The 55277-nt window shown below is 62.9% G+C and carries 56 protein-coding genes, 4 tRNA genes and 2 pseudogenes (1 of these 62 running past the window's edge); 21 read left to right on the top strand and 41 right to left on the bottom strand.

The genetic code is table 11. The annotated features are described in order from the left end of the window. Positions 1–168 precede the first annotated feature (168 nt). The 18 genes and pseudogenes from F3J45_RS23930 to F3J45_RS24015 form a co-directional block, all read right to left on the bottom strand. Positions 169–244: transfer RNA gene (locus F3J45_RS23930), tRNA-Lys, on the bottom strand. A 61-nt stretch (positions 245–305) separates the two neighbouring features. Continuing rightward, positions 306–980 carry a 7-cyano-7-deazaguanine synthase QueC gene (gene queC, locus F3J45_RS23935; protein ID WP_167068934.1) on the bottom strand — a complete coding sequence of 225 codons (675 nt, stop codon included), beginning with the start codon at positions 978–980 and terminating at the stop codon, positions 306–308. Between the two features lie 17 nt (positions 981–997). After that, complete coding sequence (gene queE, locus F3J45_RS23940) at positions 998–1645, bottom strand: 7-carboxy-7-deazaguanine synthase QueE (protein ID WP_167068938.1); 648 nt, start codon at positions 1643–1645, stop codon at positions 998–1000. 172 nt (positions 1646–1817) lie between these two features. Continuing rightward, positions 1818–2633, bottom strand: coding sequence for a tol-pal system protein YbgF (ybgF, locus tag F3J45_RS23945; protein ID WP_167068941.1), 816 nt, complete (start codon positions 2631–2633; stop codon positions 1818–1820). Positions 2634–2639: 6 nt separating this feature from the next. Next, positions 2640–3137, bottom strand: a complete 498-nt coding sequence (pal, locus tag F3J45_RS23950; protein WP_023381906.1) for a peptidoglycan-associated lipoprotein Pal — start codon at positions 3135–3137, stop codon at positions 2640–2642. 54 nt (positions 3138–3191) lie between these two features. Continuing rightward, a complete protein-coding gene (gene tolB, locus F3J45_RS23955; RefSeq protein WP_167068944.1) occupies positions 3192–4493 on the bottom strand; it encodes a Tol-Pal system beta propeller repeat protein TolB in 1302 nt (433 codons plus the stop codon). Further along, the gene (gene tolA, locus F3J45_RS23960; protein ID WP_167068947.1) at positions 4490–5566 is read right to left on the bottom strand and encodes a cell envelope integrity protein TolA; all 1077 of its coding nucleotides are present in this window, start codon (positions 5564–5566) and stop codon (positions 4490–4492) included. Before tolA ends, tolB begins: the two co-directional genes overlap by 4 nt. Next, positions 5566–6018, bottom strand: coding sequence for a protein TolR (gene tolR / locus F3J45_RS23965; protein WP_008090221.1), 453 nt, complete (start codon positions 6016–6018; stop codon positions 5566–5568). Before tolR ends, tolA begins: the two co-directional genes overlap by 1 nt. A 14-nt stretch (positions 6019–6032) precedes the next feature. Beyond that, on the bottom strand, positions 6033–6698 hold the full coding sequence (gene tolQ / locus F3J45_RS23970) for a protein TolQ (protein WP_205300076.1): 666 nt from the start codon (positions 6696–6698) through the stop codon (positions 6033–6035). Between the two features lie 19 nt (positions 6699–6717). Then, positions 6718–7183 (bottom strand): annotated as a pseudogene (ybgC, locus tag F3J45_RS23975) (tol-pal system-associated acyl-CoA thioesterase). Between the two features lie 125 nt (positions 7184–7308). Beyond that, positions 7309–8355, bottom strand: a complete 1047-nt coding sequence (gene ruvB / locus F3J45_RS23980; RefSeq protein WP_167068954.1) for a Holliday junction branch migration DNA helicase RuvB — start codon at positions 8353–8355, stop codon at positions 7309–7311. Further along, a complete protein-coding gene (gene ruvA, locus F3J45_RS23985) occupies positions 8352–8969 on the bottom strand; it encodes a Holliday junction branch migration protein RuvA (protein ID WP_167068957.1) in 618 nt (205 codons plus the stop codon). The genes ruvB and ruvA overlap by 4 nt, the downstream gene beginning before the upstream one ends. A gap of 109 nt (positions 8970–9078) precedes the next feature. Continuing rightward, complete coding sequence (gene ruvC, locus F3J45_RS23990) at positions 9079–9603, bottom strand: crossover junction endodeoxyribonuclease RuvC (protein ID WP_167068960.1); 525 nt, start codon at positions 9601–9603, stop codon at positions 9079–9081. A gap of 138 nt (positions 9604–9741) precedes the next feature. After that, complete coding sequence (locus F3J45_RS23995) at positions 9742–10488, bottom strand: YebC/PmpR family DNA-binding transcriptional regulator (RefSeq protein ID WP_167068963.1); 747 nt, start codon at positions 10486–10488, stop codon at positions 9742–9744. 109 nt (positions 10489–10597) lie between these two features. Next, positions 10598–12370 carry an aspartate--tRNA ligase gene (gene aspS / locus F3J45_RS24000; RefSeq protein ID WP_205300073.1) on the bottom strand — a complete coding sequence of 591 codons (1773 nt, stop codon included), beginning with the start codon at positions 12368–12370 and terminating at the stop codon, positions 10598–10600. Between the two features lie 97 nt (positions 12371–12467). Further along, positions 12468–12689 (bottom strand): FmdB family zinc ribbon protein, encoded by a 222-nt coding sequence (locus tag F3J45_RS24005; protein ID WP_027919960.1) that lies wholly within the window; start codon positions 12687–12689, stop codon positions 12468–12470. Positions 12690–12789: 100 nt separating this feature from the next. Further along, positions 12790–13107, bottom strand: coding sequence for a ribbon-helix-helix domain-containing protein (locus F3J45_RS24010; protein WP_167068969.1), 318 nt, complete (start codon positions 13105–13107; stop codon positions 12790–12792). Positions 13108–13255: 148 nt separating this feature from the next. After that, the gene (locus F3J45_RS24015) at positions 13256–13729 is read right to left on the bottom strand and encodes a Dps family protein (protein WP_167068972.1); all 474 of its coding nucleotides are present in this window, start codon (positions 13727–13729) and stop codon (positions 13256–13258) included. A gap of 276 nt (positions 13730–14005) precedes the next feature. On the opposite strand from F3J45_RS24015, the pseudogene F3J45_RS30405 reads away from it, so the two are divergent. Together F3J45_RS30405 and F3J45_RS30165 are read left to right on the top strand one after the other, a co-directional pair. Then, positions 14006–14311, top strand: a pseudogene (locus F3J45_RS30405) (cold shock domain-containing protein membrane protein); the annotation flags it as partial. Between the two features lie 93 nt (positions 14312–14404). Continuing rightward, the gene (locus F3J45_RS30165; RefSeq protein WP_061304901.1) at positions 14405–14599 is read left to right on the top strand and encodes a cold shock domain-containing protein; all 195 of its coding nucleotides are present in this window, start codon (positions 14405–14407) and stop codon (positions 14597–14599) included. Between the two features lie 49 nt (positions 14600–14648). Here the strand turns inward: F3J45_RS30165 and F3J45_RS24025 are convergent, their stop codons facing one another. Next, positions 14649–14855 (bottom strand): SlyX family protein, encoded by a 207-nt coding sequence (locus F3J45_RS24025; protein ID WP_167068977.1) that lies wholly within the window; start codon positions 14853–14855, stop codon positions 14649–14651. 1 nt (position 14856) lies between these two features. Beyond that, entirely contained in the window at positions 14857–15276 is a 420-nt protein-coding gene (locus F3J45_RS24030; RefSeq protein WP_167068980.1) for an HIT domain-containing protein, read from the bottom strand. 745 nt (positions 15277–16021) lie between these two features. On the opposite strand from F3J45_RS24030, the gene F3J45_RS24035 reads away from it, so the two are divergent. The 3 genes from F3J45_RS24035 (at position 16022) to F3J45_RS24045 (ending at position 20146) form a co-directional block, all read left to right on the top strand. Beyond that, positions 16022–17296, top strand: a complete 1275-nt coding sequence (locus F3J45_RS24035; protein WP_167068983.1) for an OprD family porin — start codon at positions 16022–16024, stop codon at positions 17294–17296. A 160-nt stretch (positions 17297–17456) separates the two neighbouring features. Further along, on the top strand, positions 17457–19172 hold the full coding sequence (locus tag F3J45_RS24040) for a proline--tRNA ligase (RefSeq protein WP_167068986.1): 1716 nt from the start codon (positions 17457–17459) through the stop codon (positions 19170–19172). A 20-nt stretch (positions 19173–19192) separates the two neighbouring features. Continuing rightward, on the top strand, positions 19193–20146 hold the full coding sequence (locus F3J45_RS24045; RefSeq protein WP_167068989.1) for a hypothetical protein: 954 nt from the start codon (positions 19193–19195) through the stop codon (positions 20144–20146). A gap of 110 nt (positions 20147–20256) precedes the next feature. Here F3J45_RS24045 and dinB read toward each other — a convergent pair whose 3' ends face one another. Further along, the gene (gene dinB / locus F3J45_RS24050; protein ID WP_370526465.1) at positions 20257–21315 is read right to left on the bottom strand and encodes a DNA polymerase IV; all 1059 of its coding nucleotides are present in this window, start codon (positions 21313–21315) and stop codon (positions 20257–20259) included. Positions 21316–21525: 210 nt separating this feature from the next. Here dinB and F3J45_RS24055 point away from each other — a divergent pair. From F3J45_RS24055 to F3J45_RS24075, 5 genes are all read left to right on the top strand, one after another. Next, positions 21526–21602: transfer RNA gene (locus F3J45_RS24055), tRNA-Met, on the top strand. A gap of 138 nt (positions 21603–21740) precedes the next feature. Continuing rightward, positions 21741–21817: transfer RNA gene (locus F3J45_RS24060), tRNA-Met, on the top strand. Positions 21818–22108: 291 nt separating this feature from the next. Then, a tRNA-Met gene (locus F3J45_RS24065) sits at positions 22109–22185 on the top strand. A gap of 248 nt (positions 22186–22433) precedes the next feature. Then, on the top strand, positions 22434–25076 hold the full coding sequence (mprF, locus tag F3J45_RS24070) for a bifunctional lysylphosphatidylglycerol flippase/synthetase MprF (protein WP_167068995.1): 2643 nt from the start codon (positions 22434–22436) through the stop codon (positions 25074–25076). Next, on the top strand, positions 25076–26368 hold the full coding sequence (locus tag F3J45_RS24075) for a virulence factor family protein (protein ID WP_167068998.1): 1293 nt from the start codon (positions 25076–25078) through the stop codon (positions 26366–26368). The genes mprF and F3J45_RS24075 overlap by 1 nt, the downstream gene beginning before the upstream one ends. Before the next feature lie 115 nt (positions 26369–26483). Here F3J45_RS24075 and F3J45_RS24080 read toward each other — a convergent pair whose 3' ends face one another. Further along, the gene (locus tag F3J45_RS24080; RefSeq protein ID WP_167069001.1) at positions 26484–28394 is read right to left on the bottom strand and encodes a potassium transporter Kup; all 1911 of its coding nucleotides are present in this window, start codon (positions 28392–28394) and stop codon (positions 26484–26486) included. A gap of 235 nt (positions 28395–28629) precedes the next feature. On the opposite strand from F3J45_RS24080, the gene rimO reads away from it, so the two are divergent. From rimO to tsaA, 5 genes are all read left to right on the top strand, one after another. Then, positions 28630–29961 (top strand): 30S ribosomal protein S12 methylthiotransferase RimO, encoded by a 1332-nt coding sequence (rimO, locus tag F3J45_RS24085; protein WP_167069004.1) that lies wholly within the window; start codon positions 28630–28632, stop codon positions 29959–29961. A 142-nt stretch (positions 29962–30103) separates the two neighbouring features. Continuing rightward, positions 30104–30559 (top strand): GNAT family N-acetyltransferase, encoded by a 456-nt coding sequence (locus F3J45_RS24090; RefSeq protein ID WP_167069007.1) that lies wholly within the window; start codon positions 30104–30106, stop codon positions 30557–30559. 97 nt (positions 30560–30656) lie between these two features. After that, entirely contained in the window at positions 30657–31367 is a 711-nt protein-coding gene (locus F3J45_RS24095; protein ID WP_167069010.1) for an rRNA pseudouridine synthase, read from the top strand. A gap of 48 nt (positions 31368–31415) precedes the next feature. Then, a complete protein-coding gene (locus tag F3J45_RS24100) occupies positions 31416–31877 on the top strand; it encodes a DUF1456 family protein (RefSeq protein ID WP_167069013.1) in 462 nt (153 codons plus the stop codon). Positions 31878–31883: 6 nt separating this feature from the next. Next, positions 31884–32579, top strand: a complete 696-nt coding sequence (tsaA, locus tag F3J45_RS24105; protein ID WP_167069017.1) for a tRNA (N6-threonylcarbamoyladenosine(37)-N6)-methyltransferase TrmO — start codon at positions 31884–31886, stop codon at positions 32577–32579. A gap of 126 nt (positions 32580–32705) precedes the next feature. Here the strand turns inward: tsaA and fpr are convergent, their stop codons facing one another. Then, the gene (fpr, locus tag F3J45_RS24110) at positions 32706–33485 is read right to left on the bottom strand and encodes a ferredoxin-NADP reductase (RefSeq protein ID WP_167069020.1); all 780 of its coding nucleotides are present in this window, start codon (positions 33483–33485) and stop codon (positions 32706–32708) included. 118 nt (positions 33486–33603) lie between these two features. Here fpr and finR point away from each other — a divergent pair, with 118 nt between their 5' ends. Next, entirely contained in the window at positions 33604–34530 is a 927-nt protein-coding gene (finR, locus tag F3J45_RS24115; RefSeq protein WP_167069023.1) for a LysR family transcriptional regulator FinR, read from the top strand. Here finR and F3J45_RS24120 read toward each other — a convergent pair. The 3 genes from F3J45_RS24120 to F3J45_RS24130 all read right to left on the bottom strand — a co-directional run bounded on the left by F3J45_RS24120 (position 34527) and on the right by F3J45_RS24130 (position 36509). Further along, positions 34527–34895 (bottom strand): diacylglycerol kinase, encoded by a 369-nt coding sequence (locus tag F3J45_RS24120; protein WP_167069026.1) that lies wholly within the window; start codon positions 34893–34895, stop codon positions 34527–34529. The genes finR and F3J45_RS24120 overlap by 4 nt on opposite strands. A 73-nt stretch (positions 34896–34968) precedes the next feature. After that, the gene (erdR, locus tag F3J45_RS24125) at positions 34969–35619 is read right to left on the bottom strand and encodes a response regulator transcription factor ErdR (protein ID WP_152956425.1); all 651 of its coding nucleotides are present in this window, start codon (positions 35617–35619) and stop codon (positions 34969–34971) included. A 179-nt stretch (positions 35620–35798) separates the two neighbouring features. Continuing rightward, entirely contained in the window at positions 35799–36509 is a 711-nt protein-coding gene (locus F3J45_RS24130; protein ID WP_167069029.1) for a tRNA-uridine aminocarboxypropyltransferase, read from the bottom strand. Positions 36510–36723: 214 nt separating this feature from the next. On the opposite strand from F3J45_RS24130, the gene F3J45_RS24135 reads away from it, so the two are divergent. Beyond that, positions 36724–37146, top strand: a complete 423-nt coding sequence (locus tag F3J45_RS24135; protein ID WP_167069032.1) for a quorum-sensing-regulated virulence factor family protein — start codon at positions 36724–36726, stop codon at positions 37144–37146. On the opposite strand, the gene F3J45_RS24140 is transcribed toward F3J45_RS24135, so the two are convergent. Then, positions 37147–37350 carry a hypothetical protein gene (locus F3J45_RS24140; RefSeq protein ID WP_167069036.1) on the bottom strand — a complete coding sequence of 68 codons (204 nt, stop codon included), beginning with the start codon at positions 37348–37350 and terminating at the stop codon, positions 37147–37149. It lies immediately after the preceding gene. A gap of 302 nt (positions 37351–37652) precedes the next feature. Here F3J45_RS24140 and F3J45_RS24145 point away from each other — a divergent pair, with 302 nt between their 5' ends. Then, positions 37653–38771 carry an LOG family protein gene (locus F3J45_RS24145; RefSeq protein ID WP_167069039.1) on the top strand — a complete coding sequence of 373 codons (1119 nt, stop codon included), beginning with the start codon at positions 37653–37655 and terminating at the stop codon, positions 38769–38771. A 144-nt stretch (positions 38772–38915) separates the two neighbouring features. Here the strand turns inward: F3J45_RS24145 and recX are convergent, their stop codons facing one another. From recX to F3J45_RS24175, 6 genes are all read right to left on the bottom strand, one after another. Next, positions 38916–39386, bottom strand: a complete 471-nt coding sequence (gene recX / locus F3J45_RS24150; protein ID WP_167069042.1) for a recombination regulator RecX — start codon at positions 39384–39386, stop codon at positions 38916–38918. A gap of 11 nt (positions 39387–39397) precedes the next feature. Further along, positions 39398–40465 carry a recombinase RecA gene (gene recA / locus F3J45_RS24155; RefSeq protein WP_167069045.1) on the bottom strand — a complete coding sequence of 356 codons (1068 nt, stop codon included), beginning with the start codon at positions 40463–40465 and terminating at the stop codon, positions 39398–39400. A gap of 105 nt (positions 40466–40570) precedes the next feature. Then, positions 40571–41053, bottom strand: a complete 483-nt coding sequence (locus tag F3J45_RS24160; RefSeq protein WP_167069048.1) for a CinA family protein — start codon at positions 41051–41053, stop codon at positions 40571–40573. A gap of 462 nt (positions 41054–41515) precedes the next feature. Further along, positions 41516–41854 carry a phage holin family protein gene (locus F3J45_RS24165; protein ID WP_167069052.1) on the bottom strand — a complete coding sequence of 113 codons (339 nt, stop codon included), beginning with the start codon at positions 41852–41854 and terminating at the stop codon, positions 41516–41518. Between the two features lie 236 nt (positions 41855–42090). After that, complete coding sequence (locus F3J45_RS24170) at positions 42091–42828, bottom strand: S24 family peptidase (protein WP_167069055.1); 738 nt, start codon at positions 42826–42828, stop codon at positions 42091–42093. Between the two features lie 45 nt (positions 42829–42873). After that, positions 42874–43941 (bottom strand): hypothetical protein, encoded by a 1068-nt coding sequence (locus tag F3J45_RS24175; protein WP_167069058.1) that lies wholly within the window; start codon positions 43939–43941, stop codon positions 42874–42876. Between the two features lie 161 nt (positions 43942–44102). Here F3J45_RS24175 and mutS point away from each other — a divergent pair, with 161 nt between their 5' ends. Beyond that, positions 44103–46676, top strand: a complete 2574-nt coding sequence (gene mutS, locus F3J45_RS24180; protein WP_167069061.1) for a DNA mismatch repair protein MutS — start codon at positions 44103–44105, stop codon at positions 46674–46676. Between the two features lie 140 nt (positions 46677–46816). Further along, entirely contained in the window at positions 46817–47140 is a 324-nt protein-coding gene (gene fdxA, locus F3J45_RS24185; RefSeq protein ID WP_012270863.1) for a ferredoxin FdxA, read from the top strand. A 613-nt stretch (positions 47141–47753) separates the two neighbouring features. Here fdxA and rpoS read toward each other — a convergent pair. From rpoS to F3J45_RS24225, 8 genes are all read right to left on the bottom strand, one after another. Further along, positions 47754–48761 carry an RNA polymerase sigma factor RpoS gene (gene rpoS / locus F3J45_RS24190; RefSeq protein WP_167069065.1) on the bottom strand — a complete coding sequence of 336 codons (1008 nt, stop codon included), beginning with the start codon at positions 48759–48761 and terminating at the stop codon, positions 47754–47756. A 108-nt stretch (positions 48762–48869) separates the two neighbouring features. Then, complete coding sequence (locus tag F3J45_RS24195) at positions 48870–49727, bottom strand: peptidoglycan DD-metalloendopeptidase family protein (RefSeq protein ID WP_167069068.1); 858 nt, start codon at positions 49725–49727, stop codon at positions 48870–48872. A gap of 154 nt (positions 49728–49881) precedes the next feature. Next, entirely contained in the window at positions 49882–50562 is a 681-nt protein-coding gene (locus F3J45_RS24200; RefSeq protein ID WP_167069071.1) for a protein-L-isoaspartate(D-aspartate) O-methyltransferase, read from the bottom strand. Then, on the bottom strand, positions 50562–51311 hold the full coding sequence (gene surE, locus F3J45_RS24205; RefSeq protein WP_167069074.1) for a 5'/3'-nucleotidase SurE: 750 nt from the start codon (positions 51309–51311) through the stop codon (positions 50562–50564). The genes F3J45_RS24200 and surE overlap by 1 nt, the downstream gene beginning before the upstream one ends. After that, positions 51299–52357, bottom strand: coding sequence for a tRNA pseudouridine(13) synthase TruD (gene truD, locus F3J45_RS24210; protein ID WP_167069077.1), 1059 nt, complete (start codon positions 52355–52357; stop codon positions 51299–51301). The genes surE and truD overlap by 13 nt, the downstream gene beginning before the upstream one ends. Further along, positions 52354–52827, bottom strand: a complete 474-nt coding sequence (ispF, locus tag F3J45_RS24215) for a 2-C-methyl-D-erythritol 2,4-cyclodiphosphate synthase (protein ID WP_167069080.1) — start codon at positions 52825–52827, stop codon at positions 52354–52356. Before ispF ends, truD begins: the two co-directional genes overlap by 4 nt. A gap of 160 nt (positions 52828–52987) precedes the next feature. Further along, the gene (gene fghA, locus F3J45_RS24220; RefSeq protein WP_370526466.1) at positions 52988–53836 is read right to left on the bottom strand and encodes an S-formylglutathione hydrolase; all 849 of its coding nucleotides are present in this window, start codon (positions 53834–53836) and stop codon (positions 52988–52990) included. Positions 53837–53850: 14 nt separating this feature from the next. After that, entirely contained in the window at positions 53851–54963 is a 1113-nt protein-coding gene (locus F3J45_RS24225; protein ID WP_013971270.1) for an S-(hydroxymethyl)glutathione dehydrogenase/class III alcohol dehydrogenase, read from the bottom strand. A gap of 107 nt (positions 54964–55070) precedes the next feature. On the opposite strand from F3J45_RS24225, the gene F3J45_RS24230 reads away from it, so the two are divergent. Continuing rightward, positions 55071–55277, top strand: the 5' portion of a protein-coding gene (locus F3J45_RS24230; RefSeq protein WP_167069087.1) for a LysR substrate-binding domain-containing protein. Its footprint extends 690 nt past the window's final position; only the first 207 of its 897 coding nucleotides appear in the window; it begins with the start codon at positions 55071–55073; its stop codon lies beyond the right edge, outside the window.

A 55277-nucleotide genomic window follows, 5' to 3' on the forward strand; every position in this document is an offset into this window, starting at 1 on the left:
TCTGGCTAACACTTCCCCTTGCCGGGTGTGTAGAGGACTTGCACCTCCAAGTCTCCTGCTTTGGCCACCACAGCCAAGCAGGTTGCGCTAACGCGCAACGCGCCATGCCTGGCGCACAACGACAAAGCCCGCGACCATTTCTGATCGCGGGCTCTGGCTTACGGCATATGGTGGGTCGTGTAGGATTCGAACCTACGACCAATTGGTTAAAAGCCAACTGCTCTACCAACTGAGCTAACGACCCGTTGGATGGCGCGTATAATACTGATTTCTAACGAGAAATCAACACCCCATCAATAATTTCTTCAGATATAGCGCGTCGGGTCGTCTACACCGGCGGCCTTGAAGCCTTCGGCACGCAGGCGGCAGCTGTCGCATTTGCCGCAGGCCCGGCCATCGTTGTCTGCCTGGTAGCACGACACGGTCAGGCTGTAGTCCACGCCACGGGCCATGCCGGCCTGCACGATCTGCGCCTTGCTCAGGTTCTGCAGCGGCGCCTGGATGCGGAAGCCTTGCCCTTCGACACCGGCCTTGGTGGCCAGGTTGGCCATGCGCTCGAAGGCCTCGACGAACTCGGGGCGGCAGTCCGGGTAACCGGAGTAGTCCACGGCATTCACGCCGATGAAGATGTCACGCGCCTCCAGCACCTCGGCCCAGCCCAGGGCCAGGGACAGAAACACGGTGTTGCGGGCGGGCACGTAGGTGACCGGGATGCCTTCGCTAGGGCTTTCCGGCACATCGATGCTGCTGTCGGTCAGGGCCGATCCGCCAATGCCGTCGAGGTTAAGGCCGATTACCTTGTGCTCTACCACGCCCAAGTCGCGGGCGACGCGGGCGGCGGCGTTGAGCTCGGCGCGGTGGCGCTGGCCGTAGTCAAAGCTCATGGTGTAGCAGCTGTAGCCTTCGGCCTTGGCCATGGCGACCACCGTGGCCGAATCGAGGCCGCCGGACAGCAGGATTACCGCGCGTTTCTCAGTCATGTCGTTCACTCTTTCAATCAACGTCCGGGTTCGTCGTTCCACAACAGCTTGTGCAGCTGCAACTGGAAACGCACGGGCAGGTTGTCGGCAACGATCCAGTCGGCCAGGTCGCTGGCGCTTACCTGGTGATGGCTGGGCGAAAACAGCACCTCACCCGCGCGCTCGGCGAGGTTGTACTGGATCAGCTTGGACACCGCCCAGTCGTAGTCCTCACGGGAACAGATGACGAACTTGACCTGATCGTTACGGGTCAGTTGCTCGATGTTCTCGTAGCGGTTGCGGTGCGACTCTTCGGAACCTGGGGTCTTGAGGTCGACCACGCGGCTGACCCGCACATCGGTGCCGGAAATGTCCAGGGCGCCGCTGGTTTCCAGCGACACTTCGTAGCCGGCATCGCACAGGCGCCGCAGCAACGGCAAGGCATTGGGCTGGGCCAATGGCTCACCACCGGTGACGCAGACATAACGCGGCTTGAAGCCTGCGACCTGCTCAAGGATCGAATCGAGGGTGCGAATGGTGCCGCCGGTGAAGGCATAGGCACTGTCGCAGTACTGGCAGCGCAGGGGGCAACCGGTCAGGCGCACGAATACCGTGGGCAGCCCAGCCGTTCGCGTTTCACCCTGCAAAGAGTAAAAGACTTCGGTGATGCGTAATGTGTCTTGCATGCTCGCCACGGGCGTGACAGCTAAACAGGCTGTCCGCCTCCGTCAGGCACTGCAGCGGACTCGACATGGCGTTATCCGCAGCAGCGTGTTTATAAAAGGGCAGTGATTCTAACGAAAAAACCCGCGGCAAGCGCGGGTTTCTTTCGAACGGTGCAGATAAGTCCTACAGGCTTTACAGCTTTTGCAAGTCACGCTGCGCCAATTGCGCGGCAGAAGTACCTGGGTACTGGGTAATGACCTGCTGCAGGATACCCTTGACCTTGTCGGTGTGGCCCATGCGGCGCTCGACGTCAGCCAGTTTGTACAACGAGTCTGGCACCTTGCTGTGCTTGGGGTACTTCTGGCTGACTTGGGCAAATGCCTGGCTGGCGCCTTGCAGGTCGCCCTTGGCCAGGTTCACCTCGCCCAGCCAGTACTGGGCGTTGCCGGCGTACTGGCTGTTCGGGTACTTGCGCAGGAAGGCGTTGAACGCCTGGCTGGCCTTGTCGAAGTCCTTCTGCTTGATCTGGTCGAAAGCAGCATCGTAGTAGAGCTTTTCTTTCGCTGGATCACCCGGCTCACTGCTGGCGGCCGGTTGTTGTGCAGCGGCGCCAGCGGCACCTGCTGCTGCACCGGCGGGGGCAACAGGTGCGCCACCGGTGGAGGAATTGTCGGGAGTCGCGGCAGGCGCGGCACCACTGTTGATGCGACGGTCCAGGTCCTGGTATCGCTCCAGGTTTTCCTGCTTCATGCGCGACACATCGTTTTGCAACTCTTCGATGATGCCTTGCTGGCGGGAAAGCTGATCCTGCATCTGTTGCAGCTGCATGAACAGCTGGCCCTGTGCCGAGGCAGGGGTCGAAGCCCCTGCGCCGGCATAGGCGCCGCTCGTGCCATAACCGGAAGGTGGGTAAGCACCCCCGTTGTCATCAACTACAGGAACCGCAGCCCACGCCGAAAGCGGTAGGCTGAGTGCGAGGACGGTTACAGCACGACGGCACATACGCATAAGAACTTACTTACGCAGTTCTACGCGACGGTTCTGAGCCCAGGACTGCTCGTCGTTGCCGGTGGCAACTGGACGCTCTTCGCCGTAGGAAACCAGTTCCAGCTGAGCAGGGGAAACGCCCTGCAGAACCAGGTAGCGCTGAACGGCTTTCGCACGACGCTCACCCAGAGCCATGTTGTACTCGCGGGTGCCGCGCTCGTCGGTGTTGCCTTCCAGAACAACGCGGTTGCCGTTGGCTTTCAGGTCCTTGGCGTGAACGTCCAGAGCGCGCATGGCTTCTGGCTTCAGGTCCGAGCTGTCGTATTCGAAGTAGAAGGTGGTGATTGCGCGCAGGGCGGCTTCTTCGCTCAGGGAACCGTCGACAGCGCCAGTGTTGGCACCGTAGCCAGCGTTCGGATCAACAGCGCCTTCACCAGCGTTGTCACCGCCTTTCGAGGAGCAACCTACAGCTACGGCCATGGCCAGAGCCAGCGCAGCAAATTTACCAAACTTCAGCATTTCCATCGTGAAACTCCTAATGAAACCCCAGTGTGTTAAGCAAAACGTATTACGCCGCAATCAGTTCAGGTAAGGGGACCAGGACGGTTCTCTGACTTCGCCTTGAGCGGTAGGAAGTGGGAGCCTCACACGGCCGTTAAGCGACACGAGCATCAAGACTCCCCGGCCCTGCTGGCGGGTGGCGTAGATTAGCATGGTGCCGTTTGGCGCAACAGTGGGCGACTCATCAAGACTTGTTTCCGTGAGAATCTTTACACTTCCACGTTGCAGGTCCTGGGCAGCCACTTTGAAGTTGGTGAAGCCCTGCTGGCGATGGATCATGACCAGGGTCTTTTCATCCGCCGACAGTTTCGGGTTGGCGTTGTAGTTGCCCACGAACGTCACACGCTCTGCACCACCACCGCTGACCGACTGTTTGTAGATCTGCGGCTTGCCGCCACGGTCGGAGGTGAAGTACAGGGTGTTGCCATCTTTACCCCAGAACGGCTCGGTGTTGATACCGGGGCCGGCGGTAACGCGGCTGATCTGGCGCGATGCCACGTTCATCACGTAGATGTCCGGGTTGCCGTCCTTGGACAGCACGAACGCCAGGCGCGAACCATCAGGCGACCAGGCAGGTGCACCGTTCAGGCCTTCGAAATTGGTCACCTGCTCGCGGCGGCCGGTATCGATGTGCTGGATGAAGATGCGTGGGCGCTTCTGCTCGAACGAAACGTAGGCGATGCGCTTGCCATCCGGCGCGAAGCGCGGCGACAGGATCGGCTCGCGCGACTGCAGCAGGGTCACTGCGCGGGCACCGTCGTAGTCCGAACGCTGCAGGGTGTAGCGGGTGTTGTTGGTCGAGAAGCGCTCGGCGGTCACGTACAGCATGCGGGTAGAGAACGCACCCTTGATGCCGGTGAGCTTTTCGAACGACTGGTCGGCGATGTAGTGCGACATGTCGCGAAGCTGGTCGACGCTGCCGGCAACGCTACCGGTCAACACCTGCTGCTCGGTGGCAACGTTGAACAGCGCGTATTGCACCTGCAGGCGACCGCCCGACGGCACGATGCTGCCAACCATCACGTACTGGGCGCCCAGGGCTTTCCAGTCGCGGAAGATGACTTCGCTGGCCTGGGTCGGCTGGCTGATCATGTTCTGCCGCGGGATCGGCGAGTAATAGCCGGAGTTGCGCAGGTCGTTGCCAATGATGTCGGCCATGTCTTCCGGCAGCACGCTGCCACCCTGCAGACCGAACGGCACTACCGCGATGGGCGTGGCCCGGTCGCTGCCGCTGGTGACCAGGATGTTCTTTTCCTCTGCCATGGCCATGCCAGCCACGCAGCAGAGCATGACCAGCATTCCTCGAAGGAGTTTAATCACAACGCTAGATCCTCAGGTGTAAATGTCATCTTGAACGAACGATAACGGTTGAAATCGCTCGGCTTCATACCCTGCATCTCGGTCAAACGACCGATGTTCTTCACTGCTGCCACCGCGGAACTGTCAAACGGGCCATCGCCACTGGACTTGACCACGCTGACACCGGTAACGGTGCCGTCCGGCAACATGCTGACCTGCAGGGTCACCGTCATGCCCTTACGCGCGGAAGGCGGACGTGCCCAACCCTCGGCCGCGCGCATGCGGATCAGGTCGTCGAAGTCGCCGGCCACCTGGTCACCCTGCTCGTCGGCCAGGGCCTGCTGCCGCTCGGTGGTGTCGGACAACAGCTCGGCCAAGGCCTGGGCTTTCTTGTCTTCCGCCGACTTGCGGGCCGCTTCCTGTGCCTTTTTCTTCTGGGCGTCTGCAGCGGCCTTTTTCTTGGCCTCTTCAGCTGCCTTCTTCTTCGCGTCCTCGGCCGCCGCTTTCTTCTTGGCGTCCTCGGCTGCTTTCTTCTTCGCGTCCTCGGCGGCCTTTTTCTTGGCTTCCTCGGCTGCTTGTTTCTTGGCCTCTTCCTCAGCCTGCTTCTTGGCCTCTTCCTCGGCCTTCTTCTTGGCGATGTCGGCCTGCTGCTTCTCGGCGGCCTTCTTCGCCTCCTCGGCCTTCTTGGACTCGGCGGCTTTCTTGGCTTCGGCGGCTTTCGCCGCTTCCTCGGCCTTCTTCGCCTCGGCAGCTTCACGTGCCTGCTCGGCCTTTTGAGCGGCGTCGGCTTTCTTTTGTTCCGCGGCCTTGATGGCCTCCTGCTCGACCTTCTTCTGCTCCAGCTGCTCGACTTCGGTCTGGCGCGAGGCGGTTTTCTTCGCTTCCCCGGCAATCTTCTGATTGGTCTGGGTCGTCGCCTGGCTCTTGGACTTGAGTTGATACAGCGTAGCCTGAACGATCGGCTTGGAAGGCGGCAATTCAGGGGTCATGGCAAAGCTGACGAACAGCAATGCGAACACCAGCACATGCAGGCCGATGGCCCAGACACTGGGCCAGAAGTAGCTTTCCGAGGCGGATGGCTCTCGCTGTTGCATCAGGGCGCCTCGGTAATCAGGCCAACGTTACCGACACCGGCCTTCTGCAACCCGCCCATGGCGCCCATGACGGCGCCGTAGTCGACAGCCTTGTCGCCACGAATGAAGACCTGGGTCTGCTTGCCCTGGTCGCGACCGGCGGCAATGATCTTGGTCACTGCGCTGGTCATGTCCGGCAAGGTCATGGCCTTGTCCATCTGCTTGTCGGTGTCGACTTCGCTGCCGAGGTTCCAGTAGTAGGTCTTGTCGGCCTTGATGGAGATGGTGAGGATCTGGACGTTGTTGTCCTGCGGCAAGGCTTCGCTGGAAACCTTGGGCAGGTCGACCTTGACGCCCTGGTTGAGCATCGGCGCCGTCACCATGAAGATGACCAGCAGCACCAGCATCACGTCGATGTAGGGCACCACGTTCATCTCGGCGACGGGCTTGCGTTTGTGGCGAACTCGGGCCATGGGCTAGTACCTGCTTACTCTTCGCTGGTGTGCACTTTACGGTGCAGGATCGCCTGGAACTCGTCGGCGAAGGTGTAGTAACGGCCGATCAGCACTTCGCTGCGGGCGGCGAAGCGGTTATAGGCAATTACCGCCGGAATGGCCGCGAACAGGCCAATGGCCGTGGCCACCAGGGCCTCGGCGATACCCGGGGCAACCGTGGCCAGGGTGGCCTGCTGGGCGCTGGCAAGGCCGCGGAACGAGTTCATGATGCCCCACACGGTGCCGAACAGGCCGATGTACGGGCTGGTGGAACCGACGGTGGCGAGGAACGGCAGGCTCTGCTCGAGCTTCTCTTCCTCACGCGAGATGGCCACGCGCATGGCACGGCCAACGCCTTCCATGACCGCGTCCGGGTCAACGCCCGGCTGCTGGCGCAGGCGCGAGAATTCCTTGAAGCCGGCACGGAACACCTGCTCCACGCCCGAATCCGGGTCGGGGTTGCTGCCTGCCTGGCGGTACAGCTTGGACAGGTCGATACCCGACCAGAAGCGCTCCTCGAAGGCATCCAGCGCACGACGACCGGCGCGCAGCATGGTGCTGCGCTGGAAGATCATGATCCATGAGGTGACCGATGCGGCCACCAGGGTCAGCATTACCAGCTGTACCACCACGCTGGCATTGCTGACCAGACTCCACATGGAGGTATGGTCGACGACGTTAGCTTCCACGCTTATTCTCCTGCGTTCGATTGAGTACCCGAGCCGTCTGCCGCAAAGGCGTCGCGCAGCTGGGGAGGTATGGCTCGGGGTTTGAAAGTGTCGGCGCGCACGGCGGCCACCAGGAACTGCCCTTCGCAGAGCAGCGTTTCATCCTTTTCCCGCCAGACCTGCTGCACGAAGCGCAGGCTGGCGCGATTGAGTTCAAGTACTTGCGCGGTAACCCGCAGCTCGTCGTCCAGGCGCGCCGGCGCGTGATAGCGGGCTTCGCTGGAATGGACCACGAACAACAGGTTGTCTTCGGCCAGTTGCGACTGGGAAAAGCCCAGGTGCCGCAGGCGTTCGGTGCGCGCGCGCTCCATGAATTTCAGGTAATTGACGTAATACACCACGCCACCGGCATCGGTGTCCTCGTAATAGACGCGACAACGGTGAGCGAACGGTTCCAGGCCATTTTGCGCGCGCATACTCTAGTGCTTACTCCTCAGCTTGCCAATCCGCTGCGGCAACTGTTTTTTCTTCATTAATGTCGTATTGCCAGCGCACCATCGGCATGCCAGCGGTAGGACCACAAAAAGCCGGTTTCGATCTGTCATTCATCGCCTGGCTCGGAAAAATCGCTACCGCCGCCGAGGCTGCCGGGAACATTCAGGCCAAAGTGCAGGTAAGCATGCCGGGTCACCACCCGGCCACGGGGCGTACGCATGATGTAGCCCTGCTGGATCAGGTAGGGCTCGAGCACGTCCTCGATGGTATGGCGCTCCTCGCTGATGGCTGCGGCCAGGTTGTCGACGCCCACCGGGCCGCCATCGAACTTCTCGATCATGGTCAGCAGCAGGCGGCGGTCGGAATGGTCGAAACCGCGCTCGTCGACGTCCAGCAGGTTCAATGCCATGTCGGCCACGGCCTTGGTGATCTGGCCCTTGCCACGCACCTCGGCATAGTCGCGCACGCGGCGCAGCAGGCGGTTGGCGATACGCGGCGTGCCGCGGGCGCGGCGGGCGATCTCGTAGGCGCCCTGGTCCTCGATGGCCAGGCCCAGGATGTTGGCCGAGCGGCTGACGATGGTCGCCAGGTCCTTGTCGCTGTAGAACTCCAGGCGCTGGACGATACCGAAGCGGTCACGCAAGGGGTTGGTCAGCATGCCGGCGCGGGTGGTGGCGCCGACCAGGGTGAACGGTGGCAGGTCGAGCTTGATCGAACGAGCCGCCGGGCCTTCGCCGATCATGATGTCGAGCTGGAAGTCTTCCATCGCCGGGTACAGCACTTCCTCGACCACGGGCGAGAGACGATGAATTTCGTCGATGAACAGCACGTCGTGCGGTTCGAGGTTGGTCAACATGGCCGCCAGGTCGCCAGGGCGTTCGAGAATCGGCCCCGAGGTGCTCTTGACCGACACGCCCATTTCCTGGGCAATGATGTTGGCCAGGGTGGTCTTGCCCAGGCCTGGCGGGCCGAAGATCAAGGTATGGTCAAGCGACTCGCCACGCCCGCGCGCAGCCTGGATGAACAGCGCCATCTGCTCGCGCACCACCGGCTGGCCGATGTACTCGTCCAGGCGCAGCGGGCGAATGGCGCGGTCCTGGACTTCTTCACGGTCGCGGCCACTGGCGGCGATCAGGCGGTCGGCTTCGATCACTTGGTAATCATCCCTTTAAGGCTGCGGCGAATCAGTTCCTCGCTGCTAAGGCCTGCCTTGTCCTTGATCGCGGCGATGGCCTTGCTCGCTTCCTGGGGCTTGTAGCCCAGGGAAACCAGGGCGCTGACCGCATCGGCCTCGGCCGAGGACTCACTGGCCACCGGCAGCGGGCCGTCGGACACCAGGGTGAACATGGCCGGGGAGGTTTCCCAGGCCTTGAAGCGGTCCTTGAGCTCGACCAGCAGGCGTTCGGCCGTTTTCTTGCCAACACCCGGCACGCGCACCAGCACGGCGGCGTCCTGGGCCTGCACGCAGCGCACCAGTTCGTCCACTTCCAGGCCGGACATCAGCGCCAGCGCCAGCTTCGGGCCGACGCCATTGAGGCGGATCAGCTCGCGGAACAGCTCACGCTCGCGCTTTTCGGCAAAGCCATAAAGCAGGTGGGCGTCTTCGCGCACCACCAGGTGGGTGTGCACGGTAACCGGTTCGCCGACCTTGGGCAGGCGATACAGGGTGGTCATCGGCACTTCCAGCTCGTAGCCCACGCCGTTGACATCGATAACCAGGTGAGGCGGCTGTTTTTCCGCCAGGGTGCCGCGCAAACGTCCAATCACGTTCCGATCCTTCCTCTCGGGGAGCCGGTCGAAGACCGCTCAACCCTATCAGCAAATGCGCCGGATGAACGCTTCAGCCGGCCAAAATATGTATCAGCGCATGAAGCGCTCAAAGACGCAAGCGCCCGCCGCGCCGCCGCGCCGTGGCCAGGCCATGGGGCACCAGGCTGGAACGGGTATGGGCGTGGCACAGGGCGATGGCCAGGGCGTCGGAGGCGTCGATCTGCGGTTTCTGGGTCAACTTGAGCAGGTGCATGACCATCAGCATCACCTGCTCCTTGTTCGCCCCACCGCTACCGGCGACGGCTTGCTTGACCTGGCTGGCGCTGTATTCGGCAATTTCCAGGCCCGCCTCGGCGGCCGCGACGATGGCCGCGCCGCGGGCCTGGCCCAGCTTGAGCGCCGAGTCGGCGTTGCGCGCCATGAATACCCGCTCGATGCCCATGGTGACCGGGCCATGCTGGGCGATGATTTCGCTGACACCGCGAAAAACGATCTGCAAGCGCTCGTGCAGCTCACCGCTGCCGGTGCGAATGCAACCCGACGCCACATACTCGCAACCACGGGTGGTCTGGCGAACCACACCATAGCCGGTGATGCGCGAGCCGGGGTCGATACCAAGAATCAGAGTCATAGTGCCCGTATCAGAATCATGCAGGTTTGCAAATTTTACCGGCCCTTTCGCGGGACAAGCCCGCTCCTACAAGGCATGTGGAATACCTGTAGGAGCGGGCTTGTCCCGCGAAAGGGCCGATACAGGCGCCAAAACACCTTAGCCGAGTTTTTCCATGATCTCGTCGGAAATCTGGGCATTGGAATAGACGTTCTGCACGTCATCCAGGTCTTCGAGCATGTCGATCAGCTTGAGCACCTTCTCGGCGCCCTCCAGGTCGAGTTCGGCGCTGGTGGTCGGCTGCATGACGATTTCCGCGTCGGCGGCTTTGAAGCCAGCTTCTTCCAGGGCATTACGCACGGCATAGAAGCTGTTGAACGAGGTGAACACCTCGAACGAGCCGTCATCGTTGGCCACCACATCGTCGGCATCGGCCTCCATCGCCGCTTCCATCAGGGCGTCTTCGTCCACACCCGGGGCGAAGCTGATCTGCCCCTTGCGCTCGAACAGGTAGGCCACCGAGCCGTCGGTGCCGAGGTTGCCGCCACATTTGCTGAAGGCATGGCGCACGGCGGCAGCGGTACGGTTGCGGTTGTCGGTCATGGCCTCGACCATGATCGCCACGCCACCTGGGCCGTAGCCTTCGTAGCTAAGCTCCTCGACGTTGTCACTTTCGTTGGTGCCCGCACCACGGGCCACGGCGCGGTCGATGATGTCGCGGCTCATGTTGGCGCCCAGCGCTTTATCCAGTGCCAGGCGCAGGCGCGGGTTGGAGGCCGGGTCAGCCCCGCCCTGCTTGGCGGCGACCGTCAGCTCGCGGATCCACTTGGTGAAGATCTTGCCTCTCTTGGCATCCTGGCGCTCTTTGCGGTGCTTGATGTTCGCCCACTTGGAATGACCAGCCATAACGACTCCAGATCCTTGCTACAGAAACAGGTTCCGCCCCGAAGGGCGGAACGTGGGAAGACTGCGCCGAAGCGCGTGGGCGCACCCGCCGGGATGCGCCCGGGGCCGATTACTCGACCTTGGTCTGCTCGCGCAGGCGGATGTGCAGCTCGCGCAGGGCCTTGGCGTCGACCAGGCCAGGGGCCTGGGTCATGACGCACGCGGCGCTCTGGGTTTTCGGGAAGGCAATCACTTCACGAATCGACTGGGCGCCGGTCATCAGCATCACCAGGCGGTCCAGGCCGAAGGCCAGGCCACCGTGGGGCGGTGCACCGAACTTCAGGGCGTCGAGCAGGAAGCCGAACTTCTCTTCCTGTTCTGCCGCCTCGATACCCAGCAGGCGGAACACCGCTTGCTGCATTTCCTTGCGGTGAATACGGATCGAACCGCCACCCAGCTCGGTGCCGTTGAGCACCATGTCGTAGGCACGGGAGAGCGCGGTAGCCGGGTTGGCCTCGAGTTCTTCAGGGGTGCACTTCGGCGCGGTGAACGGGTGGTGCAGCGCAGTGAAGCTGCCGTCTTCGTTCTCTTCGAACATCGGGAAGTCGACGACCCACATCGGTGCCCACTCGCAGGTCAGCAGCTCGAAGTCGTGGCCCAGGCGGATACGCAGCGCGCCCAGGGCTTCGCTGACGACCTTGAACTTGTCGGCACCGAAGAACACGATGTCGCCATCCACGGCGCCTACGCGGTCGAGGATGGTGTTGAGGTTGGCCTCGGGGATGTTCTTGACGATCGGCGACTGCAGGCCTTCGACGCCCTTGGCGCGCTCGTTGACCTTGATGTAGGCCAGGCCCTTGGCACCGTAGATGCCGACGAACTTGGTGTACTCGTCGATCTTGCTGCGCGGCATGCTGGCACCGCCTGGCAGGCGCAGGGCGGTAACGCGGCATTTCGGGTCGTTGGCCGGGCCTGCGAAGACCTTGAAGTCAACGTCCTTGAGCTGGTCGGCAACGTCAACCAGTTCCAGCGGGTTACGCAGGTCTGGCTTGTCGGAACCGTAGCGGCGCATGGCCTCTTCGAAGGTCATGTGCGGGAATTCACCGAATTCCAGGTCCAGCACTTCCTTGAACAGCTTGCGGATCATGCTCTCGGTGAGGCCCATGATCTCGCTTTCGTCGAGGAAGCTGGTTTCGATGTCGATCTGGGTGAATTCCGGCTGGCGGTCGGCACGCAGGTCTTCGTCGCGGAAGCACTTGGCGATCTGGTAGTAGCGGTCGAAACCGGCCACCATCAGCAGCTGCTTGAACAGCTGCGGCGACTGCGGCAGGGCGAAGAAGCTGCCAGCGTGGGTACGGCTCGGCACCAGGTAGTCACGCGCGCCTTCCGGGGTAGCCCGGGTGAGGATCGGCGTTTCGACGTCGAGGAAGCCGTTTTCGTCGAGGAAGCGGCGGATGCTGCTGGTGATGCGCGAACGCAGGCGCAGCTTGTCGGCCATTTCCGGGCGACGCAGGTCGATGAAGCGGTAGCGCAGGCGGGTTTCTTCGCCCACGTCGGAGTATTCGTTCAGCGGGAACGGCGGGGTTTCCGCTTCGTTGAGCACGTTCAGCTGGTAGCCGAGGATCTCGATGGCGCCGGAGGCCATGTTGGCGTTCACCGCGCCGTCCGGGCGCTTGCGCACCTTGCCGGTGATCTGCACGACGTACTCGCTGCGCACGCGGTCGGCGGCGGCGAAGGTTTCGGCGCGGTCCGGGTCGAACACGACCTGGGCCATGCCTTCGCGGTCACGGATGTCGAGGAAGATCACCCCGCCGTGGTCGCGGCGACGATGGACCCAGCCGCAAAGGGTGACTTCCTGGCCGTCCAGGCTCTCGTTCAGTTGGCCGCAATAATGGCTGCGCATCATGATGGTGGTTTCGCTTCTCGTGATTCGTGTATTCGATGGAGGCCTTGGCCGCCCGAAGGGCTAATACTGCAAGACCCGGCTACTGCAATTCAACTCAGTCGGCCTTGTCGCCGCCTGCCAGATTCTTTTTCGCCCCGGTCTTGAAGTCGGTTTCGTACCAGCCATTACCACTCAGGCGAAAGCCCGGCACCGACAGCAGTTTCTTCAGTGCCGGCGCCTGGCAGGCCGGGCAGTCGGTCAGCGGCGCGGCGCTGATCTTCTGCAATGCCTCCATGCGGTGGTCGCAGGAAGCACATTGGTAGTCATAAAGGGGCATGAACGTCTCTCGTCAACCACAACGCGGGCTGCCAGGGCAGCAAAAAGCGGGATTATATATGGTTAACCGGCACTGCGCAGCCCGCCCGGCGATCAGCGTGTCACCGTGGATCGAGCAGCCAGACGACGCAGATCACCCGGATCAACCCGCTGAAGTTGCGCACCCCGCCCTGGCGCAGGTGTACCTCGCGGTCGACGTACGACAACACCGCGCTCACCGAACAGCGGTTGGTCGCCGCAATCTGTTCGAGGATACCCCAATACACGGCCTCCAGGCGCAGGCAGGTGGAAAAGCCATTAAGCCTGATGGAACGTGCAATCGGCTGTACCTGCGCCATGTCGAAATCGACCGTGAATGGATCGACGCTGGGCTTGCCCGGCCAGCCCCCGTGCCTTGCAGCCTTGTTGATTGCGTGCATATCGCCCCTTCGCCTCACGAGAAATCCGAGGCCCAGTAAGGCGCGCAAAGCCACACACTGATCAGCGGCAAAGCTTTCCCGCACAAACGAAAAAGCCCGAAAGCGCTTACTCTTTCGGGCTTTCCTACAACCGGTGGTTAAGCTTCACTCATTTTTCGTCGAGCAGTACCCGCAGCATCCAGGCCGTCTTTTCGTGCACCTGCATGCGCTGGGTGAGCAGGTCGGCGGTTGGCTCGTCGCTGACCTTGTCCACCACCGGGAAGATGCTGCGTGCGGTTCGCACCACCGCTTCCTGCCCCTGGACCAGCTGGCGGATCATTTCGCTTGCCGCAGGAACCCCTTCCTCCTCCTTGATCGAGGAATGCCGGGCGTAGAATGCATACGACCCCGGCGCCGGGAAGCCCAGGGCGCGGATGCGCTCGGCGATCGAGTCGACCGCAAGCGCCAGTTCGTTGTACTGCTCCTCGAACATCAGGTGCAGGGTACGGAACGACGGGCCGGTGACGTTCCAATGAAAGTTATGGGTTTTCAAGTACAGCACGTAGGTGTCCGACAACAAACGGGACAAGCCTTCGACGATGGACTTGCGATCTTCTTCACTGATACCGATATCGATTGCCATGAAGCTCCCCTTTCCATTTGGCTTGACGATCAAGCAGGCCCGACAACTCTACCAACACTTGCCCGTCCCTGCCCATGACCCAGCGCAAAAGCCGCACGCGACGCCTGCGGTTTGAGAAGCCCCCGCCTTTGCGGTTAAATAGGCACCGTGCCACCCGTGCGGATTGTCATTGCCGGGTGCATAGGCAGGCCTGCCACGTGTTCGCGCCCTACACCTCATGCGCACCGTGCTGCCCGCTCTTCCTGTGATCGGCCTTATCAACTGTGAGCCAACCCCATGTTCAAGATCGTCCATCTGGTGACGGGCGTCGCGGCTTTGCTGCTATCGCTCATACCCAGCCTGAAAGCTGACGCAACACCCTTCCTGCAGCAACCCGACGCGGTCTACCTGGCCCTGCTCGGCCTGCTCAACCTGCTGCTGGCCCCGGTCGTGCCCATGTACTACCGCGGTGCACGCCAGCAACTGCAACACCTGGCCTGCGCGCTGCTGGTGGTGGCCGTGGTACTGCAAACCCTGACCCTGCTGGCACGCCCGGAAATGGGCAACCTGGCGGCATTGGTGTGCGCGGTACTGGCCGTTGCCCTGCACCTGGCCGTGGGCTTCGCCCGCACCGGGCGCAAGGCACGCGCAAGCCAGGGCGCACCGGTACAAGCAGGCAACCGCGATACCGGCACCGTGAAGTGGTTCAACACCTCCAAGGGCTTCGGCTTCATTTCCCGCGACTCGGGTGACGATATCTTCGTGCACTTCCGGGCCATTCGCGGTGAAGGCCACCGCATTCTGGTCGAAGGCCAGCGCGTGGAGTTCTCGGTGATGCACCGCGACAAAGGCCTGCAGGCCGAAGACGTGGTGGCGGTCACCCGCCGCTGACCCTGCGGTGCCCCGGGGCAACCCCGGGGCACCTTCAGCACCTGGCGCCTTAATAATGAGGCGGCGGTGCTTCCTCCCCCTCGCTGCCGTACTGGCCGACCATCTCTTCATAACGCTTGATCAACTCGGCCACCTGCAGTTGCAGGCGTTCGATCACCCGCCCCTGCTCGACCACCACATCGTTGAGCGCCTGGAGGGTGTCATCCTGAAATGCCTGGCGGGTTTCCAACTCGACAATACGTGCGTCCATCGACATGTCAGGCCTCCTGGTAGCTGTCGCCCAGCAGCCCGCGCAGGCGCTGGCCGATCGCCTCGACCTGGCCAGGGGCATACTCACCCGAAGGCACCTTGCCCCATACCGGCGCAGGCCAGGCGGCGTCCCCGTGGTGGCGAACGATGACATGCATGTGCAACTGGCTGACCACGTTGCCCAGGGTGGCAACGTTCATCTTGTCGGCCTTGAACTCGCGCTTGAGCGCTTCGGCCAGGCAGGTGGTTTCTTGCCACAGTTGCGCCTGGTCGTCCGCGCTCAAGTCGAACAGTTCGCTCACGCCGGCGCGCCGGGGCACCAGGATGAACCAGGGGTAATTGGCATCCTTGCTGAGCAACAGACGGCACAGCGGAAAATCCCCAAGCACCAGGGAATCCTGCTGCAAACGCGAATCCATCTCAAACACGGTAAACCTCCGTCACTAAATCAGGCATCAAGGATACCGCGCTTCGCCGGTGGCGGCATGCGCCATCGCGCCGACCGCACACTTTAAGTTCATGAAATACCGCAAGTTGCACTACCGCGGTAACACAGCGCTACTTTTCGCACCAAAATGAGGCCACAAAAGTGTGTAGCAATACGGTTCTACCCACACCCACGACTCTGCATCAACTGTTTCCGGTAACACGTTGACTTTTATGGCGGGTTTTCACGATAACCACGCTGCACCAACTGGCACACCATCAGACAGGCCTCGCCCCGTGTTTTCGGCACCTTCAGCGCTTCGGCCGAGCGATTTGTGAAAATTTCATCAATCGTGGTAAATGTTGAGCACGCTTGTTGCATTCTTTCTACGCCAAGTCGGCACGACACCTGCATTGGCAGATGCCAGGTGACGCGACAAATAACAACAGCGGCATTGGTGACACCAGGGAGTTTCCCAACCGGCAGGGCGTGAATGACGCAAACATGACGGTAACGGAACAACGCTGGCGTTGTACGCCCCGAATTAACGGGGCGTGATTTGCGACATGGAAATACCTAAAAGCGACATGACCGTAAAGTTCCCGATAAGAGAAATTTTGTCATATCGCCAATAACAGTCAGCGTGCTATACATTTTCGCCGACATAACAAGAAAGAGCTGTCCCATATAACTAAAACACTTGGGCACAGCGGTACTCTTCCTAAAAACCAAAGGAGCAAATCACGATGCGCGTGATGAAGTGGAGCATGATCGCCCTGGCCGTTGCAGCCGGGACCTCGCAGATGGCCGTAGCGTCGTCCCAGGACGATTCCAAGGGTTTCCTCGAAGACAGCAAGCTGAACGTCAAGACTCGCATGCTGTACTTCAGCCGTGACTTCCGCAACAACGCACCGAGCACCCAGAGCCGCGTGGAAGAGACGGGCCTGGGTTTCCTCGGCACTTATGAATCGGGCTTCACCCAGGGCACCGTAGGCTTCGGCGTCGACGCCATCGGCATGCTCGGCCTGAAGCTGGACAGCGGTAAAGGCCGCTACGGTACCGGCCTGTTCCCTGAAGACTCCGACGGCCGCGCCCAGGATGACTACTCCAAGGCCGGCGGCGCGGTGAAACTGCGCATTTCCGATACCGTGCTGAAGGTCGGCTCTCAGTTCACCGCCATGCCTGTGTTCGCCACGGACGACAGCCGCCTGCTGCCGGAAATGGCCGAAGGCGCCCTGATCACCAGCAACGAAATCAAGGGCCTGACCCTGAACGCCGGTCGCTTCACCGCGCTGGACGCACAGGCTCAAACCTTCCACGACAGCCTGCACCTCAAGCAAGCCGACGTGATCGGCGGCACCTATGCCTTCACCGACAGCCTGTCCACCAGCCTGTACTACTCGAAGGTCGAAGACTACTGGCGCAAATACTACGCCAACGTCAACTGGGCACTGCCACTCTCCGACAAGCAAGGCCTGGTGTTCGACTTCAACATCTATGACACCAAGAGCGATGGTGCTGGCCTGCAACGCGCCGAAAACGACGGCGTGACCAAGCTCGACAACCGCGCCTTCAGCCTGTCGGCCGCCTATAACGTTGGCGCCCACACCTTCACCCTGGCCTACCAGAAGGTGACCGGTGACGGCGACTACGGTTACGGCGTGGACGGTGGCGGCACCGTGTTCCTGGCCAACTCCGTGGCCCGTTCCGACTTCAACGCCGAGGACGAGAAGTCCTGGCAGGCGCGCTACGACCTGAACTTCGCCGAGTTCGGCGTACCAGGCCTGACCTTCATGACCCGTTACGTGCGTGGTACCGGCGCCAACACCGCCACCACCGACAACGGCAAGGAATGGGAACGCGACATCGACATCAAGTACGTGCTGCAAGAAGGCCCGGCCAAGGACCTGAGCTTCCGCGTACGCCAGGCCACCTACCGCTCCGCCGACGGCGTCTACTACGGCTCCCCGTCGCTGGACGAACTGCGCCTGATCGTCGAGTACCCGCTGAGCATCCTGTAAGCCTGGCTTGCAGTGCCCCGCACCTGAGAAAGCCCGGCACAACCGCCGGGCTTTTTCTTGGCTGACAACAGCCACGCCCTGGGGCATTCTGTACGCCTTCGTTTCACCCCCGTACAATGCGGGGCTATTTCAACGTCTTAGGCAATCGACACGGCTAACCATGCGCACCAGTCAATATTTGCTCGCCACCCAGAAAGAAACCCCTGCCGACGCAGTGGTCATCAGCCACCAGCTCATGCTGCGCGCCGGCATGATCCGCAAACTGGCTTCCGGCCTGTACACCTGGCTGCCGATGGGCCTGCGGGTAATGCGCAAGGTCGAGAACGTGGTGCGTGAGGAAATGAACGCCGCCGGCGCCCTGGAAGTGCTGATGCCGAGCATCCAGCCCGCCGAACTGTGGCAGGAATCCGGCCGCTGGGAGCAGTACGGCCCTGAGCTGCTGCGCCTGAAGGACCGCCACCAGCGTGACTTCTGCGTCGGCCCGACCCACGAGGAAGTCATCACCGACCTGGCCCGTAACGAGCTGTCCAGCTATAAACAGCTGCCGCTCAACATGTACCAGATCCAGACCAAGTTCCGTGACGAGATCCGCCCACGCTTCGGCCTGATGCGCGGCCGCGAATTCATCATGAAGGATGCCTACTCTTTCCATGCCGACCAGGCTTCCCTGCAGGAAACCTACGACCGCATGCACCAGGCATACAGCAACGTATTCACCCGCCTGGGCCTGGACTTCCGCCCAGTGCAGGCCGACACCGGCTCGATTGGCGGCAGCTACTCGCACGAATTCCACGTGCTGGCCGAGTCCGGCGAAGACGACGTGATCTTCAGCGACAGCTCCGATTACGCCGCCAACATCGAGAAAGCCGAAGCCATCCCACGTGAAACCGTGCGCCCTGCCCCTACCGAGGAGCTGCGCCTGGTCGACACCCCGAATGCCAAGACCATCGCCCAGCTGGTGGAAAACCACGGCCTGGCGATTGAAAAAACCGTCAAGACCCTGATCGTGCGCGGCGCCGAAGAAGGCAAACTGGTGGCGCTGGTGGTCCGTGGCGACCACGAGCTGAACGAAATCAAGGCAACCAAGCTGGAGCAGGTCGCCGACCCGCTGGTGATGGCCACCGACGCCGAACTGCGCGACGCCATTGGCGCCGGCGCAGGCTCCCTGGGCCCGATGAACTTGCCGCTGGAAGTGGTGATCGACCGTTCGGTCGCCCTGATGAGCGACTTCGGCATCGGCGCCAACATCGACGACAAGCACTACTTCGGCGTGAACTGGGAGCGTGACCTGCCGGTTCCTCAGGTCGCCGACATCCGTAACGTCGTCGAAGGCGACCCAAGCCCGGACGGCCAGGGCACCCTGGTGATCAAGCGCGGCATCGAAGTCGGCCACATCTTCCAGCTCGGCACCAAGTACAGCGAAGCGCTGAAGTGCCAGGTACTGGGCGAGAACGGCAAGCCGGTCGTGCTGTCCATGGGTTGCTACGGCATTGGCGTGTCCCGCGTGGTGGCTGCCGCCATCGAGCAGAGCTACGACGATAAAGGCATCATCTGGAACGACGCCCTGGCGCCCTTCCAGATCGCCCTGGTGCCACTGCGCTATGAAACCGAGGTGGTTCGCGAGGCCACCGACAAGCTCTACGCCGAACTGACTGCCGCTGGCTTCGAAGTGCTGCTGGACGACCGCGACAAGAAGACCAGCCCCGGCATCAAGTTCGCCGACATGGAGCTGATCGGCATTCCACACCGCATCGTCGTCAGCGACCGTGGCCTGGCCGACGGCAACCTGGAGTACAAGCACCGCACCGAGCAGGACGCCCAGGCGTTGCCGCTCAATGAAGTGCTGACCTTCCTTAAGGCCCGCGTTCGTCGCTGATAACCAATGCCCGAGTGATCATGTCCAAGCGAAGTACCTTTACCCTGGGGGGCGCCGCACTATGCGGCGCCCTGCTCGTCAGCGGTTGCGCCAACCAGATGTCCCAACGCAGCGACCATGAGGAGCGCGTCGAGCGCAAGCTGCTCGAACACACCCTGCAGATCGATGTCGGCGAGCCGAAGGTGATGGAGCTTCCGCAGCGGCGTGTGCGCATTCATGAGCAGAAGCGTTTCGAGGTTACCGAGTACGAGGTCACGCGCCGCTACGACCGCTACACGCCCTACCAGCCCTGGCGGGAAATCTACGAGATTCCGCTGGGCGCGGTGGCTGTGGTGGCGGGCATCGGTGCCAACGTGGTCAACGTATTTGCCTTGGGCAACCTGCCAGACAGCGTGACCCACGACTGGCTCAGCTATGGCCTGGACGGGCTCAACCCGTTCATGAACGCGCCGTCCAATGGCCGTGCCCAGCAGAACCTGGCGGGCATCAGCGAAGTGCAGAAGGACAAGCGTGAAGAATTCACCAGCCTGCCCTGGAACGAGCGGTTGGTCGAAGTGAAAGCGGGCAAGCTGACCCACGAACTGACCACCGACAAGAATGGCGTGTTGCGCCTGAACCTGTTGGACAGCCCGTTCTCCGAGCAGCATCTGAACAACGTGGGCACCTTGCACTTGCAGGTGGTCGACGAAGACAACGGCGTGCGTGGCGATGCCAGCCTGCTGGTCAGCGCAACCCTGCGCAACAAGCTGCGCGAAGCCCATGAGCTGATCTTCGATGACCTTGAAGATGACGATGTCGGCCAGTGGGTACACCGGGTCAAGCGCCTTTCGGAGCTGGGCCTGGAAGAGGAAGCCAGTGAAATGGAGCAGAGCCTGGTGGAGTTGACCCGCAACGACCCGGAACTGCAACAGGAGTTTCTCAAGGCACTGACCAAGGCCACTGGCCGGTTGGTGGCCGACCCAGGGGCGCTGTAAGGTCAACGAAAGGGGCTGCTTTGCAGCCGATCGCAGGCAAGCCTGCTCCTACAAGATGCTGAACCTGTAGGAGCAGGCTTGCCTGCGATGGGCCGCCAAGCGGCCCCTTTTCATTGCGCCGGAAACAGCTCCAACTGCTCGTGCGCACCCCGCAGGTCGCGCAACCTCACCCCCACCCCCAGCAAGCGCACCGGTTTGCCTCCCCGGGCGAACGCCTGGCGCAGCAGCTGTTTATAGCTTTCCAGGTCCCTGCCCGCGCCGGCTTGCTCCAGGGTGGTCTGGCTGAAATCGTGGAACTTGACCTTGACGAACGGTTTATCGGGTCGGTAACTGCTGTCCATCCGCTCGATCCGCTCATTCAGGCTGGCCAGCAGCTCAGGCAGGCGCTCAAGGCAACTGGCCAGGTCTGGCAGGTCGGTATCGTAGGTGTTTTCAACACTGACCGACTGGCGGCGGCTGTCATTGTGCACCACGCGCTCATCGATGCCCCGCGCCAGCCCCCACAAACGCTCGCCGAAACTGCCAAACTCACGCGCCAGCGCCAGCCGCGACCAATCTCGCAGGTGCAGGCAGGTGTTTATTCCCAAGCGGTTCAGCTTGTCTGCCGTGACCTTGCCAACGCCATGCAACTTGGCCACCGGCAAGGCCGCCACGAAGGTTTCCACCTGGCCTGGCGTGATCACGAACAGGCCGTTGGGTTTACGCCAATCACTGGCAATCTTGGCCAGGAACTTGTTAGGCGCAACCCCCGCTGAAACGGTGATATGCAAGGTACGCGCAACCCGCCTGCGGATATCTTCGGCGATGCGCGTGGCGCTGCCGGCATACCACTGGCTGTCGGTGACATCCAGGTAGGCTTCGTCGAGGGACAACGGTTCGATCAGCTCGGTGTAGTCGCGGAAGATCGCATGAATCTCCCGGGAGGCTTCACGGTAGGCGTCGAAACGCGGCTTGACGATTTCCAGGTCCGGGCACAGCTTGAGCGCATGGTGCGACGACATTGCCGAACGCACCCCGTAGGCGCGCGCTTCATAATTACAGGTGGCAATCACCCCACGGCGGTCGGGCGACCCGCCCACGGCCATGGGCCTGCCCGCCAGGCGTGGGTCATCGCGCATCTCGATCGCGGCGTAAAAGCAATCGCAGTCGATGTGGATGATCTTGCGCACGGACATAGATGACGGCCACCACTGTAAATTCATACAGATAGTAGCGCATGCCCAAGCAGCAGAAACAGCCCACTTCGACAATCGGCCTGAAACGCCCGCCCCAGCTGAGCCGCGGCCCGGTTACAGGCACGTAAGGGTTTGAACAAAAACGGTTTTTTTAAGATAACTGTTGACACCTCGGGGAAAATCCGTAGAATTCGATCTCACAGGCGCGGGATGGAGCAGCCTGGTAGCTCGTCGGGCTCATAACCCGAAGGTCGTCGGTTCAAATCCGGCTCCCGCAACCAGATTCGAGAAAAAGGCCACTGTTAACGCAGTGGCCTTTTTTCTTATGCGCGGATTTTCTCTCGCCTGAAAAAATCGCGACAAATCAATGACTAGCGCTTGACACTAAGTGTTTAAGCTGTAGAATTCGATTCCACAGGCGCGGGATGGAGCAGCCTGGTAGCTCGTCGGGCTCATAACCCGAAGGTCGTCGGTTCAAATCCGGCTCCCGCAACCAGATTCATGAAAAAGGCCACTGTCGATACAGTGGCCTTTTTTATTGCCTGCAATTCCATGTAGGAGCGGGCTTGACCCGCGAACACCGGCTCAGCCGGTGCCTCCCATCGCGGCGCTTGCTTCGCGGGGCAAGCCCGCTCCTACAAAGGATGGCGGCGCGCCTACGTGCAATGTTCCCTGCGCGACAGCGCAGCCCGCAGGGCTGGGTTATCTCCTACAGAACGCGATTTTCAGCACCTTGAAAGATTTCCCTTGACCCGTGCACATGAAGCTGTACAATGCGCCCCTCTGACGCGGGATGGAGCAGCCTGGTAGCTCGTCGGGCTCATAACCCGAAGGTCGTCGGTTCAAATCCGGCTCCCGCAACCATATTCGTCAGAACAAACCCCGCCTGCCTCACAGCAGCGCGGGGTTTGTTGCATTTCGTCGCCTGAAAAACCTTTACACTCCCGTGAACCCTCCGTTTTGAGGGGTGTAACCTGAGAATGAACTATCTTTAACGCTGCCGGACGACTGAAAGTAACGTTGCCCGGAGTACTATCTGGATACGTTTTCCAAAGGGACTTTCACTTGGCCGCAGCTCTCCCCCTCCTCGCGCAGCACGCTCGAGGCATTTCATGACTTCCCATAATCCAGAACCCCAAGTGCCGCTTGCCTCGGCACTGCCCACGGCTGCCCAGCGCCTGCCCTGGCTGGAGCGCCTGAGCCGCTACCGCCAGCCGATCAGCCTTGGGGTCACGCTGCTGCTGTTTGCCCTGGCGCTGATTGCCTGCCGCCACCTGCTGAGTGAACTGGACATCTATGCACTGCACGATGCGATGCTCGATGTCCCCGCCCATTCGTTGATCGGCGCGGTGCTGGCGACCATCGTCGGTTTCGTGATCTTGCTGGGCTACGAGTGGTCGGCCAGCCGCTATGCAGCGGTCAAGCTGCCGGCGAAAACCCTGGTGATGGGAGGCTTCAGCGCCTTCGCCATCGGCAACGCCATTGGCCTGTCGATGCTATCGGGCGGCTCGGTGCGCTACCGCTTGTATGCCCGCCAGGGCCTGGGTGCCGCCGAAGTGGCGCGCATGACCGTGTTCGCCAGCCTTTCGCTTGGCTGTGCATTGCCGCCGCTGGCCGCGCTTGCCACCCTGAGCGACCTGCATTCCGCTGCCACGGCCCTGCGCCTGCCGGTAGGCCTGCTGGCAAGCATTGCCGTTGCCGTTCTGGCCATCACAGCGGTTCTGGTGGCCGGCCTGTATCGGCGCCGCCTGCCAGAGCAACCCCTGGCCGACAACCTGCTGGTGCAGCTGGGCCGACGCACCTTGCGCCTGCCCGGCGGCCGCCTGGCGGCCCTGCAACTGCTGATTACCGCACTGGACGTGGCGGCCGCCGCCACCGTGCTCTACCTGCTGCTGCCAGAAGCGCCGCCGTTCGGCGCCTTCGTGCTGGTTTACCTGCTGGCCCTGGCCGCGGGCGTGCTCAGCCACGTGCCAGGCGGCGTGGGGGTGTTCGAAGCGATTCTTCTGGCCGCCTTCGCCGACCAGCTGGGCGCCGCCCCACTGGCCGCCGCCCTGCTGCTGTACCGACTGATCTACGTGGTGCTGCCCTTGCTGCTGGCCTGTGTGCTGCTGCTGGCCAACGAAGCGCGGCGCCTGCTGTTCGCCCAGCAAGCGATCAAGGCAGCATCCGGCCTTGGCGCGCCGATCCTGGCCATTCTGGTATTCCTCTCGGGCGTGGTGCTGCTGTTCTCCGGCGCCACCCCGGAAATCGACACGCGCCTGGAACACATGGGCTTCCTGGTACCGCACCGGCTGATCGACGCCTCGCACTTTGGCGCCAGCCTGATCGGCGTGCTCTGCCTGTTGCTGGCCCAGGGCCTGCGCCGTCGCCTGTCGGCTGCCTGGCTGCTGACCACCGTCTTGCTGCTGGTTGGCGCGCTGTTGTCGATTCTCAAAGGCTTCGACTGGGAAGAAGCCAGCCTGCTGACCATGACCGCTGCCCTGCTGGCGGTATTCCGTCGTTCGTTCTACCGCCCGAGCCGGTTGCTGGAGCTACCGTTCTCGCCGGTGTACCTGGTGGCCAGCGCCTGTGTGGTCGGCGCCTCGGTGTGGCTGTTGCTGTTCGCCTACCAGGACGTGCCCTACACCCACAAGCTATGGTGGCAGTTCACCCTCGACGCCGACGCCCCACGCGGCCTGCGCGCCGCCCTGGGCAGCGCGGTGCTGCTGGTGATCGTCGCCCTGACCTGGCTGCTGCGCACTGCCCGCCCGGTCATTCACCTGCCCGACGACGCCGAACTGCAGCGCGCCAACCGCATCCTGCTGGCCTCCGATCAGCCCGACGGCGGCCTGGCCCTGACTGGCGACAAGGCGTTGCTGTTCCACCCCAGCGACAATGCTTTCCTCATGTATGCACGCCGTGGCCGCAGCTTGGTGGCGCTGTACGACCCGATCGGCCCGGCCCAGGAACGCGCCGAGATGATCTGGCAGTTCCGCGACCTGTGCGACCTGCACCACGCCCGCCCGGTGTTCTACCAGGTGCGTGCGGAGAACCTGCCGTTCTACATGGACATCGGCCTGACCGCCCTGAAACTTGGCGAGGAGGCGCGGGTCGACCTGCGCCGCTTCGACCTCGAAGCCAAGGGCAAGGAAATGAAGGACCTGCGCTACACCTGGAACCGCGGCGGCCGGGACGGCCTGAGCCTGGAAATCCACGAGCCTGGCCAGGCGCCTTTGGCCGAGCTCAAGGAAATTTCCGACGCCTGGCTCGGCGGCAAGAACGTGCGCGAGAAAGGCTTCTCGCTGGGGCGCTTCAGCCCCGAATACCTGCAGCACTTCCGTATCGCCCTGATTCGTTTCCAGGGCCGGCCGGTGGCCTTCGCCAACCTGCTGGAAACCCACAGCAACGAACTGGCCAGCCTCGACCTGATGCGCGCTCACCCCGAGGCGCCGAAGCTGACCATGGAATTCATGATGATCGGCTTGATCCTGCATTACAAAAGCCATGACTACGGCCGCTTCAGCCTGGGCATGGTACCGCTCTCCGGCCTGCAGCCCCGGCGTGGCGCACCCTTGACCCAGCGCCTGGGGTCGATGGTGTTCCGCCGCGGTGAGCAGCTTTACAACTTCCAGGGCCTGCGGCGCTTCAAGGACAAGTTCCAGCCGGACTGGGAACCTCGTTACATGGCCGTGCCGGCCGGGCTCGACCCGCTGGTGGCACTGGCCGACACTGCCGCCCTGATCGCTGGCGGCCTGACTGGATTGGTGAAACGTTGATGATCCGACGCTATTGGCTGTACGTACTGATACCTCTGCTGCTGGCCGCCCTGGCCGGTGCTGCGGCCTTCTGGCTGTGGACCCGCCCTGCCCCCGAGGCGCGCCTGGAGCAGCTGACCCTCAATGACAGCAGCATCACCCGCGTGACCCCTGGCGTACACGCCAAGGCCCGGGTCGCCATCGGCGTCCCCCAGGACCAAGCCCTGACCGACAAGCAACTGCTGGACCTGAGCCAGGCCGGCGAAGCGCAACTGGTTCAGGTGATCCTGCCGCCCAATGACTGCGCCAAGCAACAACAGGCGATGGACCAGGCGCTGACCCAACTGTCCGACAAGCCGACCCTGGTCGCCGGTATCGGCCCAGGTGCGGCCCAGGCCTGGCGCTGGCTGGCCACCCAGAGCGACGACAAGGCCCGGGCAATTTCGGTGGACTTCAGCCTGGAACAGCCTGGTTGCAAGGAAACCCTGCCCAAATCGGCGGCCCACGGCCACTGGAACGTGGCCTGGAACGACAACCCGGATGACGCCAGCGCAGCCTTCGTGCGCGACCAGGCCAACGCCGAAACCAGCATCAGCGACTACGACATCCACCTGCCCCAGGTGCTCAAGGCGCAGTTGACCCAGGCCCTGGTCGGCCGTGACGGCAATGCCCTGGCCATTCCGGTGGTGGAAGTGCCGGCCGGCCAGACCACCGATACCGTCACCCTGTTCCTCTCCGGTGACGGCGGCTGGCGCGACCTGGACCGCGACGTGGCCGGTGAAATGGCCAAGCTCGGCTACCCAGTGGTCGGCATCGATACCTTGCGCTACTACTGGCAGCACAAGACCCCGGAGCAAAGCGCCGCCGACCTGTCGGAACTGATGCAGCACTACCGTCAGAAGTGGGGCACCAAGCGCTTCGTGCTGACCGGCTACTCGTTCGGCGCCGACGTGCTGCCGGCCATCTACAACCGCCTGCCGGCCGAAGACCAGCAACGTATCGACGCAGTCGTACTGCTGGCCTTCGCCCGCAGCGGCAGCTTCGAGATCGAGGTTGAGGGCTGGTTGGGCAAGGAAGGCCAGGAAGCACCTACCGGGCCGGAAATGGCCAGGCTGCCGGCGTCGAAGGTGGTATGCGTGTATGGCGTGGAAGAAACCGACGAGAGCGGCTGCACCGACAAGACTGCCGTGGGCGAACGGATGAAGCTGCCAGGTGGTCACCACTTCGACGAGAACTACCCGGCGCTGGCCAAGCGCCTGATTGACGAGATCGAGACTCGCCAGGGCAAGTCCAGCGTGGCTGAACAGAACTGATCGTTCTCAGGGCCTGATCGCGAGCTGCGCTCGCTCCTACCAGGGGTCGTCAGCCTCATCCCGTGTAGGAGCGAGCAACGCTCGCGATGCGCCGCACCCGCGGCGCCCCCTTCCTTCAGATTTCCACCTGCGTCCCCAATTCGATCACCCGGTTCAACGGCAGGTTGAAGAACCGCAGGTTGCCGTTGGCATTCTTCAGCAGGAACGCGAACAGGTTCCCACGCCAGCGCGACATCCCTTCCAGACGTGAGGCGATCACCGTTTCCCGGCTAAGGAAATAGGTAGTGCGCATCGGGCTGAAATCCAACTCGTCCAGGTGGCACAGGCGCAGGGCCGCTGGCACGTCCGGCTCGTCCATGAAGCCAAAGTGCAGCAACACCCGGAAGAACCCATCACCATAGGCCTCCACTTCAAACCGCTCCTGCTCCGGCACCCGCGGGCGGTCTTCACTGACCACCGTCAGCAACACCACCTGGCTGTGCAGCACCTGGTTGTGCAGCATGTTGTGCAGCAGCGCATGGGGCACCGCATCGGCGCGCGCAGTCAGAAACACCGCAGTGCCTTCGACCCGGTGCGGCGGCTGCACGCGGATGCTGCTGATGAACACCGGCAGCGGCAGCCCGCCTTCATCGATACGCTCGACCAGGATCTGCTTGCCACGCTTCCAGGCACTCATCAGCAGGTACAGCACAGCGCCCGCCAGCACCGGGAACGCACCGCCCTGAACGATCTTCGGCACGTTGGCCGCGAAGAACAGCCCGTCCACCAGCAAGAAGCCGACTAGCAGCGGCACCGCCAGCAATGGCGGCCATTTCCACAACAGCAACATCACCGCCGATACCAGGATGGTGGTCATCAGCATGGTGCCGGTCACCGCCACACCGTAGGCCGCCGCCAGCGCGCCGGACGACTCGAAGCCGATCACCAGCAGCACCACGCCCACCATCAGCGTCCAGTTCACTGCACCGATGTAGATCTGCCCTTGCTCGTCGCTGGAGGTGTGCTGAATCTGCATCCGTGGAATGTAGCCAAGCTGGATGGCCTGGCGAGTCAGGGAAAAGGCACCCGAGATCACCGCCTGCGAGGCGATCACCGTGGCCATGGTCGCCAGCCCCACCATCGGCAGCAGCGCCCAGCTCGGCGCCAGCAGGTAGAACGGGTTGCGCGCAGCCTCCGGGTTCTGCAGCAGGATCGCGCCCTGGCCGAAGTAGTTGAGCACCAAGGCCGGCAGCACCAGGGCGAACCAGGCACGGGCGATCGGCTTGCGGCCGAAATGGCCCATGTCGGCGTACAGCGCCTCGGCGCCCGTCAGGGCCAGCACCACCGCACCGAGCACGGCGACGCCGATACCGGGGTGGACGATGAAGAAATTCACCGCCCAGATCGGGTTGAAGGCCTTGAGCACTTCCGGGCTCTGGCTGATGCCGTGCACGCCAAGCGCTGCCAGCGCCAGGAACCAGGTCACCATGATCGGGCCGAACAGCTTGCCGATTTTCTCGGTGCCGTGCTTTTGCACCACGAACAGCGCCACCAGCACCACCAGCGAAATCGGCACCACCCAGTGGTCGATGCCGTCGAACGCCAGCCCCATGCCCTCCACTGCCGACAATACCGACACTGCCGGGGTAATCATGCTGTCGCCGTAGAACAGCGAGGCGCCGATCAGGCCGCAGATCACCATCAGCGTGCGCAACCGCGGATAAGCCGCAGTGGCCCGCCGCGCCAGGGCGGTCAGCGCCATGGTGCCGCCCTCGCCCTGGTTGTCGGCGCGCAGGATGAACATCACGTACTTGAACGACACCACCCACAGCAGCGACCAGAGGATCAGCGACAGGATGCCGAGTACGCCGTCATGGTTGACCGGCACCCCGTAGCCGCCGGTGAACACTTCCTTGAGGGTATACAAGGGGCTGGTGCCGATATCGCCGTACACCACCCCGACCGCTGCCACCAGCAACCCCAACGAGCGTGCCGCACCGTGCTTGCCCGCGTGCCCGCCCTCGGCATGACTGCTTGCCTGAACCATCGACCACTCCCGCAAACGGCCTTGAAGACCGGTAGAATTCACCTCGACGCCAGGGCCCGACAAAGCCCCCGGCGCAATGGCGCGAAGCATAGCGCAGCGTTCGTCGCTTTTCTGCTGGTCAAGCGACCTTCTGCTCGCTAGAATTGCGCACTTTTTGATCAGAGGCGCCGTTAGCGCCCGTCAAGATCGCCCCCGGTACTGGCAGGGCGAACTGTATTCAATACCGAGGTTAGTCATGTCCACCACTCCCGCCACCCCCAAGGTTGGTTTCGTCAGCCTGGGTTGCCCGAAAGCCCTGGTCGATTCCGAGCGCATCCTGACCCAGCTGCGCATGGAAGGCTATGAAGTCGTGCCCACCTACGAGGACGCCGACGTGGTGGTGGTCAACACCTGCGGCTTCATCGACAGCGCCAAGGCCGAGTCGCTGGAAGTGATCGGCGAAGCGATCAAGGAAAACGGCAAGGTCATCGTCACCGGCTGCATGGGTGTCGAGGAAGGCAGCATCCGTGACGTGCACCCCAGCGTGCTGTCGGTCACCGGCCCGCAGCAGTACGAGCAGGTGGTCAATGCCGTGCACGAGGTGGTGCCACCGCGTCAGGACCACAACCCGCTGATCGACCTGGTGCCGCCACAGGGCGTCAAGCTGACCCCGCGCCACTACGCCTACCTGAAGATTTCCGAAGGCTGCAACCACAGCTGCAGTTTCTGCATCATTCCGTCGATGCGCGGCAAGCTGGTCAGCCGCCCGGTCGGCGAAGTGCTGAGCGAGGCCGAGCGCCTGGTCAAGGCCGGCGTCAAGGAGATCCTGGTGATTTCCCAGGACACCAGCGCCTACGGCGTCGACGTCAAGTACAAGACCGACTTCTGGAACGGCCGCCCGGTCAAGACCCGCATGCTTGAACTGTGCGAGGCCCTGAGCAGCCTGGGCGCCTGGGTGCGCCTGCACTATGTGTACCCGTACCCGAACGTCGACGACGTGATTCCGCTGATGGCCGCCGGCAAGATCCTGCCGTACCTGGACATTCCGTTCCAGCACGCCAGCCCCAAGGTACTCAAGTCGATGAAGCGCCCGGCCTTCGAAGACCGCACTCTGGCGCGCATCAAGAACTGGCGCGAGCAGTGCCCTGAGCTGGTGATCCGTTCGACCTTCATCGTCGGCTTCCCGGGCGAAACCGAGGAAGACTTCCAGTACCTGCTGGACTGGCTGACCGAAGCCCAGCTGGACCGCGTGGGCTGCTTCCAGTATTCGCCGGTAGAAGGCGCCCCGGCCAACGACCTGGGCTTGGATGAAGTGCCGGACGACGTCAAGCAAGACCGCTGGGACCGCTTCATGGCCCACCAGCAGGCCATCAGCGCCGCCCGCCTGCAGCAGCGCATCGGCAAGGAAATCGAAGTGCTGATCGACGAAGTGGAAGAACAGGGCTCGGTGGGCCGCAGCTTCTTCGACGCGCCCGAGATCGACGGCAGCGTGTTCATCGACGGCAACCATGGCTTCAAGCCTGGCGACAAAGTCCGTTGCCGCGTTGTCGACGCCGACGAATACGACATGTGGGCAGAGCCTATCTAAGGCATTTCTGCCGCCTGGTAGGAGCGAGCGCCAGCTCGCGATGCGCCGCACCCGTGGCGCTCGCTCCCCAGGCAACAAAAATCCCGCCGCACGACCTGCTTTTGCATCTATGTTTTCTCCATGCCCCTGGAGAATTCAAGCCATGCACACGGTGCCGACCCTGCAAACCCCACGTTTGAGCGACTACCCGGCGCTGGTGCAGGTGTGGGAAGACTCGGTGCGCGCAACCCACGACTTCCTCCCCGACGCGTACATCCTGCTGCTGCGCGAAAAGGTGCTGCGCCACTACCTGGACGCGGTGATGCTGGTGTGCTGCAAGCAACGCGGGCAGATTTGCGGTTTCGCCGGTGTGGCCAACGGGTGCGTGCACATGCTGTTCGTCGCGCCCGCCTGGCGTGGCCACGGCGTCGGCAAGCGCCTGCTGCAGCATGCGGTGGCCGAACTGAACGCCGAGCGCCTGGACGTCAACGAACAGAACCCGCAAGCCCTGGGCTTCTACCTGCACGAAGGCTTCGAAGTGATCGGCCGCTCGGAAACCGATGGCCTGGGCCAGCCTTATCCCCTGCTGCATATGCGGCTGCGTCGCAACCTGCCGTAGTGCGTGTGCCAAAATGGCGCATTTGACACAGATTCCCATCATCAAGCGGTAATGGGCAGGTACAATGGAGGTCTTTCCCTGCCTTGCGAATTGCCCCATGTCCGAACCCGTCCGCCTGTCCAAACGCCTGATCGAGCAACTCGGCTGTTCTCGCCGGGAGGCCGAGCTGTACATCGAAGGGGGCTGGGTCACGGTCGATGGCGTGGTCATCGAGCAGCCGCAGTTCAAGGTGGACGGCCAGCGTGTCGAGCTGTTGCCAGGGGCGCGCGCCGAAGCCCTTGACCCGGTGACCTTGCTGCTGAACCAACCGGCCAATGTCGACAGCGAAAGCGCCCGCGCCAGCATGACCATGGGCACCCTCAGCGAGGCCCACCGCGAAGGCGTGCGCCCACTGCACGGGCACTTTGCCCGGCTGACCTGCCTGGCACCGCTTGAGCGGGGCGCCACCGGCCTGCAAGTATTCACCCAGGACTGGCGGGTGACCCGCAAGATCGACGCCGACCTGCGCCGCATGGAGCAGGAGTACATCATCGAAGTGCGCGGTGAAACCACGCCCCAGGCGCTGGAACGCCTGGCGCGCGGGGCCACGCGCAATGATCGGGAGCTGCCCAAGGCCAAGGCCAGCTGGCAGAACGAAACCCACCTGCGCCTGGCCCTGAAAAACCCGCAACCGGGGCACATCAGCGAATTGTGCGCCTACCTGCGCCTGGAAGTGCTGGGCATGCGTCGCATTCGCCTGGGTGGCGTGTCGATGGGCAAGCTGCCCGTAGGGCAATGGCGCTACCTGGCAGCTACCGAACGTTTCTAAGCAATACGCCACGCCAGGGGCGTGGCTACTGAACAGGATTTTGCAGCAATGAACCACAACGATGTCCTGCGCAGCCTGCGCTACATGCTCAAGGTGAACGACGCCAAGATGGCCGAAATCATCGCGCTGTCCGGCCTCGACGTTAACCCGATCGTGCTCGCCACCTACCTGAAGAAGGAAGACGAGGCCGGTTTCGTGCGCTGCCCGGAGCGGGTCATGGCGCATTTTCTCGACGGCCTGGTGATCCACCGCCGTGGCAAGGACGACAGCCGCGCGCCGCAGCCGGTAGAACTGCCGGTGACCAACAACACCATCCTGAAAAAACTTCGGGTAGCGTTCGAGCTCAAGGAAGACGACCTGCACACAGTGCTCAAGTCGGTGAACTTCCCGGTGTCCAAGCCTGAACTCAGCGCCCTGTTCCGCAAGGTCGGGCACGACAACTACCGCCCCTGCGGCGACCAGTTGCTGCGTAACTTCCTCAAGGGCCTGACCTTACGCGTGCGCGGCTGAGTGACCATGCAGCATACGGTTGCCCCGGTCGGCATCGTTCGCTCCTGCTTCAAGGAGAAATTCGCCATCCCGCGCCAGCCACAGCTGGCGCCGGCTGCGCGCGGCGTGCTGGAACTGCTGCCGCCCTTCGACCAAGGTGACGCCGTGGCCGGGCTGGAGCAGGTCAGCCATGTCTGGCTGTTGTTCCTGTTCCACCAGGCACTGGAGGACAAACCCCGCCTGAAGGTCCGCCCGCCGCGCCTGGGCGGCAACAAGAGCATGGGCGTGTTCGCCACCCGCGCCACCCACCGCCCCAATGGCATCGGCCAGTCGGTGGTACGCCTGGAGGGTGTGGAGCCTGGGCGCCTGCTGCTGTCGGGCATCGACCTGCTCGACGGCACGCCGGTACTGGATATCAAACCCTACGTGCCCTATGCCGACAGCATTGCCGGGGCAAGCAACCTGATGGCCAGCGATGCACCCGAGGCGATTGCGGTGCAATGGAGCGATACCGCCCTGCCCCAAGCCCGTGAGCATGGGCTGCGCCTGGCCGAACCACTGGTTGAGCTGATCGAGCAGTGCCTGGCCCAGGACCCGCGCCCGGCCTACCAGGTGCCGCCGGCGGAGCGGGTGTATGGGGTGAAGTTCTGGGATGTGCAGGTCAGGTGGCATTACCCGCAGCCGGACCAGATCCGGGTGCTGGAGGTGGTGAAGGACGCCTGAACCTGCCTGGCTGCCGGCGCTGGGAACATTGCCCGCAAACGCTCCTACAGGATTCTCCGTGAAATCAGATATTGGCAAAAAAAAACGCAGACCCAGGTCTGCGTTTTTGGTATGCCGCCGTTCGCCTTACTTCTCGACGAAGGCACGCTCGATCAGGTAGTCACCCGGCTCGCGCATGCGGGCAGAAACCTTCAGGCCGAAGCTGTCGAGCACTTCGCTGGTTTCGTCGAGCATGCTTGGGCTGCCGCAGATCATCGCGCGGTCGTCCTGCGGGTTGATCGGTGGCAGGCCGATGTCGCTGAACAGCTTGCCGCTGCGCATCAGGTCGGTCAGGCGGCCCTGGTTTTCGAACGGCTCACGGGTCACGGTTGGGTAGTAGATCAGCTTGTCACGTACCGCTTCACCGAAGAACTCGTTCTGCGGCAGGTGCTCGGTGATGAATTCGCGGTACGCCACTTCGTTGACGTAGCGCACGCCGTGAACCAGGATCACCTTTTCGAAGCGCTCGTAGGTTTCCGGGTCCTGGATGACGCTCATGAACGGCGCCAGGCCAGTGCCGGTGCTCAGCAGGTACAGGTGCTTGCCCGGGTTCAGGTCGTCGAGGACCAGGGTGCCGGTAGGCTTCTTGCTGATGATGATCTCGTCGCCTTCCTTCAGGTGCTGCAGCTGCGAGGTCAGCGGGCCATCAGGGACCTTGATGCTGAAGAACTCCAGGTGCTCTTCCCAGTTCGGCGACGCAATGGAATAGGCGCGCATGAGCGGACGGCCGCTTTCCTGTTGCAGGCCGATCATCACGAACTGACCGTTCTCGAAGCGCAGGCCCGGGTCGCGGGTGCACTTGAAGCTGAACAGGGTGTCATTCCAGTGATGCACACTGAGGACACGTTCGTGGTTCATGTTGCTCATCGATGGGGCTCCTGAAGAAAAACGCAGCGCGCAAAACGCGCAGTTGCGCGATAGTTTAGGGGCAGCGAGAATATCTGTTAACTGAATTATCAAGATATGTGTTATCGGTTATATCGATATGCGATTTACACTGCGTCAACTCCAGGTATTCGTCGCCGTCGCCCAACACCAAAGCGTGTCCCGGGCCGCCAGCCTGCTTGCGCTTTCGCAATCGGCCGCGAGCACCTCCATTACCGAACTTGAGCGGCAATCGAGCTGCCAGCTGTTCGACCGCGCGGGCAAGCGCCTGGCGCTCAACGCCCTGGGCCACCAGCTGTTGCCCCAGGCCGTGGCGCTGCTCGACCAGGCCAAGGAAATCGAAGACCTGCTCAACGGCAAGTCCGGTTTCGGCTCGCTGGCGGTGGGTGCCACGCTGACCATCGGCAACTACCTGGCGACCCTGCTGATCGGCAGCTTCATGCAGGTGCACCCGGAAAGCCAGGTGAAGCTGCACGTGCAGAACACAGCACATATCGTGCACCAGGTGGCGCAGTATGAAATTGATCTGGGTCTGATCGAGGGCGATTGCAACCACCCTGACCTGGAGGTGCAGCCCTGGGTCGAGGACGAACTGGTGGTGTTCTGCGCACCGCAACATCCGTTGGCCAAGGCGGGCCGGGCGAACATCGAAAGCCTTTCGCAGGAAGCCTGGATCCTACGGGAACAGGGCTCGGGCACCCGCCTGACCTTCGACCAGGCCATGCGCCATCACCGTACCAACCTGAATATTCGCCTGGAACTGGAGCACACCGAAGCGATCAAGCGTGCCGTGGAGTCGGGCCTGGGCATTGGCTGCATTTCCCGCCTGGCCCTGCGCGATGCCTTTCGCCGTGGCAGCCTGGTGCCGGTGGAAACTCCGGAGCTGGACCTGATGCGCCAGTTCTACTTCATCTGGCACAAGCAGAAGTACCAGACATCGGCCATGCGGGAATTTCTCGAGTTGTGCCGCAATTTCACTGCGGGCTTCACCCGCAGTGACGAGATCGTGTTGCCACCGATCGCTTAAAGCAGGATCACGCCCCACACCAGCGCAACCATGGTCAGTGCCACCAACTGCGCGGCGCTGCCCATGTCCTTGGCGTTCTTCGACAACGGGTGACGTTCCAGGGAAATGCGGTCGATGGCCGCCTCGACCGCCGAGTTGAACAGCTCGACGATCAGGCCCAGTAGGCACACGGCGATCATGATCGCCTTCTCGGCACGGCTGACCGGCAGCCACAGGGCGATTGGAATCAGCAGTACGTTGAGCAGCACCAGCTGGCGGAAGGCCGCCTCGCCCTTGAAGGCAGCGCGCAGGCCATCCAGCGAATAGCCGGCGGCATTGAAGATGCGTTTGAGGCCGGTCTGGCCCTTGAATGGCGATGGCGTCATGTGAGTCACTTCACAACAGAAAGGCCAGAAGACTAGTCTGGCCTGGGTCAAAAAAGCGTGAATTGGCAGGTGCTTAGCTGCTGGCAACCGATTCAAGTTGTTGCAGCAGCAACGCTGCTTGGGTGCGGGTACGCACCCCCAGCTTGCGGAAGATTGCAGTCACGTGGGCCTTGATGGTCGCTTCCGACACACTCAGCTCGTAGGCGATCTGCTTGTTCAGCAGGCCTTCGCAGACCATGGTCAGCACCCGGAACTGCTGCGGGGTCAGGCTGGCCAACCCTTCACTGGCCGCCTTGGCTTCCGCCGACACATCAACTTTCTCGAACGCCTGCGGCGGCCACCAGACCTCACCGTCGAGCACCTTGCGCACGGCATCCTGGATCACTTCCAGGCCACTGGACTTGGGAATGAAGCCGCTGGCACCGAACTCGCGGGACTTCACCACCACCGCCGCCTCCTCCTGGGCCGACACCATCACCACCGGGATCTGCGGGTACTGGCCACGCAACAGCACCAGCCCCGAGAAGCCGTAGGCCCCCGGCATGTTCAGGTCGAGCAGGACCAGGTCCCAGTCGGCCTTTTCGCTCAGGCGGGTTTCCAGTTCGGCGATGCTCGCCACTTCTACCAGGCGCACGTCCGCGCCCAGGCCGAGGGTAACGGCCTGGCGCAGCGCGCTGCGAAACAGCGGGTGGTCATCGGCTATCAGGATTTCGTATGTGGCCATCGATCTATGGATCCTGTTCTGTGCCAGGCGCCTGGGGGTAGAGGGAGCGCCCGGCGGGGAATCGGCGCCAAGGATGCCGAGCACGGCCAGGGGTGGTCAAGCCAACTGCCCCGCCGCCTCGCCCACCCTGGCTGCCAGCCCCGTCATTATGAACCAAAGTGGGGCTTGTGCCCCTTGGACTATAGGAAGGTATGCAAGCGCTGGTGGGTATCGTCCTGATCGTCCAGGGGCAGGCGCCGCTTGCCGCTGAGGTAATGCAGGCTGAATACATCCAGGTAGGCATCCAGGGCCTGCGAAGCCTGGCTGTCGCCTGCCAGGTCCAGGCACATGGCGGCGACTTCCGCGGTGCAGAAGTGGTCGTCGCGCTTGGAGCGGCGCAGGCGGTAGCGCGACATCTGCTCGGCTTGCAGGCTCAACACCGGGAAGCGGTCCAGGTAGGGGCTTTTGCGAAACATCTTGCGCGCTTCGGTCCAGGTGGCATCGAGCAGGATGAACAGCGGGCGCTTGCCCGGCACGCGCACCACTTCGCTGACCACCCGCTGCGGGGCGACGAACTCGCCCGGGAAGACGATGTAGGGCTGCCACTGCGGGTCGTCGAGCAGCGCCAGCAGGCGCTCGTCTACCGACGTTCGCAGCCAGCCAAAGGCCGAGGTGTCGTCGATCAGGTCGGCGATCAGCCAGCCGGTGTTGGTCGGCTTCAGTGGCTCGGTGTCATGCATAAGCAGGCACACGCCGGAATCGGCCTGCACCTTGGGCTTCCAGGCACACAGGCAGTGGGTGGCGATGACCCGGCAATCCGGGCAACGCTCGGCTCGCGAGCCTCGGGCGATGAAGGGTTTGTTGCTGCGCGCCAGGCGTTCGGCACGCAGGCGCGCTACCGCATGGCTCATGGCAGCAGGCCTTGGCTGGAAAGGGGAACAGGCACAGGGACGACTCGGTGAAAACAAAGCGACAGTCTACCAGAGCAGGCGCCATTTGGCCGTGCAGCGCTGGCGGCTGGTCCTTTATAATCGTGGCCTTTGGCGGCCCGGTAAGCCTGCGGGCTGATGGAACGCCGCCCACCGGCGCAGGTCCAAGTGCCAGTCATCGAACCAGGAGAGATTCATGCTGCGTCTTATCGTCCCGACCCTGAGCCTGTTGCTCGCCTTGCCATTGGCTGCCCAGGCGGCTTCCAAGCAGGAGTACGAGCTGAACACGATGCTGCAGAAGGTTGCCAAGGAAAGCAGCGTCGGTACCCCGCGGGCCATCAACGAGGACATCCTCGACCAGGGCTACACCGTCGAGGGCAAGGCATTGGTCAACCACTTGAGCGTGCGGGCCGAACATGCCGCGCGCATGCAGGAAAACCCTGAGCAGGTACGCAGCCAGCTGGGCGACAGCGTGTGCCGCAACAACGGCTACCGCAACCTGATGTCCAAGGGCGCGGTCATGGTTTATCGCTTCACCGTGTACAAGACCAACCAACCGGTCATGGACCAGGCCTTCGATTCCGCCAGCTGCACGGCCGGCAACAAGAAGCGCAAGTGATCAGCTGACCCGTTCGCCCTCCGCGCGCCACGGTTCCTCGTCGGCGCGCATTTCTGCCAGTAGCGCCTGCACGTAGCGCGACTGGCATTCAAGCGTTGCCAGCCGGCGCCTGCATTCGGCCTCCAGGGTTACATGGTGAAGCTGGGCGGCATTTTCCAGCAGTTGATAGAGCTGCCCATCCACCTCGATGACCAAGCGATGCATGGCTTCACCTCGCGCATCGACACGTTTCGCTTTCCCAGTTAACCAAACCCTCGCCGCCAGTGGCCATGCGCCGACGAGTGGCCGTTGCGATCCCCACGGCACGATCGTGCGCGAGGGTCTAGATTGATAGCGAAGCGCCGTAAAACAACGAGATGGATAATCACCCTGCACCACGGCCTTGAAGGCCTACTGCAATGCCCGAGGCGCACACTCGGGCCACAGCAGCCAGCGGCACACGCAGTGCCGCGGCCGGGCCATGCCATCGGCCCGGTCAGAGGTTTTGCTGCAGAAGGAGACGTTGAATGCCTTACCAAACGAATGAACAGCTGTTCAATCACTTCAGGGAACATGGCATCGACCTGAGCCACATTGACCAGCAACTGCAACTGGTGGCGCCACACAGCGCCAACCTGCCGCTGTACCGCGACATGATGCTGACCGTGCTGCGCATGGCCTTTGACGACAGCGACCGCTGGAGCGCCAAGATCACCCTGCAGGCCCTGCGTGAACTGGACCACGCATTCCGCACCCTGCAAGGCTACCGCGGGCGGCGCAAGGTCACCGTGTTCGGCTCGGCACGCACCCCGGTGGAACACCCCATGTACGCCCTGGCCCGCGAGCTTGGCGCCACCCTGGCCCGCTCCGAGTTGATGGTGATTACCGGCGCCGGCGGCGGCATCATGGCCGCTGCCCATGAAGGCGCAGGCAGCGACCACAGCCTGGGCTTCAACATCACCCTGCCCTTCGAGCAGCACGCCAATGCCACCGTGGGCGGCACCGACCGGTTGCTGCCGTTCCACTTTTTCTTCATCCGCAAGTTGTTCTTCGTCAAGGAAGCCGATGCGCTGGTGCTCTGCCCTGGGGGCTTCGGTACGCTGGATGAGGCACTGGAGGTGTTGACGCTGATCCAGACCGGCAAGAGCCCGTTGGTGCCCGTGGTTCTACTGGACTCGCCTGGCGGTACGTTCTGGCAGGATTGCCTGGATTTCATCAGCCGCCAGTTGGAAGAGAACCGCTACATCCTGCCCAGCGACCTGAAGCTGCTGCGCCTGGTGCACAGTGCGGATGAAGCGGTGGAGGAGATCAACCAGTTCTACAGCAACTACCACTCCAGCCGCTGGCTGAAGAACCAGTTCGTGATTCGCATGCACCACCGGCTGAGTGAAGCGGCGCTGCATGACATCGATGAGGGCTTTGCCGATTTGCGCCTCAGCGGCCGCTACCACCAGCATGCCGACAGTGGTGCCGAGCACGAGGTGGGTAATTTCAGCCACCTGACACGGCTAACCTTTGCCTTCAATGGCCGCGACCAGGGGCGCCTGCGTGAACTGGTGGATTTCATCAACCTGCCTGAGAACTGGGCAAAGCCGGAGCCGATGCACACCACCCAGCGGGCGCGGGAGGCGCTGCGGGTCAATTGATGGCGGCGGCCTGCAACCCACCTGTAGGAGCGGGCTTGACCCGCGAAGCAAGCACCGCGGTGCATGGCACCGGCTTCGCCGGTGTTCGCGGGGCAAGCCCGCTCCTACAAGGGATTGCGCAGCCTGCGGGCCAATGCAATCGGGTTAGTAATCGTCCAGATCGCGGCCACTGAGCAAACGGCCGATCATGTCCATGGGGAACCCACGGTAGGCAAGGAATCGGGTTTGTTGGGCGCGGCTACGAGGGTCGTGCGGGCGTTGCCCGGCGAATTTGCGCTGCCAGGTATCCTGCAACAGCTCGGCCCAGTTCACTTCGCTTTCGCGCAGGGCCTGGTCGACATCGCCACGGTTCAACCCACGTTGGCCAAGCTCCTCGCGAATACGCGCGGGGCCATAGCCAGCACTGGAGCGGTAGCGAATGAAGCTTTCGAGGTAACGGGCTTCGCTTAGCAGCCCTTCTTCGGCGAGCCGATCGAGCGCAGGCTCGATCAGCTCATCCGGAGCGCCACGCTGACGCAACTTGCGCGTCAGCTCGACGCGACCGTGCTCGCGGCGCGCGAGCAGGTCCATGGCTGTCCGCCTGACGGCGACGGGGGTGTCGAGTACGGCGGACATACCAGCTGCAATCAATAACCGGCGTCGGCGTCTGCCATGTCGTCGGCATCGGCTTCGGCAGCAGCGGCTTTGCCAGCTTCAGCTACAGCACCGGCCTTGAGCAGCTTTTCGCGAATCTGCTTCTCGATTTCGGCACCAATGGCTGGGTTCTCATGCAGGTACTTGGCGGCGTTGGCCTTGCCCTGGCCGATCTTGTTGCCTTGGTAGGCATACCAGGCACCGGACTTCTCAACCAGGCCTTGGGACACACCCAGGTCGATGATCTCGCCGTTGCGGTAGATACCCTTGCCGTAGAGGATCTGGAACTCGGCCTGACGGAACGGTGGCGAAACCTTGTTCTTGACGATCTTGACGCGGGTTTCGCTGCCAACCACTTCGTCGCCTTCCTTGACCGCGCCGGTACGGCGGATGTCCAGGCGCACCGAGGCGTAGAACTTCAGCGCGTTACCACCGGTGGTGGTTTCCGGGCTGCCGAACATCACACCGATCTTCATGCGGATCTGGTTGATGAAGATGACCAGGCAGTTGGCGTTCTTGATGTTACCGGTGATTTTGCGCAGGGCCTGGGACATCAGACGGGCTTGCAGGCCGACGTGCATGTCGCCCATTTCGCCTTCGATTTCGGCCTTTGGCACCAGGGCCGCCACGGAGTCGACGATGATCACGTCTACCGCGTTGGAGCGCACCAGCATGTCGGTGATTTCCAGAGCCTGCTCGCCGGTGTCCGGCTGCGAGACCAGCAGGTCGTCGACATTCACGCCCAGCTTGCCGGCGTATTCAGGGTCGAGGGCGTGCTCAGCGTCGACGAAGGCGCAGGTGGCGCCATTCTTCTGGGCTTCAGCGATGACCGACAGGGTCAGCGTGGTTTTACCCGAGGATTCCGGGCCGTAAATTTCGACGATACGGCCTTTTGGCAGGCCGCCGATGCCGAGGGCAATGTCCAGGCCCAGGGAGCCGGTGGAGATTGCCGGGATACCTTGGCGCTCATGGTCGCCCATGCGCATGACAGCGCCTTTGCCGAATTGGCGTTCGATCTGACCCAGGGCCGCAGCCAAGGCGCGCTTCTTGTTGTCGTCCATTGAAATCCTCACGTGTTCGACGTGGCCCTGACGGCCGGGGAATACCTGTATAAGTAGCCAGTATTATTCCACAGGCAAGCGCGTGAGCAAACCCCTGTCGTCGAATTACTCCGCGCCAAGCTGTAACAAGCCGTCTAACGCGGCGATCACCGTCTGTCGGCGCACCGCTTCGCGGTCGCCGTCGAAGTGCCGACGCTCGCTGGTTACCTGGTTGCCATCGGCCCACGCCAGCCATACGGTGCCCACGGGCTTGGCGGGCGACCCGCCGTCGGGCCCGGCCACGCCACTGACCGCCACGGCAAAGCGCGCGCCGCTGGCAGCCTGGGCTCCGCGGGCCATGGCTTCGACCACTTCCTGGCTCACCGCCCCGACCTCGGCGAACAGTGCCTGGGGCACGTTCAGCTGGCGGGTTTTCTGGGTGTTGGAATAGGTGACGTAACCGGCTTCGAACCAGGCGGAACTGCCCGGGATACGGGTGATGGCCTCGGCGATGCCACCGCCGGTGCAGGATTCGGCGGTGGTCACCTGGGCATGGAAGCGGCGCAGGTGTTCGCCCAGGCGGGTGGAGAGAACGGTGATGGGGTCCATGGGGCGTCCTTGGAGGCGTTGAACGGGATGGGGACACCGTAGCATTTTGTGGGAGGGGTGGGGTTTTCGGTGCGTGGGTTGGGGGTTGCGGCGTATGGGAGATGGGTATGACGTGAGGTTTTCGGTGCCTGGAGATGTATATGACGTGAGGTTTTCGGCGCCTATGAGATCGAGCGCCGCCCGCGCGGCGCTTCGCGAGCTGCGCTCGCTCCTACGTTTGTTTCGGGCCAGTGAGTCCTGGGGGATTGGCGCGCGAACGCCTTGGCGCATGGCGCAATATCGCGTCGTACCAACAAGGCGGTCGCGCGCGCCTGTCACAGGCGTTACTGGCCAAAAACAAACGTAGGAGCGAGCAAAGCTCGCGAAGCGCCGCGCGGGCGGCGCTCGATCTCATAGGCGCTGAAAACCCCAAGGCGAACACTTCCCCCCATACACCGAAACCCTGGCGCCCAGCACGCACCCCTATCGCTCATCAACACCCACACCCTCACGCAACCCCAGCCGCTTGACCGCCCAATGCTCGTACAAGCGCATGGCAACATCCGCACCGCCTACCGCCGTCATGCAGCCAAATGCACTGGCCGCCCAGATCGACAGGCCACCGGCATACAGCAGCATCACCGTCGATACCCCGCAGACCATGCAGGCCCCGGAGCGCAACGCCAGCCGTCGCAGCAGCGCCCAGCCGGTAGCGCCGGCCTTGTCGGCCCGCCACATTTCGCCGCTCAAGCCAGCGAGCAATGCCAGGACAATTACCAGCCAGAGCGGCATTTCCAACAATACCTGTGGCTCGTTGGTCACTCTCACGCCTCCTGTAGTAATGCCTGCCGACACGGGCCAACAGGCGTTGATTACCGGCTTGCACCCGGCTTGAATACAGGCTATGCATTCATGCATATGCAGTCAATGCATTTAATCAGCATATCTATGCGCGTGAATTCGCCTAAATGCATGAAAGCCTCGCCCAACGTGAGCTGTAGGCAATTTCCGAAGGCGAAAAAAACCCGCCGAGGCGGGTTTTCCTGAACAGCCTGCGCTCAACGCGCGTACATGCCCCACCAGAACACATGGCCGAGCAGGCTGATCTGCTCGTCCTGCATCTGCTGGAAGCTGTAATCCTCATCGGGATGTTCGTCGCGGTTGAAACTGCGCAGGCGAATGCCGGTCGGCAGGCGATAGACCTGCTTCACCCGAAGCTGGCCGTTATGGTTGATGGCGTAGAGGTCGCCGTCGATGATGTCGCCGATCGAGCACTTGCCGGTATTGACCCCAACCGTGGCGCCGTCGCGCAGCACCGGCAACATACTGTTGCCACGCACCGTCACGCACTTGGCCTGGTCGAACTGCACACCGTTGTGTCGCAGGCTGCGCTTGCCAAAGCGCAAGCGCGCACGCTCGCTCTCTTCGATGACGAACCTTCCAGACCCTGCTGCCAATTCGACCTCGCGTAGGAAAGGCACCGATACCTCGTCGTCCTCGACGGGGGTTTCATCGTCCCACAGGCTGATGTCACTCAGCTCGGCATGGCCGTGTGCCGGCACCGGCGCTTCGCGCGCCTGGCCGAGCGCAGCACGGCCGCGCAGCTGCTCGGTGCTCACGCCGAAGTAGTCGGCGATCTTCGATACGTGCTTGTCGGAAGGGTCGACGATCTTCTCACTGAGAATGCGCGACAAGGTAGATTGCGGTACGCCCGTGCGCCGGTACAGCTCCGTGGGGGACAGGCCGTGGCGGTCGAGCAGTTCTCGGAGTACGGTGGCTACATTGCGTTTTTGCATAGCGTGCATAATGCAGGCAGCATCCGGCAAATGCAATGCATCCGCTCAGCTGGCCTCCAAGTCCTTGCGCGCCAGCGCAGTAATGGCTTGCTCATCCCGCTCTCGCAACCTGGGCAACCCTTGCGGCCAGCCGTTCGACCAGTCGAAACCGCCCAGGCGGCGCATGTCGTCGATTGCCGAACGCCACCAGATCACCTTGCAGGCACGCTGGTATTCGTCGTTACCGATGAAGCTGCCATACAGCAGCTTGCGGCCGATGCCACGCAGGTGCGGTGGCACGCGGGTCAGGCTCCATTTCGCCGACAACCGGTCGAGCCACGAGGGCTGCGGCCGCTGTACCGGCACCTGCAGCGCCAAAGGCAGCAGGCTTGGGTCGAAACGGTCACCGTGGCGGGTGAAGAAGATCTCGAGAATGGCATGGATGAACGGCTTCATCGCATAGTAGTGGCTGATCATCCCTCGTGCCTGGTTGATCCGCGTGCCATGCAACTCGAAGGAGAAGGCAATCTGCTCGATGGTATGCAGGGCTGCCGTGTAGGGCGCCCAGGCGTCGATACGCTGCACGGCGCGTTCGGCGACAGCGGCGTTCTCCAGGGCAAAGCCCAGCACACCGCTGTTGCACAGCTGCAGATCATCCGCCGGCGCCTCGCCAGCCCTCGCCAAACCCTGGGTGAACCCTGCGTAGTAGCTGCTGCCCGAGGCCTCGGCCCAGCTCATCTCGATTTCATCCACCAGGAACTGGCCACCATCAACCTGCTGGAACAGCTTTTGCGGCGCCTGCAGGAACACCGTGTCGGTATCGATGAAAATGGTCTTCTGCGCCCATGCGGCGGCATGGGCGATGGCGCAGGCCTTGCGCCGGTGCAGGTAGCCGCCGTTGCCGGTCCAGGCATCGAGCAGCCCGGCATCCAACTCAACCACCTCGACGGGCCAGCCCTCGAATGCCTGGGGCACGTCGGTCAGCACACGAATGCTCGGCACCTCGCCCGGCGCGCTGCGCGCCAGCGCGGTCAGGATGCTCAGCTTGGCTTCCAGCTGGTAGATCCGGCGTTCGCCATACAGAAGGTAGATCAGTTGCTGGCTGACGAACGGGACCGTGCTGCAAACATTCATGACGAGGCTCGGGTGCAGTTTTGCGAGGGCCGCGCATTGTAGTGAAGTCCGTGGCGCTTAACCACACCGCCCGGCTGCCAGCCAGCCTGCATCTCGGTGAAAAAGCCTGTACCATTGCCGGTTTACCATCGCCAACCAGATCACCCGCTGTAAGGCCCTGAATGTCTGATCTTTCCGCACACACACCAATGATGCAGCAGTACTGGAAGCTGAAGAACCAGCACCCGGACCAGCTGATGTTCTACCGCATGGGCGACTTCTACGAGATCTTCTACGAAGATGCGAAGAAAGCCGCGAAACTGCTGGACATCACCTTGACCGCGCGCGGCCAGTCGGCCGGCCAGTCGATCCCCATGTGCGGGATTCCCTTCCATTCGCTGGAAGGCTACCTGGCCAAGCTGGTCAAGCTGGGCGAATCGGTGGTGATCTGCGAACAGATCGGCGACCCGGCCACCAGCAAGGGCCCGGTGGAGCGCCAGGTGGTGCGTATCATCACCCCCGGCACGGTCAGTGACGAAGCGCTGCTCGACGAGCGCCGCGACAACCTGATCGCCGCGCTGCTCGGCGACGAGCGCCTGTTCGGCCTGGCGGTGCTGGACATCACCAGCGGCAACTTCAGCGTGCAGGAGATCAAAGGCTGGGAAAACCTGCTGGCCGAGCTTGAGCGCCTGAACCCGGTGGAACTGCTGATTCCCGACGATTGGCCGCGCGACCTGCCTGCCGAGAAGCGCCCGGGCGCCCGCCGCCGTGCGCCGTGGGACTTCGACCGTGACTCGGCGCGCAAGGCGCTGTGCCAGCAGTTCGCGACCAAGGACCTCAAAGGCTTTGGCTGCGACAAGCTGACCCTGGCCATCGGCGCCGCCGGCTGCCTGCTGACCTACGCCAAGGAAACCCAGCGTACCGCCCTGCCGCACCTGCGCAGCCTGCGCCACGAGCGCCTGGACGACACGGTGATCCTCGACGGCGCCAGCCGCCGCAACCTGGAGCTGGACGTCAACCTGGCGGGCGGGCGTGACAACACCCTGCAGTCGGTGGTCGACCGCTGCCAAACCGCCATGGCCAGCCGCTTGCTGACCCGCTGGCTGAATCGCCCACTGCGTGACCTGAAGACCCTGCAGGCACGCCAGGACTCGATTCGCTGCCTGCTCGACGGCTACCGCTTCGAAAAACTGCAGCCGCAGCTCAAGGAAATTGGCGACATCGAGCGGATCCTCGCACGTATCGGCCTGCGCAACGCCCGCCCGCGCGACCTGGCGCGCCTGCGCGACGCCCTCGGCGCCCTGCCCGAGCTGCAGAACGCCATGGCAGAGCTGGAAGCGCCGCACCTGGCGCGCCTGGCCGCCATCACCGGCACCTACCCGGAGCTTGCCAGCCTGCTGGAGCGGGCGATCATCGACAACCCGCCCGCGGTGATCCGCGATGGCGGCGTGCTCAAGGCCGGCTACGACAACGAACTGGACGAGTTGCTGGCGATCAGCGAAAACGCCGGCCAGTTCCTGATCGACCTGGAAGTCCGCGAGAAGGCCCGCACCGGCCTTGCCAACCTGAAGGTCGGCTACAACCGCGTGCACGGCTACTTCATCGAACTGCCGACCAAGCAGGCCGAGCAGGCACCGGGCGACTACATCCGCCGCCAGACCCTCAAGGGTGCCGAGCGCTTCATCACCCCGGAGCTCAAGGCGTTCGAGGACAAGGCGCTGTCGGCCAAGAGCCGCGCCCTGGCCCGCGAAAAGATGCTCTACGACGCGCTGCTGGAAACCCTCATCAGCCACCTGGCGCCGCTGCAGGACAGTGCCGCCGCGCTGGCCGAGATCGACGTGCTGAGCAACCTTGCCGAGCGCGCACTGACGCTTGACCTGAACTGCCCACGCTTTGTCGAAGAGCCGTGCCTGCGCATCGAGCAGGGCCGCCACCCGGTGGTCGAGCAGGTGCTGACCACGCCGTTCGTGGCCAACGACCTGGGCCTGGACAACAGCACGCGCATGCTGATCATCACCGGCCCGAACATGGGCGGTAAATCCACCTACATGCGCCAGACGGCCCTGATCGTGCTGATGGCGCACATTGGCAGCTTCGTGCCGGCCGCCAGCTGCGAGCTGTCGCTGGTCGACCGCATCTTCACCCGTATCGGCTCCAGCGACGACCTGGCCGGCGGGCGTTCGACCTTCATGGTCGAGATGAGCGAAACCGCCAACATCCTGCACAACGCCACCGACCGCAGCCTGGTGCTGATGGACGAAGTGGGCCGCGGCACCAGTACCTTCGACGGCCTGTCCCTGGCCTGGGCCGCCGCCGAGCGCCTGGCCGCGCTGCGCGCCTACACCCTGTTCGCCACCCACTACTTCGAGCTGACCGTGCTGCCGGAGAGTGAACCGCTGGTGGCCAACGTGCACTTGAACGCCACCGAGCACAACGAGCGCATCGTGTTCCTGCACCATGTGCTGCCCGGCCCGGCCAGCCAGAGCTACGGCCTGGCCGTGGCGCAACTGGCCGGTGTGCCCCAGCCCGTCATCCTACGCGCACGCGAGCACCTGGCGCGCCTGGAAACCACCAGCCTGCCCCATGAGCAAGTGGTGGTGAAAAAAGCCAAGGACGCGCCGCAAGTACCGCACCAGAGCGACCTGTTCGCCAGCCTGCCACACCCGGCCATCGAGAAGCTGGGCAAGCTGGACCTGGACGACATGACCCCGCGTCAAGCTATCGAAATGCTATATCAACTAAAGAACCTGTTATAACGGCGCCCACTACAAGCTGATAGAATCCGCCGCGGTTTGCTGGTGCTGCAGGTTATTAGCCTGGCCTGCAGCCACATGCCCGTAAACCGCGCGGCCCTGAGAGGAAGGGCCGCCGCCGTCGCCTGAGGAGAGAACTAGAAATGACCTTCGTCGTCACCGACAACTGCATCAAATGCAAATACACCGACTGCGTGGAAGTCTGCCCGGTGGACTGCTTCTACGAAGGCCCGAACTTCCTGGTGATTCACCCGGACGAGTGCATCGACTGCGCCCTGTGCGAGCCTGAGTGCCCGGCCCAGGCGATTTTCTCGGAAGACGAGATCCCCGCCGGCATGGAGAACTTCATCGAGCTCAACGCCGAGCTGGCAGAGGTCTGGCCGAACATTACCGAGCGTAAGGACGCTCTGCCGGACGCTGAAGAGTGGGACGGCAAGACCGGCAAGATCGCCGACCTGGAGCGCTGATCGCGCGGAACGCAAGAAGGCCCGAAAGGGCCTTTTTTATTTTCGGTGTCGAGCAACTTGCGGCGCATCGCGAGTTGCGCTCGCGCCTACGGGGCAAAACGCAGGCAAAAAAAAGGGGCGGTTTGACCCGCCCACATTTTTTCCGTAGTCCCTGTTTGTCCCAAACATCGTCCTGATGAAATCGCTTCTTGCGATGTCCTTGGCCTTCTCCCTGAAAGCCTGTGCATGTCCGTGTGCACAGTTCGAATACTAGCGAGTTCCCTGAGACAGGCAACTGCGAAATCTCTCAAGATATTGCAGGGGAAACACTTTCACATATTTGAAAAACCCTTATTTTTCAGCTAGTTGTGAATTTACGGTGACTGGAAACGACAATGATTTACTGGTAGTTACACTGTTGGCTTACAGAACGAGTAAGCAAAGGCTTACACGCGATGCATCTGGGGTAGCGCCGTACACATTGCCTGGCTAGCGATTTGGGCTGGCTTTGCCGGCCTCTTCGCGGGGCAAGCCCGCTCCTACAGGAAGGCGGTCACTCCGTTGGAAGGCAGTGGTGACACACACAAAAACGCCCCGAGGTCATCGGGGCGTTTGTGTTGCGGTACAGCCAGGCTTACTGGAACAGCGACTCACTGGACAGGCCGTTCTTCTCAAGGATCTCACGCAGGCGCTTGAGGCCCTCCACCTGAATTTGCCGGACCCGCTCGCGGGTAAGGCCGATTTCCAGGCCAACGTCTTCCAGGGTGCTGCTCTCGTGCCCGCGCAGGCCAAAGCGGCGTACCACCACCTCACGCTGCTTGTCGGTCAACTCACCCAGCCACTGGTCGATGCTCTGGGACAGGTCATCGTCCTGCAGCAGCTCGCACGGGTCGGTTGGGCGGTCGTCGGTCAGGGTGTCGAGCAGGGTCTTGTCGGAATCAGGGCCCAGCGACACATCCACCGAAGACACCCGCTCGTTCAGGCCGAGCATGCGCTTGACCTCAGCGACCGGTTTCTCCAGCAAGGTGGCGATTTCTTCTGGCGAAGGCTCGTGGTCGAGTTTCTGCGTCAGTTCCCGCGCGGCGCGCAGGTAGACGTTGAGCTCCTTGACCACGTGGATCGGCAGGCGGATGGTGCGGGTCTGGTTCATGATCGCCCGCTCGATGGTCTGGCGAATCCACCAGGTCGCGTAGGTCGAGAAGCGGAAACCGCGTTCCGGGTCGAACTTCTCCACCGCACGAATCAACCCAAGGTTGCCCTCCTCGATCAGGTCGAGCAGCGACAGGCCGCGGTTCACGTAACGGCGGGCGATTTTCACCACCAGGCGCAGGTTGCTTTCGATCATACGCTTGCGGCCGGCAGGGTCACCTTTTTGCGACAGGCGCGCAAAATGGACTTCCTCTTCCGGCGACAGCAGAGGCGAGAATCCGATCTCGTTGAGATACAGCTGGGTAGCATCAAGTGCCCGGCTGTAGTCGATGTACTTGTGTTGCTTGAGTGAAGAGCCTGATTTGGCCCTGGCCCGAACCGGAGATACAGCAGGTTCGTCTGACACCACATCCGTTTCCAAAACGATGCCCGTCTCCATCAGGAGGACGTCATCGTCGATGTCAAACTCCGGCACTTCTTTATTGAGAGCCATTGTTATAGTCCTTTGCTGAGTTCGAACTCAGACTCGAGCGGCACCTGCTTCCCTGGCATCGCTGGAGCCTGTCCCCTCTACATCACAGGAACAGGCCGGGTACAACAATCAACGGCGTGGCAGGAACTGGAGTGGATCGACGGGTTTGCCCTGGCGGCGAATCTCGAAATGCAGCTTCACCCGATCAGTGCCCGTGGACCCCATTTCAGCAATCGACTGCCCTGCCTTGACCTGCTGCCCCTCCCGAACCAACAGCCTGCGGTTGTGGCCGTAGGCACTGACGTAGGTATCGCTGTGCTTGATGATGATCAGTTCGCCGTAGCCCCTCAAGCCACTCCCGGCATAGACCACCGCACCATCAGACGCAGCAAAAACAGGCTGTCCCAAATCACCGGCGATATCAATGCCTTTATTCAAACTACCGTTTGAAGCGAATTTTCCAATCAGCACGCCGTTGGCAGGCCAGGTCCAGCCACCTGCCGCCCGCTCTGCGGCGGGCACCGTGGCAGCTACCGTGGCAGGCGCGGTTGGCGTTGTTGGCGCCGTTTTTCCGCCATTTTCAGCAGGCGTGATAGGCGCGCCCACGGGCCGACGAATGACCGTTGTCTTGCTCGACGAGGACGGGCTGGACACCACCGTGGTGGTTCCTGTTCCGCCACTGTTGAAGCGGATCGCCTGGCCCGGGCGGATGGTGTAGGGGGCAGCGATGCCGTTGCGTGCGGCCAGCTCCTTGTAGTCCCAGCCGTAGCGGAACGCGATGGAGAACAGCGTGTCGCCAGGCTTGACCACGTACTGGCCGGAAGTGACGGTCGGGCGCTTGGGGGCGGCATTGTTGCGGTCGACCACGCGCGCGCCGCCCGAGCCTGTGCTCGAACAGCCAGTCAGCAGGGTGCCCATGGCCAGCGCAATCACCAGAAGCTTTAAAACCGACCGATCCTTGCGCTGCCGAATGACTGTGTGCCCCACCCGCGCTCCCCTCATGGTGCCAAAAACGATAAGACGATATGCAATATTGTTGCAATTATAACCAAGCCGAACGGCCTTGGCAGAGCTCGGGCCCCGCCAGATAGACCGGGCCGTGGCGCAAGAATTCGTTGCCGCTGCAAATATTCCTGGCGGCTCAGGCCAACGGGCCATTGAGCAGCGGCACGAAGCGCACTGCCCCCAGCACCCGGCGCGAGAAGCCTTGCTCCTCGCGCACGATCAACATCAACTGCTGCACCTCCCCTGCCGGGCCAACCGGGATCACCATGCGGCCACCCGGCGCCAGCTGGTCCAGCAGCGCCTGCGGCACTTCCGCTGCCACCGCCGTGACGATGATGCCGTTGTACGGCGCCAGGGCCTGCCAGCCGTCGCAGCCATCGCCCCAGCGAAATACCACGTTACGCAGGTTCAGTTCGACCAGGCGCTCCTTGGCGCGGTCCTGCAGCACCTTGATACGCTCAACCGAGAATACCCGCTCCACCAGCTGGGCCAGGATGGCCGTCTGGTAACCGGAACCGGTGCCGATCTCCAGCACCTTGTCCAGTGGCCCGGCCTCCAGCAGCAGCTCGCTCATGTGTGCCACCATGAACGGCTGGGAGATGGTCTGGTTATGCCCGATCGGCAGGGCGGTGTCCTCGTAGGCCCGGTGCGCCAGTGCCTCGTCGACGAACAGGTGGCGCGGCGTGCGACGAATTACATCGAGCACCTTGGGGTTCGACACCCCTTCCTCGCTCAGGCGCTGGATCAGCCGCTCGCGGGTACGCTGCGAAGTCATGCCAATGCCGCCCCGGCGCTGCAGATCGTCCTGGTCACGCATCAGAGCAAGCCCTCCAGCCAGCCGTCGAGCTGTTCGAACGCATCGCTGAAGGTGCGATCGAGCTGCAGCGGGGTGATCGACACGTAGCCCTGCATCACGGCGTGGAAGTCGGTGCCCGGCCCGCCGTCCTCGGCGTCGCCCGCCGCGGCGATCCAGTAGCCTTCCTTGCCGCGCGGGTTGACCACCTTGGCCGGCGCCGCCGCCCGTGCCCGGTGCCCCAGGCGGGTCAGCTGGATACCACGGATGCGCTCCAGCGGCAGGTTGGGGATGTTCACGTTGAGCACGGTACGCGGTGGCAGTTGCAAGCGCGGCAATGCCTCGACCAGGCGGCGAGCGACATGGGCCGCAGCCGGCAGGTTGTCGGGCAGGCGCGAAACCAATGAGAAGGCCAGCGACGTGCCGCCCAGGAAGCGGCCCTCCAGCGCGGCGCCCACCGTTCCGGAGTAGATCACGTCATCGCCCAGGTTGGCCCCCAGGTTGATACCGGAAACCACCAGATCCACAGGCTCAGGCAACAGCCCATTGAGCCCCAGGTGCACGCAGTCGGTGGGCGTGCCGTTGAGGCTGATGAAGCCGTTGGCCAGGGCCTGCGGGTGCAGGGGCCGGTCGAGCGTCAGCGAACTGCCGGCGCCGCTCTTGTCTTGGTCCGGGGCGATTACCACGCACTCGGCATAATCCGCCAGCGCACCGTGGAGCGCGGCGAGGCCAGGTGCCGTAACACCGTCGTCATTCGAAATCAGAATACGCATGGGCTGTCCGTCTGCCCTGCCGGCACCAGATCGACGAGTTCGCGCACCACCACGGTGGCGAAGCATCCGGCCGGAAGGACGAATTCCAGTTGCAGGATATCAGGCTCGGGATAATGCCACGTCAGGCCGCCAATAGGGAGCCGCAGGATGCGCCGTTCGTGATCCATGCCCGCGTGGGCCAGCCACTGGCACAGCGCCGGATGACGCTCGGCGATGGTGCTTTCCAGCGTGCCAGGGGCACCACTGGCAGGCGATGGGCCTTCGCCCCACATCGGGCCGGTGGGGTGCAGGTCCAGAATCGCCAGGCGTGGATCGGAACACTCCTGCACACCGGCAGGAAAGAAACTACGGCTGTCGGTGAACGCCAACAGGTCACCGACCTGGGCGTGCTGCCAACTGCCGTCAGCCACGCGGGCGGCCAGCACCTGGTTGAACAGGTAGCTGCGCCCGGCCGACAGCAGGCGCGAACGCACATTGCGCTGCTCGGGCAGGGCCTTGCGCGCCGCCCAGTCCTGGGCATCGTGCACGTTACCGCCGCCGTGGCCGAAGCGCTGGCTGCCGAAATAGTTGGGTACGCCGTGCTGCTTGAGCGCTTGCAGGCGTGCATCCAGGGCCTGGTGGTCGGCAGCCAGCGCGGTCAGGCGCAGGGTGAAGCCGTTGGCCGCGTGGGCGCCACGCTGCAGCTTGCGTTGGTGGCGCACCTGCTTGAGCACGCGCAAGGTGCTGTCTTCGGCACGCGCCAGGTCAGGGTCGGCCTTGCCCGGCAGGTGCAGGCTGAACCACTGCCGGGTCAGGGCCTGGCGGTCCTTGAGGCCGGCATAGCTGATGGCGCGCACCGGTACACCGGCGGCGCGGGCCAGGCGGCGGGCAGCCTCTTCGGTGTTGAGGTCGCGCTTTTCCACCCACAGCCACAGGTGCTCGCCCTGGCCAGACAGCGGAATGTCGAGGACTTCATCGACCTGGAAGTCTTCGGCCACCGCCTTGAGAACGGCGCTGCCCAGGGAGTCGCCCGATGCACGCGGGCCCAACAGGTCCAGTTCAGTCATGCGGGCAGCAACAGGGCGACCGAATGCACGGCAATGCCCTCCTCGCGGCCGCAGAAGCCGAGTTTTTCAGTAGTGGTGGCCTTGACGTTGACCTGGTCGAGTTCGACCTGCAGGTCCTCGGCGATCAACTGGCGCATGGTTTCGATATGGGGGGCCATTTTCGGCGCCTGGGCGACGATGGTGGCGTCGACGTTGCCGACCTGCCAACCCTTGGCCTTGACGATAGCGACCACATGCCGCAGCAGCACGCGGCTGTCGGCCCCCTTGAATTGCGGGTCGGTGTCGGGGAAGTGCTTGCCGATGTCACCCAACGCGGCTGCGCCGAGCAGGGCATCGCTCAGGGCGTGCAGCAGCACGTCACCGTCGGAATGGGCCAGGAGGCCGTATTTGTGGGGGATACGCACCCCACCCAGGGTAATGAAATCACCGTCGCAGAAACGGTGCACATCGTAGCCGTGGCCAATACGCATAGAAAAACGCCCTGATTGAGTCAGGGCGTGATTCTACCTGCTTTTGAGGGATTGGGGCTGAGGGTGATCGGCACAGGGTTAACTGTGCCTGAAAGATCGGGCGCCGCTGCGCGGCGCATCGCGAGCTTTGCTCGCTCCTACCGGTACAGCGCAACCCTGCCTACACCCGGCCCAGTGCCTTCGCATGATGGCGCAGGTGCTCGTCGATGAAGCTGGCGATGAAGTAGTAGCTGTGGTCATAGCCAGGCTGCAAACGCAGGGTCAGGGCATGCCCCCCTTTGCGTGCCGCCTGCTCCAGCGCTTCGGGCTTGAGCTGTTTTTCGAGGAAGTCGTCACGGTCGCCCTGGTCCACCAGCAGCGCTGGGCACTGGCCAGCCGGGGTTTCGGCCAACAGCACGCTGGCATCCCACTCGCGCCAGCGGGTGCGGTCTTCACCCAGGTAACGGCCCAAGGCCTTCTCGCCCCATGGGCAATCCATCGGGTTGCTGATCGGCGAGAACGCCGACACCGAGCGGTAGCGCCCAGGGTTGCGCAAGGCGCACACCAGCGCACCGTGGCCGCCCATGGAGTGGCCGCTGATGCTGCGCTGGTCACTGGCCGGGAAGTGCGCCTCGATCAATGCCGGCAACTCCTGCACCACGTAGTCGTGCATGCGGTAGTGCTGGGCCCAGGGTTGCTGGCTGGCATTGAGGTAGAACCCCGCGCCCAGGCCAAAGTCCCAGGCGCCGTCCGGGTCGCCCGGCACCTGCTCGCCACGCGGGCTGGTGTCGGGAGCGACGATGATCAGGCCAAGCTCGGCGGCCAGGCGCTGGGCGCCGGCCTTCTGCATGAAGTTCTCGTCGGTGCAGGTGAGGCCGCTGAGCCAGTACAGCACCGGCAGCTTTTCACCCTGCTCGGCTTGCGGCGGCAGGTAGACGGCGAACACCATGTCGCAACCCAGCACCTTGGAGTGGTGCCGGTAACGCTTGTGCCAGCCGCCGAAGCTTTTCTGGCAAGAGATGTTGTCCAGGCTCATGGCTGACCTCAGAAGTGGATCACGCTACGAATGCTCTTGCCTTCGTGCATCAGGTCGAAGGCCTTGTTGATGTCTTCCAGGCCCATGGTGTGGGTAATGAAGGTATCCAGCGGAATCTCGCCCTTCTCGGACATTTCCACGTAGCTTGGCAGCTCGCTGCGCCCACGCACGCCACCGAATGCCGAACCGCGCCAGACGCGGCCGGTCACCAACTGGAACGGACGGGTGGCGATTTCCTGGCCGGCACCGGCAACCCCGATGATGACCGACTCGCCCCAGCCCTTGTGGCAGCATTCCAGGGCCGCACGCATCAGTTGAACATTGCCGATGCACTCGAAGGAGAAGTCCACGCCACCGTCGGTGAGGTCGACGATCACTTCCTGGATCGGGCGGTCGTAGTCTTTCGGGTTGATGCAGTCGGTAGCACCCAGTTGGCGGGCGATTTCGAACTTGGCCGGGTTGATGTCGATGGCGATGATGCGCGAGGCCTTGGCCTTGACCGCACCAATCACCGCCGACAGGCCAATGCCGCCCAGGCCGAAGATGGCCACGGTGTCACCGGCCTTGACCTTGGCGGTGTTGAGCACCGCACCGATGCCGGTGGTAACGCCGCAACCGAGCAGGCAAACCTTCTCCAGCGGGGCTTCCTTCTGGATCTTGGCCACGGAGATTTCCGGCAACACGGTGTACTCGGAGAAGGTCGAGGTACCCATGTAGTGGAACAGCTGCTGGCCCTTGTAGGAGAAGCGCGTGGTGCCGTCGGGCATCAGGCCCTTGCCCTGGGTGGCGCGGATGGCCTGGCACAGGTTGGTCTTGCCCGAGAGGCAGAACTTGCACTTGCCGCATTCGGGGGTATACAGCGGGATCACATGGTCGCCCACGGCCACGGAAGTGACGCCCTCGCCCACCGCCTCGACGATCGCGCCACCTTCATGGCCGAGAATCGACGGGAAGATACCTTCCGGGTCGGCACCAGACAGGGTGTAGGCGTCGGTGTGGCAAACACCGCTGGCAACCACGCGCAGCAACACTTCGCCGGCCTTGGGCATGGCCACGTCGACTTCGACGATTTCCAGGGGTTTCTTGGCCTCGAAGGCGACGGCGGCACGGGACTTGATCATCACAGCACTCCAGACAGGGGATCGATTCAGGCCAGCAGTGTAATCCAGGCGCTTTTGATGAATAATCCGGGCAAAGCCAAAACATTATTGCCATACAGGGATAATCAATGAACAGCCGCTGGGAAGGCATCGATGAGTTCGTTGCCGTGGCAGAAATGGGCCAGTTCACTGCCGCCGCCGAGCGCCTGGGGGTGTCGTCCTCGCATATCAGCCGGCAAATTGCCCGCCTGGAAGAGCGCCTGCAAACGCGCCTGCTGTACCGCAGCACCCGCCGCGTGACCTTGAGCGAGGCCGGGCAGACCTTCCTGCAGCAC

It is taken from the genome of Pantoea sp. Ap-967 (assembly GCF_011752565.1).
In the GTDB taxonomy this organism is placed as follows: Bacteria; Pseudomonadota; Gammaproteobacteria; order Pseudomonadales; family Pseudomonadaceae; genus Aquipseudomonas.

Excerpts from the sequence above, each read along its gene's own strand:
- queC (WP_167068934.1), bottom strand. The coding sequence starts at position 980 with ATGACTGAGAAACGCGCGGTAATCCTGCTGTCCGGCGGCCTCGATTCG.
- queE (WP_167068938.1), bottom strand. The coding sequence starts at position 1,645 with ATGCAAGACACATTACGCATCACCGAAGTCTTTTACTCTTTGCAGGGT.
- ybgF (WP_167068941.1), bottom strand. The coding sequence starts at position 2,633 with ATGCGTATGTGCCGTCGTGCTGTAACCGTCCTCGCACTCAGCCTACCG.
- pal (WP_023381906.1), bottom strand. The coding sequence starts at position 3,137 with ATGGAAATGCTGAAGTTTGGTAAATTTGCTGCGCTGGCTCTGGCCATG.
- tolA (WP_167068947.1), bottom strand. The coding sequence starts at position 5,566 with ATGCAACAGCGAGAGCCATCCGCCTCGGAAAGCTACTTCTGGCCCAGT.
- tolR (WP_008090221.1), bottom strand. The coding sequence starts at position 6,018 with ATGGCCCGAGTTCGCCACAAACGCAAGCCCGTCGCCGAGATGAACGTG.
- tolQ (WP_205300076.1), bottom strand. The coding sequence starts at position 6,698 with ATGTGGAGTCTGGTCAGCAATGCCAGCGTGGTGGTACAGCTGGTAATG.
- ruvC (WP_167068960.1), bottom strand. The coding sequence starts at position 9,603 with ATGACTCTGATTCTTGGTATCGACCCCGGCTCGCGCATCACCGGCTAT.
- F3J45_RS23995 (WP_167068963.1), bottom strand. The coding sequence starts at position 10,488 with ATGGCTGGTCATTCCAAGTGGGCGAACATCAAGCACCGCAAAGAGCGC.
- aspS (WP_205300073.1), bottom strand. The coding sequence starts at position 12,370 with ATGCGCAGCCATTATTGCGGCCAACTGAACGAGAGCCTGGACGGCCAG.
- F3J45_RS24005 (WP_027919960.1), bottom strand. The coding sequence starts at position 12,689 with ATGCCCCTTTATGACTACCAATGTGCTTCCTGCGACCACCGCATGGAG.
- F3J45_RS24010 (WP_167068969.1), bottom strand. The coding sequence starts at position 13,107 with ATGCACGCAATCAACAAGGCTGCAAGGCACGGGGGCTGGCCGGGCAAG.
- F3J45_RS24015 (WP_167068972.1), bottom strand. The coding sequence starts at position 13,729 with ATGGCAATCGATATCGGTATCAGTGAAGAAGATCGCAAGTCCATCGTC.
- F3J45_RS24025 (WP_167068977.1), bottom strand. The coding sequence starts at position 14,855 with ATGTCGATGGACGCACGTATTGTCGAGTTGGAAACCCGCCAGGCATTT.
- F3J45_RS24035 (WP_167068983.1), top strand. The coding sequence starts at position 16,022 with ATGCGCGTGATGAAGTGGAGCATGATCGCCCTGGCCGTTGCAGCCGGG.
- F3J45_RS24040 (WP_167068986.1), top strand. The coding sequence starts at position 17,457 with ATGCGCACCAGTCAATATTTGCTCGCCACCCAGAAAGAAACCCCTGCC.
- F3J45_RS24045 (WP_167068989.1), top strand. The coding sequence starts at position 19,193 with ATGTCCAAGCGAAGTACCTTTACCCTGGGGGGCGCCGCACTATGCGGC.
- mprF (WP_167068995.1), top strand. The coding sequence starts at position 22,434 with ATGACTTCCCATAATCCAGAACCCCAAGTGCCGCTTGCCTCGGCACTG.
- F3J45_RS24075 (WP_167068998.1), top strand. The coding sequence starts at position 25,076 with ATGATCCGACGCTATTGGCTGTACGTACTGATACCTCTGCTGCTGGCC.
- F3J45_RS24080 (WP_167069001.1), bottom strand. The coding sequence starts at position 28,394 with ATGGTTCAGGCAAGCAGTCATGCCGAGGGCGGGCACGCGGGCAAGCAC.
- rimO (WP_167069004.1), top strand. The coding sequence starts at position 28,630 with ATGTCCACCACTCCCGCCACCCCCAAGGTTGGTTTCGTCAGCCTGGGT.
- F3J45_RS24090 (WP_167069007.1), top strand. The coding sequence starts at position 30,104 with ATGCACACGGTGCCGACCCTGCAAACCCCACGTTTGAGCGACTACCCG.
- F3J45_RS24095 (WP_167069010.1), top strand. The coding sequence starts at position 30,657 with ATGTCCGAACCCGTCCGCCTGTCCAAACGCCTGATCGAGCAACTCGGC.
- F3J45_RS24100 (WP_167069013.1), top strand. The coding sequence starts at position 31,416 with ATGAACCACAACGATGTCCTGCGCAGCCTGCGCTACATGCTCAAGGTG.
- tsaA (WP_167069017.1), top strand. The coding sequence starts at position 31,884 with ATGCAGCATACGGTTGCCCCGGTCGGCATCGTTCGCTCCTGCTTCAAG.
- fpr (WP_167069020.1), bottom strand. The coding sequence starts at position 33,485 with ATGAGCAACATGAACCACGAACGTGTCCTCAGTGTGCATCACTGGAAT.
- finR (WP_167069023.1), top strand. The coding sequence starts at position 33,604 with ATGCGATTTACACTGCGTCAACTCCAGGTATTCGTCGCCGTCGCCCAA.
- F3J45_RS24120 (WP_167069026.1), bottom strand. The coding sequence starts at position 34,895 with ATGACGCCATCGCCATTCAAGGGCCAGACCGGCCTCAAACGCATCTTC.
- erdR (WP_152956425.1), bottom strand. The coding sequence starts at position 35,619 with ATGGCCACATACGAAATCCTGATAGCCGATGACCACCCGCTGTTTCGC.
- F3J45_RS24130 (WP_167069029.1), bottom strand. The coding sequence starts at position 36,509 with ATGAGCCATGCGGTAGCGCGCCTGCGTGCCGAACGCCTGGCGCGCAGC.
- F3J45_RS24135 (WP_167069032.1), top strand. The coding sequence starts at position 36,724 with ATGCTGCGTCTTATCGTCCCGACCCTGAGCCTGTTGCTCGCCTTGCCA.
- F3J45_RS24140 (WP_167069036.1), bottom strand. The coding sequence starts at position 37,350 with ATGCATCGCTTGGTCATCGAGGTGGATGGGCAGCTCTATCAACTGCTG.
- F3J45_RS24145 (WP_167069039.1), top strand. The coding sequence starts at position 37,653 with ATGCCTTACCAAACGAATGAACAGCTGTTCAATCACTTCAGGGAACAT.
- recX (WP_167069042.1), bottom strand. The coding sequence starts at position 39,386 with ATGTCCGCCGTACTCGACACCCCCGTCGCCGTCAGGCGGACAGCCATG.
- recA (WP_167069045.1), bottom strand. The coding sequence starts at position 40,465 with ATGGACGACAACAAGAAGCGCGCCTTGGCTGCGGCCCTGGGTCAGATC.
- F3J45_RS24160 (WP_167069048.1), bottom strand. The coding sequence starts at position 41,053 with ATGGACCCCATCACCGTTCTCTCCACCCGCCTGGGCGAACACCTGCGC.
- F3J45_RS24170 (WP_167069055.1), bottom strand. The coding sequence starts at position 42,828 with ATGCAAAAACGCAATGTAGCCACCGTACTCCGAGAACTGCTCGACCGC.
- F3J45_RS24175 (WP_167069058.1), bottom strand. The coding sequence starts at position 43,941 with ATGAATGTTTGCAGCACGGTCCCGTTCGTCAGCCAGCAACTGATCTAC.
- mutS (WP_167069061.1), top strand. The coding sequence starts at position 44,103 with ATGTCTGATCTTTCCGCACACACACCAATGATGCAGCAGTACTGGAAG.
- fdxA (WP_012270863.1), top strand. The coding sequence starts at position 46,817 with ATGACCTTCGTCGTCACCGACAACTGCATCAAATGCAAATACACCGAC.
- rpoS (WP_167069065.1), bottom strand. The coding sequence starts at position 48,761 with ATGGCTCTCAATAAAGAAGTGCCGGAGTTTGACATCGACGATGACGTC.
- F3J45_RS24200 (WP_167069071.1), bottom strand. The coding sequence starts at position 50,562 with ATGCGTGACCAGGACGATCTGCAGCGCCGGGGCGGCATTGGCATGACT.
- surE (WP_167069074.1), bottom strand. The coding sequence starts at position 51,311 with ATGCGTATTCTGATTTCGAATGACGACGGTGTTACGGCACCTGGCCTC.
- truD (WP_167069077.1), bottom strand. The coding sequence starts at position 52,357 with ATGACTGAACTGGACCTGTTGGGCCCGCGTGCATCGGGCGACTCCCTG.
- ispF (WP_167069080.1), bottom strand. The coding sequence starts at position 52,827 with ATGCGTATTGGCCACGGCTACGATGTGCACCGTTTCTGCGACGGTGAT.
- F3J45_RS24225 (WP_013971270.1), bottom strand. The coding sequence starts at position 54,963 with ATGATCAAGTCCCGTGCCGCCGTCGCCTTCGAGGCCAAGAAACCCCTG.